Annotated in this window: 52 protein-coding genes (2 of these 52 only partly in view); 30 read left to right on the top strand and 22 right to left on the bottom strand. The window is 64.9% G+C overall.

Going from position 1 to position 57,012, the window contains the following annotated elements:
- Positions 1-771, top strand: the 3' portion of a protein-coding gene (locus BJY26_RS02475) for an ABC transporter substrate-binding protein (RefSeq protein ID WP_179425369.1). Its footprint begins 279 nt before the window's first position; only the last 771 of its 1,050 coding nucleotides appear in the window; the start codon falls outside the window, past its left edge; the stop codon is at positions 769-771.
- A gap of 48 nt (positions 772-819) precedes the next feature.
- Here BJY26_RS02475 and BJY26_RS02470 read toward each other — a convergent pair whose 3' ends face one another.
- Positions 820-1,839 carry an LCP family protein gene (locus tag BJY26_RS02470; RefSeq protein ID WP_179425367.1) on the bottom strand — a complete coding sequence of 340 codons (1,020 nt, stop codon included), beginning with the start codon at positions 1,837-1,839 and terminating at the stop codon, positions 820-822.
- Between the two features lie 209 nt (positions 1,840-2,048).
- Between BJY26_RS02470 and clpB the strand changes: the two genes are divergently transcribed.
- A complete protein-coding gene (gene clpB / locus BJY26_RS02465) occupies positions 2,049-4,640 on the top strand; it encodes an ATP-dependent chaperone ClpB (RefSeq protein ID WP_179425365.1) in 2,592 nt (863 codons plus the stop codon).
- A gap of 130 nt (positions 4,641-4,770) precedes the next feature.
- Here the strand turns inward: clpB and BJY26_RS02460 are convergent, their stop codons facing one another.
- From BJY26_RS02460 to BJY26_RS02450, 3 genes are all read right to left on the bottom strand, one after another.
- A complete protein-coding gene (locus BJY26_RS02460; protein ID WP_218852219.1) occupies positions 4,771-5,841 on the bottom strand; it encodes an NADH:flavin oxidoreductase/NADH oxidase in 1,071 nt (356 codons plus the stop codon).
- 167 nt (positions 5,842-6,008) lie between these two features.
- A complete protein-coding gene (locus BJY26_RS02455; RefSeq protein WP_179425361.1) occupies positions 6,009-6,566 on the bottom strand; it encodes a septum formation family protein in 558 nt (185 codons plus the stop codon).
- A gap of 330 nt (positions 6,567-6,896) precedes the next feature.
- Positions 6,897-7,685: an exodeoxyribonuclease III gene (locus tag BJY26_RS02450; RefSeq protein ID WP_179425359.1), complete on the bottom strand. Its 789-nt coding sequence runs from the start codon at positions 7,683-7,685 to the stop codon at positions 6,897-6,899.
- A 72-nt stretch (positions 7,686-7,757) separates the two neighbouring features.
- On the opposite strand from BJY26_RS02450, the gene BJY26_RS02445 reads away from it, so the two are divergent.
- Positions 7,758-8,528, top strand: coding sequence for an SDR family NAD(P)-dependent oxidoreductase (locus BJY26_RS02445; protein ID WP_179425357.1), 771 nt, complete (start codon positions 7,758-7,760; stop codon positions 8,526-8,528).
- A 251-nt stretch (positions 8,529-8,779) separates the two neighbouring features.
- On the opposite strand, the gene BJY26_RS02440 is transcribed toward BJY26_RS02445, so the two are convergent.
- Positions 8,780-9,694 (bottom strand): LysR family transcriptional regulator, encoded by a 915-nt coding sequence (locus tag BJY26_RS02440; protein WP_179425355.1) that lies wholly within the window; start codon positions 9,692-9,694, stop codon positions 8,780-8,782.
- A gap of 72 nt (positions 9,695-9,766) precedes the next feature.
- Here BJY26_RS02440 and BJY26_RS02435 point away from each other — a divergent pair, with 72 nt between their 5' ends.
- Genes BJY26_RS02435 through pyrE form a run of 4 tightly spaced genes read left to right on the top strand, consistent with a single transcriptional unit; the run spans position 9,767 to position 14,845 of the window.
- The gene (locus BJY26_RS02435; protein WP_179425353.1) at positions 9,767-11,836 is read left to right on the top strand and encodes an NADH:flavin oxidoreductase; all 2,070 of its coding nucleotides are present in this window, start codon (positions 9,767-9,769) and stop codon (positions 11,834-11,836) included.
- Positions 11,833-13,131, top strand: a complete 1,299-nt coding sequence (locus BJY26_RS02430; RefSeq protein ID WP_179425351.1) for an aromatic ring-hydroxylating oxygenase subunit alpha — start codon at positions 11,833-11,835, stop codon at positions 13,129-13,131. Before BJY26_RS02435 ends, BJY26_RS02430 begins: the two co-directional genes overlap by 4 nt.
- Positions 13,128-14,237, top strand: coding sequence for a flavin reductase family protein (locus BJY26_RS02425; RefSeq protein ID WP_179425349.1), 1,110 nt, complete (start codon positions 13,128-13,130; stop codon positions 14,235-14,237). Before BJY26_RS02430 ends, BJY26_RS02425 begins: the two co-directional genes overlap by 4 nt.
- Positions 14,238-14,272: 35 nt before the next feature.
- Entirely contained in the window at positions 14,273-14,845 is a 573-nt protein-coding gene (pyrE, locus tag BJY26_RS02420) for an orotate phosphoribosyltransferase (protein ID WP_179425347.1), read from the top strand.
- Positions 14,846-14,861: 16 nt separating this feature from the next.
- Here pyrE and BJY26_RS02415 read toward each other — a convergent pair whose 3' ends face one another.
- Positions 14,862-15,590: a DedA family protein gene (locus BJY26_RS02415; RefSeq protein WP_179429729.1), complete on the bottom strand. Its 729-nt coding sequence runs from the start codon at positions 15,588-15,590 to the stop codon at positions 14,862-14,864.
- 177 nt (positions 15,591-15,767) lie between these two features.
- Here BJY26_RS02415 and BJY26_RS02410 point away from each other — a divergent pair, with 177 nt between their 5' ends.
- Genes BJY26_RS02410 through BJY26_RS02400 form a run of 4 tightly spaced genes read left to right on the top strand, consistent with a single transcriptional unit; the run spans position 15,768 to position 19,719 of the window.
- Entirely contained in the window at positions 15,768-16,658 is an 891-nt protein-coding gene (locus BJY26_RS02410; RefSeq protein WP_179425345.1) for an ABC transporter ATP-binding protein, read from the top strand.
- The gene (locus tag BJY26_RS18925; protein WP_237248819.1) at positions 16,655-18,106 is read left to right on the top strand and encodes an ABC transporter permease; all 1,452 of its coding nucleotides are present in this window, start codon (positions 16,655-16,657) and stop codon (positions 18,104-18,106) included. The genes BJY26_RS02410 and BJY26_RS18925 overlap by 4 nt, the downstream gene beginning before the upstream one ends.
- Positions 18,106-18,801 (top strand): TrmH family RNA methyltransferase, encoded by a 696-nt coding sequence (locus BJY26_RS02405; protein ID WP_237248820.1) that lies wholly within the window; start codon positions 18,106-18,108, stop codon positions 18,799-18,801. The genes BJY26_RS18925 and BJY26_RS02405 overlap by 1 nt, the downstream gene beginning before the upstream one ends.
- Before the next feature lie 9 nt (positions 18,802-18,810).
- Positions 18,811-19,719 (top strand): N-acetylglucosamine kinase, encoded by a 909-nt coding sequence (locus BJY26_RS02400; RefSeq protein WP_179425341.1) that lies wholly within the window; start codon positions 18,811-18,813, stop codon positions 19,717-19,719.
- Positions 19,720-19,737: 18 nt separating this feature from the next.
- On the opposite strand, the gene BJY26_RS02395 is transcribed toward BJY26_RS02400, so the two are convergent.
- A complete protein-coding gene (locus BJY26_RS02395) occupies positions 19,738-21,078 on the bottom strand; it encodes an MFS transporter (protein WP_179425339.1) in 1,341 nt (446 codons plus the stop codon).
- A gap of 157 nt (positions 21,079-21,235) precedes the next feature.
- Between BJY26_RS02395 and fbaA the strand changes: the two genes are divergently transcribed.
- The 5 genes from fbaA to BJY26_RS02370 all read left to right on the top strand — a co-directional run bounded on the left by fbaA (position 21,236) and on the right by BJY26_RS02370 (position 27,957).
- A complete protein-coding gene (gene fbaA, locus BJY26_RS02390) occupies positions 21,236-22,258 on the top strand; it encodes a class II fructose-bisphosphate aldolase (protein WP_179425337.1) in 1,023 nt (340 codons plus the stop codon).
- A gap of 221 nt (positions 22,259-22,479) precedes the next feature.
- Entirely contained in the window at positions 22,480-24,099 is a 1,620-nt protein-coding gene (locus tag BJY26_RS02385) for an ABC transporter substrate-binding protein (protein ID WP_179425335.1), read from the top strand.
- An 83-nt stretch (positions 24,100-24,182) separates the two neighbouring features.
- Positions 24,183-25,271 (top strand): ABC transporter permease, encoded by a 1,089-nt coding sequence (locus tag BJY26_RS02380; RefSeq protein WP_179425333.1) that lies wholly within the window; start codon positions 24,183-24,185, stop codon positions 25,269-25,271.
- 2 nt (positions 25,272-25,273) lie between these two features.
- Positions 25,274-26,272 carry an ABC transporter permease gene (locus BJY26_RS02375; RefSeq protein WP_179425331.1) on the top strand — a complete coding sequence of 333 codons (999 nt, stop codon included), beginning with the start codon at positions 25,274-25,276 and terminating at the stop codon, positions 26,270-26,272.
- Positions 26,269-27,957 (top strand): dipeptide ABC transporter ATP-binding protein, encoded by a 1,689-nt coding sequence (locus tag BJY26_RS02370; RefSeq protein WP_179425329.1) that lies wholly within the window; start codon positions 26,269-26,271, stop codon positions 27,955-27,957. Before BJY26_RS02375 ends, BJY26_RS02370 begins: the two co-directional genes overlap by 4 nt.
- A gap of 135 nt (positions 27,958-28,092) precedes the next feature.
- Here the strand turns inward: BJY26_RS02370 and BJY26_RS02365 are convergent, their stop codons facing one another.
- From BJY26_RS02365 to galT, 7 genes are all read right to left on the bottom strand, one after another.
- On the bottom strand, positions 28,093-29,073 hold the full coding sequence (locus BJY26_RS02365; protein WP_179425327.1) for a type IV toxin-antitoxin system AbiEi family antitoxin domain-containing protein: 981 nt from the start codon (positions 29,071-29,073) through the stop codon (positions 28,093-28,095).
- Between the two features lie 199 nt (positions 29,074-29,272).
- A complete protein-coding gene (locus BJY26_RS02360; protein ID WP_179425325.1) occupies positions 29,273-30,055 on the bottom strand; it encodes a DeoR/GlpR family DNA-binding transcription regulator in 783 nt (260 codons plus the stop codon).
- Between the two features lie 14 nt (positions 30,056-30,069).
- Positions 30,070-30,972, bottom strand: coding sequence for a carbohydrate ABC transporter permease (locus tag BJY26_RS02355; RefSeq protein ID WP_179425323.1), 903 nt, complete (start codon positions 30,970-30,972; stop codon positions 30,070-30,072).
- A complete protein-coding gene (locus tag BJY26_RS02350; RefSeq protein ID WP_179425322.1) occupies positions 30,969-31,940 on the bottom strand; it encodes a carbohydrate ABC transporter permease in 972 nt (323 codons plus the stop codon). The genes BJY26_RS02355 and BJY26_RS02350 overlap by 4 nt, the downstream gene beginning before the upstream one ends.
- Before the next feature lie 4 nt (positions 31,941-31,944).
- On the bottom strand, positions 31,945-33,231 hold the full coding sequence (locus tag BJY26_RS02345) for an ABC transporter substrate-binding protein (RefSeq protein ID WP_237248821.1): 1,287 nt from the start codon (positions 33,229-33,231) through the stop codon (positions 31,945-31,947).
- An 88-nt stretch (positions 33,232-33,319) separates the two neighbouring features.
- A complete protein-coding gene (gene galK, locus BJY26_RS02340; protein WP_179425320.1) occupies positions 33,320-34,507 on the bottom strand; it encodes a galactokinase in 1,188 nt (395 codons plus the stop codon).
- Positions 34,504-35,613, bottom strand: coding sequence for a galactose-1-phosphate uridylyltransferase (gene galT / locus BJY26_RS02335; RefSeq protein ID WP_237248822.1), 1,110 nt, complete (start codon positions 35,611-35,613; stop codon positions 34,504-34,506). Before galT ends, galK begins: the two co-directional genes overlap by 4 nt.
- 102 nt (positions 35,614-35,715) lie before the next feature.
- Between galT and BJY26_RS02330 the strand changes: the two genes are divergently transcribed.
- The 4 genes from BJY26_RS02330 to BJY26_RS02315 all read left to right on the top strand — a co-directional run bounded on the left by BJY26_RS02330 (position 35,716) and on the right by BJY26_RS02315 (position 39,238).
- Entirely contained in the window at positions 35,716-36,102 is a 387-nt protein-coding gene (locus tag BJY26_RS02330) for a hypothetical protein (protein ID WP_179425319.1), read from the top strand.
- 1 nt (position 36,103) lies between these two features.
- Complete coding sequence (locus BJY26_RS02325) at positions 36,104-36,430, top strand: hypothetical protein (RefSeq protein WP_179425318.1); 327 nt, start codon at positions 36,104-36,106, stop codon at positions 36,428-36,430.
- 34 nt (positions 36,431-36,464) lie between these two features.
- The gene (locus tag BJY26_RS19480; protein ID WP_218852217.1) at positions 36,465-37,772 is read left to right on the top strand and encodes an NAD(P)/FAD-dependent oxidoreductase; all 1,308 of its coding nucleotides are present in this window, start codon (positions 36,465-36,467) and stop codon (positions 37,770-37,772) included.
- Positions 37,773-37,906: 134 nt separating this feature from the next.
- Complete coding sequence (locus tag BJY26_RS02315) at positions 37,907-39,238, top strand: MFS transporter (RefSeq protein ID WP_179425317.1); 1,332 nt, start codon at positions 37,907-37,909, stop codon at positions 39,236-39,238.
- Between the two features lie 30 nt (positions 39,239-39,268).
- Here BJY26_RS02315 and BJY26_RS02310 read toward each other — a convergent pair whose 3' ends face one another.
- Positions 39,269-40,201, bottom strand: a complete 933-nt coding sequence (locus BJY26_RS02310) for a quinone oxidoreductase family protein (protein ID WP_179425316.1) — start codon at positions 40,199-40,201, stop codon at positions 39,269-39,271.
- 81 nt (positions 40,202-40,282) lie between these two features.
- On the opposite strand from BJY26_RS02310, the gene BJY26_RS02305 reads away from it, so the two are divergent.
- The 3 genes from BJY26_RS02305 (at position 40,283) to BJY26_RS02295 (ending at position 42,856) form a co-directional block, all read left to right on the top strand.
- Complete coding sequence (locus tag BJY26_RS02305) at positions 40,283-40,729, top strand: DUF3151 domain-containing protein (RefSeq protein WP_179425313.1); 447 nt, start codon at positions 40,283-40,285, stop codon at positions 40,727-40,729.
- A 189-nt stretch (positions 40,730-40,918) separates the two neighbouring features.
- Entirely contained in the window at positions 40,919-42,205 is a 1,287-nt protein-coding gene (locus BJY26_RS02300; protein ID WP_179425311.1) for an adenylosuccinate synthase, read from the top strand.
- 18 nt (positions 42,206-42,223) lie between these two features.
- Positions 42,224-42,856: a GNAT family N-acetyltransferase gene (locus BJY26_RS02295; protein WP_179425309.1), complete on the top strand. Its 633-nt coding sequence runs from the start codon at positions 42,224-42,226 to the stop codon at positions 42,854-42,856.
- Between the two features lie 106 nt (positions 42,857-42,962).
- Here the strand turns inward: BJY26_RS02295 and BJY26_RS02290 are convergent, their stop codons facing one another.
- Both BJY26_RS02290 and BJY26_RS02285 read right to left on the bottom strand, forming a co-directional pair.
- Positions 42,963-43,997, bottom strand: coding sequence for a CPBP family intramembrane glutamic endopeptidase (locus BJY26_RS02290; RefSeq protein ID WP_179425307.1), 1,035 nt, complete (start codon positions 43,995-43,997; stop codon positions 42,963-42,965).
- A 22-nt stretch (positions 43,998-44,019) separates the two neighbouring features.
- Positions 44,020-44,661, bottom strand: coding sequence for a DUF3887 domain-containing protein (locus tag BJY26_RS02285; RefSeq protein WP_179425305.1), 642 nt, complete (start codon positions 44,659-44,661; stop codon positions 44,020-44,022).
- 75 nt (positions 44,662-44,736) lie between these two features.
- Here BJY26_RS02285 and BJY26_RS02280 point away from each other — a divergent pair, with 75 nt between their 5' ends.
- The 5 genes from BJY26_RS02280 (at position 44,737) to BJY26_RS02260 (ending at position 49,960) form a co-directional block, all read left to right on the top strand.
- Positions 44,737-46,863, top strand: coding sequence for a S9 family peptidase (locus tag BJY26_RS02280; protein WP_179425303.1), 2,127 nt, complete (start codon positions 44,737-44,739; stop codon positions 46,861-46,863).
- A 68-nt stretch (positions 46,864-46,931) separates the two neighbouring features.
- The gene (locus BJY26_RS02275; RefSeq protein ID WP_179425301.1) at positions 46,932-47,462 is read left to right on the top strand and encodes a YbhB/YbcL family Raf kinase inhibitor-like protein; all 531 of its coding nucleotides are present in this window, start codon (positions 46,932-46,934) and stop codon (positions 47,460-47,462) included.
- A gap of 21 nt (positions 47,463-47,483) precedes the next feature.
- Positions 47,484-48,704, top strand: a complete 1,221-nt coding sequence (locus BJY26_RS02270; RefSeq protein ID WP_179425299.1) for a sensor histidine kinase — start codon at positions 47,484-47,486, stop codon at positions 48,702-48,704.
- Positions 48,701-49,342: a response regulator transcription factor gene (locus BJY26_RS02265; protein ID WP_179425297.1), complete on the top strand. Its 642-nt coding sequence runs from the start codon at positions 48,701-48,703 to the stop codon at positions 49,340-49,342. The genes BJY26_RS02270 and BJY26_RS02265 overlap by 4 nt, the downstream gene beginning before the upstream one ends.
- Before the next feature lie 108 nt (positions 49,343-49,450).
- The gene (locus BJY26_RS02260; protein ID WP_179425295.1) at positions 49,451-49,960 is read left to right on the top strand and encodes a hypothetical protein; all 510 of its coding nucleotides are present in this window, start codon (positions 49,451-49,453) and stop codon (positions 49,958-49,960) included.
- Between the two features lie 395 nt (positions 49,961-50,355).
- Here the strand turns inward: BJY26_RS02260 and purL are convergent, their stop codons facing one another.
- Positions 50,356-52,659 carry a phosphoribosylformylglycinamidine synthase subunit PurL gene (purL, locus tag BJY26_RS02255; protein ID WP_179425293.1) on the bottom strand — a complete coding sequence of 768 codons (2,304 nt, stop codon included), beginning with the start codon at positions 52,657-52,659 and terminating at the stop codon, positions 50,356-50,358.
- A gap of 71 nt (positions 52,660-52,730) precedes the next feature.
- Between purL and BJY26_RS02250 the strand changes: the two genes are divergently transcribed.
- Positions 52,731-53,918 carry an amidohydrolase gene (locus BJY26_RS02250; RefSeq protein ID WP_179425291.1) on the top strand — a complete coding sequence of 396 codons (1,188 nt, stop codon included), beginning with the start codon at positions 52,731-52,733 and terminating at the stop codon, positions 53,916-53,918.
- A 2-nt stretch (positions 53,919-53,920) separates the two neighbouring features.
- On the opposite strand, the gene BJY26_RS02245 is transcribed toward BJY26_RS02250, so the two are convergent.
- The 4 genes from BJY26_RS02245 to BJY26_RS02230 form a co-directional block, all read right to left on the bottom strand.
- Entirely contained in the window at positions 53,921-54,607 is a 687-nt protein-coding gene (locus BJY26_RS02245; RefSeq protein WP_179425289.1) for a hypothetical protein, read from the bottom strand.
- Positions 54,604-55,530, bottom strand: coding sequence for an ABC transporter ATP-binding protein (locus BJY26_RS02240; protein ID WP_179425287.1), 927 nt, complete (start codon positions 55,528-55,530; stop codon positions 54,604-54,606). The genes BJY26_RS02245 and BJY26_RS02240 overlap by 4 nt, the downstream gene beginning before the upstream one ends.
- The gene (locus BJY26_RS02235) at positions 55,527-55,889 is read right to left on the bottom strand and encodes a GntR family transcriptional regulator (RefSeq protein WP_179425285.1); all 363 of its coding nucleotides are present in this window, start codon (positions 55,887-55,889) and stop codon (positions 55,527-55,529) included. Before BJY26_RS02235 ends, BJY26_RS02240 begins: the two co-directional genes overlap by 4 nt.
- 138 nt (positions 55,890-56,027) lie before the next feature.
- Positions 56,028-56,801, bottom strand: coding sequence for a maleylpyruvate isomerase N-terminal domain-containing protein (locus BJY26_RS02230; protein WP_179425283.1), 774 nt, complete (start codon positions 56,799-56,801; stop codon positions 56,028-56,030).
- Positions 56,802-56,865: 64 nt separating this feature from the next.
- Here BJY26_RS02230 and trhO point away from each other — a divergent pair, with 64 nt between their 5' ends.
- A protein-coding gene (gene trhO, locus BJY26_RS02225) for an oxygen-dependent tRNA uridine(34) hydroxylase TrhO (protein WP_179425281.1) crosses the window boundary here: on the top strand, positions 56,866-57,012 show its 5' portion. 765 nt of this gene lie beyond the right edge of the window; 147 of the gene's 912 nt are visible here — the first part of the coding sequence; it begins with the start codon at positions 56,866-56,868; its stop codon lies beyond the right edge, outside the window.

Here is a 57,012-nt window from a genome sequence, read left to right as displayed (position 1 = left end):
GCGCTCGGCATCTACCCGGTGATGGCCAACCAATGGGTGCCGGCATGGAAGCACGGCCTCGGCGTCTGGGCCGAGAAGAAGGTGCCGAAGGACAAACTTCCGGCCCCGATGAATATGGCCGAGCCATCCTTCGAAGGCATCTTGAAGACCGCTCCGGATCTGATCACGGCCGCCAATGTCGAGCTGTCGGATTCGCAATATTCGCGGCTGTCCAAGATCGCGACGGTCGTCGGCAACCCCAAGGGGATGAAAGCGTACGCGATCCCGTGGGAAGTACAGGCCACTCAAGTCGGTACCGCCGTCGGCAAGAAGGCCGAAACCAAAAAGCTGATCGGCACCGTCAAAGACGATCTGGCCGACCTCGTGGACAAATATCCGGCGCTGAAAGGGAAAGAAGGCATCGTCATGGTGTTGGATAACGGCCAATACGGCGTTTACGCCAGCACCGATACTCGCGGCAAACTGCTCAGTGCGATGGGCATCGGCACCCCGAAGCGGATCGATGCCTTGATGCACGGAAAATTCTACGCAAGCATCAGCAAGGAACAGGTCGCCAAGCTGGACACCGACGTGCTGATCGTGTTGAACAAGAAATCCGAAGTCGCCTCGGACCCGGGGTTCTCCGACCTCCCGGTCGTGCGGCGCGGCTCGGTCGTCTATGTGGGTAACGAGAACGACGCCCTTGCCTTTTCGGCATCGACGCTGCTGAGCATTCCGTACGTGTCCGGCCGGCTGGTTCCGCGCATCGCCGCTGCTGCCGCCAAGGTCTGACGTCGCGGCGGGCTGCCCGGCTGCGCAGCTCCGCCGCGCAGCCGGGCTTTACGAGTTCTTTGCCAGATAGTCGCCCATCGAGTCGTTGCTGAGTGCCTTGCCCAGTTTGTTCATGCCCGGCTCGTCCAGCTTGACTATCGAGGCGGCGCCGGCCCGGCCGGTGCCGAGATTCGGTGCAGTGATGAACGTGATGTCGCTTGAGCGGATACCGCGCATGCTCCATCCGAGCTTTGCCATCTGCACGGTCGTGAAGTCGCGATCGACGGTGAGGTAGGGTGCCACGGTCGACACGAGATCTTCGGTCTTCGACAGGCTCGAAAGGGTGTCCCTGCTCAATGTCTTGTCCAAGAGAGCTTTCAGGAACGACTGCTGATCGCGCATGCGCTGGAAATCGCCGTCGCGGAACGCGTGACGCTCGCGGACGAAGACCAGCGCTTCCTTGCCGTCCAGCTTTTGCGGCCCCTTCGTGAAACTGACTCCGCGCGACGTGAACGTCTTCGGCACGTCGACAGTGACACCGCCGAGGGCATCGGTCATCTTGGCAAATCCCTTGAAATCGATCATGGCAACGTGATCGAGCCGCACGTGCGTGAGTTCCTCGACAGTCTTGGCAGCCAGCGGCAGGCCGCCGAATGCGAGGGCGGCGTTGATCTTTTGATGCCCGTGGCCGTCGACCGGGACCCAGAGGTCGCGGGGGAAGGAGATGGCGTAGGCGTTCTCGTGATCGGCGTCGATGTGCACGAGCATCATCACGTCCGAACGCTGCCCGGTGACCGACGATCCCTTGGGGCGCTTGTCCGACCCGAGGAAGAGGATGTTCTCGGTACCCTTTTTCGTCTCCGGCGGCCGGCTGGAGTCGTCCGGCAGCACGTCGGGTACGTACGTCGTGCCGTCCGCGATCGATCGATGCAACTTCCAGGCCGGAAGCCCGACTGCAATCAAGGCCGCCACGACGACAATGGCGACACAGACGATCAGAGTCCAGGTGGTGCGGCGGCGCCGACGTTTGTGGCGTTCGCGGCGGTCTGCTGCCCGCTGGTCGCCGCTTGGGGAATTATCGATACTCACTGCTCAAAAATACTGTGAAAACCGGAGAAGACGAAATAGGAGACCCAAAGCTGCGTCGATCGTCTCCCGGATACGGCCCCGTGCGCAGCTGGACCGGAGCGGGAGTCGACAATTCTCTCACCGACACTATGATTTGAGCGGAATAGACTCAATTTAATTGCAGTTATACGTAGCAGGTAGTAAAGTCGGTCTCTAGGAGGAGAGAACTTTTGGACACTAAATTTACAACGAAGGCCGGGGAAGTGCTGTCTGCCGCCATGCAGAAGGCTTCGTCGGCCGGCCACGCGCAGGTGGGACCCGAGGTCCTCGCGCTGGCTTTGCTTCAGCAGACCGACGGCGTGGCCGACGCTCTGCTCACGGCGTCCGGCGTCGATGTCGAAGCGGCAACCGGACGGGTCAAAGGGCTGGTATCGGCGCTTCCGGCGGCAAGTGGATCTTCCGTGGCGGCCCCGCAAATGTCGCGCCAAGGGCTTGCGGTCATTGAAGCCGCCGGCGAGGAAGCAAGCGCGCTGGGGGACCAGTACGTCTCGACCGAACACTTGCTGCTCGGGCTGGTGGGGAACACCGGCGACGTCGGCGACGCTCTTCGCGGCCTGGGGGCGAACCGCGACGTCCTGCTCGAAGCGCTTCCCTCGGTGCGCGGCAATGCCAAGGTGACGACTCCCGATCCCGAGGGCACCTACAACGCGCTCGAGAAGTACGGTGTCGATCTGACCGCGCAGGCATCGAGCGGGGATCTCGACCCGGTGATCGGCCGCGACTCGGAGATTCGACGCGTCGTGCAGGTGTTGTCCCGCCGCACCAAGAACAATCCGGTGCTGATCGGCGACCCCGGGGTGGGCAAGACGGCAGTCGTTGAAGGGCTCGCGTTGCGCATTGTTGCCGGCGACGTGCCCGAATCGCTGCGCGGCAAACGCCTGATCAGTCTCGACCTGGCAAGTATGGTTGCCGGTGCCAAATACCGCGGCGAGTTCGAAGAGCGGCTCAAGGCTGTCCTCGAAGAGATCAAATCGTCGGACGGCGAAGTCGTCACCTTCATTGACGAATTGCATACCGTGGTCGGCGCCGGCGCGTCGGAAGGCTCGATGGACGCCGGCAATATGCTCAAGCCGATGCTGGCGCGCGGTGAGTTGCGGCTGGTTGGCGCGACGACCCTCGACGAGTATCGCGAACGCATTGAGAAGGATCCGGCGCTCGAGCGGCGATTCCAGCAGGTCTTCGTGGGCGAACCGAGCGTCGAAGACACGATCGGTATTTTGCGCGGGCTCAAGGAACGGTACGAGGCCCATCACAAGGTAGCGATCTCGGACGCCGCGCTCGTTGCCGCAGCGACACTGTCCGACAGGTATATTTCCGCCCGCAAGCTGCCGGACAAGGCAATCGACTTGGTTGACGAATCGGCATCTCGCCTGCGCATGGAGATCGACTCCGCACCGGTCGAGATCGATCAACTCCGCCGTAGCGTTGACCGGCTCAAAATGGAACAGCTTGCCTTGAGTCAGGAAACCGATGCCGGGAGCCGGGACCGGTTGGCCAATCTCGAGGCCGACCTGGCCGATCGCCAAGAACAGCTCGCCGCGCTCAACGCGCGGTGGGAGAGCGAACGGGCGGGCCTCAACAGGGTCGGCGACTTGAAGAAACAGCTGGACGACGTCCGCAGCCAAGCGGACAAAGCCGAGCGCGAGGGCGACCTCGAAACGGCGTCCCGCCTGTTGTACGGCGAGATCCCGACAATCGAACGCGAGCTCAAGGCCGCCGAAAAGAACGAGACCGAGGCGGAGCCCGTGCAGACGATGGTCGCCGATCAGGTCGGTCCCGACGACATCGCCGAAGTGGTGGCTTCGTGGACAGGGATCCCGGCCGGGCGTCTGCTCGAAGGGGAGACCGAGAAACTGCTGAACGCCGAGACGGTGTTGGGCAAGCGCCTGATCGGCCAGACCAAGGCCGTCGCGTCGGTGGCCGACGCGATTCGGCGCTCGCGGGCAGGGATCAACGACCCCGACCGGCCGACCGGGAGCTTCATGTTCCTCGGACCGACGGGTGTCGGCAAGACCGAACTCGCCAAATCGCTTGCGGACTTCCTGTTCGACGACGAGCGCGCCATGGTGCGGATCGACATGAGCGAATACAGCGAAAAGCACTCGGTGTCGCGGCTCGTCGGCGCCCCTCCCGGGTATGTCGGCTACGAAGAGGGCGGACAGCTGACCGAGTCGGTGAGGCGGCGTCCCTACTCGGTCGTACTGCTCGACGAGGTCGAAAAGGCCCACCCGGAAATATTCGACATCTTGCTGCAGGTGCTCGACGACGGCCGGCTGACAGACGGGCAGGGCCGCACCGTCGACTTCCGCAACGTGATCTTGATCCTGACGTCCAATTTGGGCTCGCAGTTCCTGATCGACTCCGCGTTGGACGACAAGGCCAAGAACGACTCGGTCATGAAGTTGGTGAATGCGTCGTTCAAGCCGGAGTTCTTGAACCGGCTCGACGACATCGTGATCTTCGATGCTCTCAGCGTCGAGGAGCTCGGCGCCATCGTCGACCTGCAAGTGGCGCGGCTGGCGGACCGGCTCGCCGAACGCCGGCTCAGCCTCGAGGTCACTCCGGCCGCCGACGAATGGCTGGCGCTTGAAGGCTACGATCCTGCCTACGGGGCCAGGCCGTTGCGCCGACTCGTGCAACGCGAGATCGGCGACAAGCTGGCCCGTTCGTTGCTTTCCGGCGAGATCAAGGACGGCGACACGGTGCTCGTCGACCGGCCGGAAGACGAGGACGCTCCGGGGCTTACGGTCAAGCGCAAGTAGCCGCCTGCTCCTCCGCATCGAGTGGCGGCGAATGGCTCGGCCCCAGTGCCGAGTGGCGGCGAATGGCTCCGAAATCGACGATTTCGGAGCCATTCGCCGCCACTCGGCGGGGACGGATAGCGATTCCGGGTCAGTCGCGCCAGGCGCCGCGTTCGTATTGGCGCGGCCAACCGGCGTCCGCGCTCGCAATCCCCAAATCGTGGGCGGCCCGCAGCGGCCACGCCGGCTCCCGCAGCGCGGCCCTGGCCAGCAGGACGACGTCCGCCTCGCCGTTGTCGAGCACTTTTTCGGCCTGGCGGGGCTCGGTGATCAGCCCGACCGCGCCGGTGGGTATCGCGTCGTGCACTGCGGCCGACAGCGGAACCTGATACCCCGGGCCGACCGGGATCGACGCTTTGACATTGCCCCCGCTCGAGACGTCGACAAGATCGACGCCCACGGTCTTCAGCCGGCGGCCCAGCTCGGTGCTTTCTTCGATCGTCCAGCCGCCCTCGTGCCAATCGGTGCCCGAAATGCGCACCAACAACGGCTTGTGATCGGGCCAAGCGGCGCGGACGGCGCTCGCGGTCTCCACCACGAGCCGGATCCGGCCCTCGAAATCGCCGCCGTACTCGTCGTTCCGCTCGTTCGACAACGGGGACAAGAACTGGTGCAGTAGGTAGCCGTGCGCCGCATGCAATTCCACCACGTCGAAACCAGCCGCATCGGCACGCTGCGCAGCGTCCACAAAAGCCTGGATCGTGTCGGCGATCTCGGCGGGGCTCATGGCGGCGGGCTCTTTGAATCCATCGAATGGAACCGACGACGGCGCGAGCGTCTGCCAGCCGCCGTCCGAAATCGGCACGCTCCCGGTCCGGGCGTCCCATGGCCGATATGTCGAAGCCTTGCGGCCGGCATGGGCGAGCTGGATGCCGATCGGAGTGCCGTGCTCGTGGGCGAAATCGGTGATGCGCTTCCACGCGTCGGCCTGCTCGTCGTTCCAGATTCCGGCGTCCTGCGGTGAAATGCGCCCCTCGGGGACGACTGCGGCCGCTTCGGTGAGGACAAGCCCGAATCCTCCGGTTACGCGAGCTCCGAGATGGACGAGATGCCAATCATTGGGCAGGCCGTCGATGGACGAATACTGGCACATCGGGGCCAGCCATATCCGGTTGGGAAAGGTGATGCCGCGCAAACGGTAGGGTTCGAACAACGTGCTCAATGGGTCTCCTGACAAATGCTGGGAAACCGGCCGGGACGCCCAGGTGGGCGTCTCCGCCCGGCCGTGCACCGCCTCCGTTCGGCGGTGCACTAGGGCAACGTGTGCAAACCGCCCATTGATTCCGCGGCCTTCGGGCAAGCGGCAATCTGCCGTCGTCGCGGCCGGAGCTACTGCGTCAAGAGTTTGGTGCCGGTGAAGTGTTTGCCGTCCTTGCGCATCACGAGGCAGTAAATGTGATGATCGCCGTCGGTTTCCCATTTGGTGCGGTCGGGGGCAAGCCAGGAGATCCGGTACTTGCTTGTCACAGTGCCCGAGTCGACGGCGCCCTTGACATGCTTGGGGCAGATGCGCTCGGCGGCTGCTTTGAGTGCCGCCTTATCCGGGTACGAACTGTCCGGCAATTCTTCTTCGTAATAAATCTGCGCCAAGTGCGCTGCAGAGCAATCGACCTCGATGACGTTTGTCGAATTTCCGACAATGCAGGAGCCCGTTCCGTAGTCGTCGGACTCGGCGCCGTCGGTCGAGTCGGACGGTGACGGGCTTTCGGACGGCGAGGGGTTTTCGGACGGCGACCGGCTGGGGTGACCGGCGGCCGGCGGGTCGTCATGGCCGTCATCCATGGACACGACGTCGTGTGACATGCCGCTGTTCTTGCTCAACGCGTTCAAGCCGATGAATGCGCCCACGACCAGAATCACCAGCAGAAAGGCGCCTCCGCTGAGCATCCACACCCAACCCTTGCTTTTTTTCGGACGACGGCCGTTGCCGTACGGAGGACCGGGAGGGCCCGGGCCCCATCCGCCGTTCTGCGGATAGTGCTGTCCGGGGTACTGCGGATACTGCCGGGGGTACTGGTTGCTCGGGCCCGGGGTATTCGGCCACGGTGCGCCCGGCCCCGGGGGCGGAGGCCCCTGCGGAGGCGGGCCCTGCGGAGGCCCTTGAGGGGGAGGGCCCTGGGGAGGAGTGCTCATGCTCAACGAGCATACCTGTCATCACGGGTCGGGGAAATTCGTTCGAACCCGTCCGTATCGCTGTCGCGCCCGATTCCGGCGCCGTCAGCCGATGTCGACGATGACGGGCGCGTGGTCCGAGGCGCCCTTGCCCTTGCGCTCGTTCCGGTCGATCGAGGCGTCCGAGACTCGCCCGGCCAGCTTGTCCGACGCCAAGACGAAGTCGATGCGCATCCCCTGTTTCTTGGGAAACCGCAGCTGCTGATAGTCCCAGAACGTGTACGTGCCGGGCCCCGGAGTGAACGGACGAACGACGTCGGTCAGGCCCGCGTCCAGCAGCGCACGGAAGGCCTTCCGCTCGGGCTCGGACACATGCGTCTTGCCCTCGAACTCGGCCATATCCCACACGTCGTCGTCCTCCGGGGCGACATTGAAGTCGCCGCAGAGCGCCAGTTGCAGATTCTCGGCGGCTTCGAGTTGACCGCGCACGTCGGCCCGAAGGGCGTCGAGCCAACGAAGCTTGTAGTCGTAGTGCGGATGATCCAGCTCCCGGCCGTTCGGCACGTACAGCGAGTACACGCGGACGCCGTCGCAGGTCGCCGAGATTGCGCGTGCCTCCACCGAGTCGTCGTCGCCGAATCCGGGGACGTCGGCAAAGCCCAGCACGACGTCGTCGAGGCCCACGCGAGACGCAATGGCCACGCCGTTCCATTGATTCAGCCCATGGAACGCGACTTCATAGCCGCGAGAGGAGAACACCTCCTCGGGAAACTGGGAATCCTTGCACTTGAGCTCTTGGATGGCCAGTACGTCGGCGTCCGACCGGTCGAGCCAGGCACCGATCCGTTCGGCACGGGCTCGGACCGAGTTCACATTCCATGTGGCAATTCGCACCCTGCCAGGGTACCCGTATCCGGGTGGCCCATGGCCACCGACGCGGCCGTTCGGCGGACTAGCATGAGCACCATGACTCGTGCATTGATCACCGGCGGCACCTCGGGCATCGGCCTGGCGTTCGCCAAGGCGCTGGCCTCCGACGGATACGACCTCGTGCTTGTCGCACGAACCCCTACGACATTGGCCGAGATCAAATCCGAGTTGGAACGCGAATACGGAATCACGGCCGAGACCCTTGCTGCCGACTTGTCGAAACGGCCCGACCTGGACGCCGTCGCCGAACGCGCATCGCGCGGGGACCTCGATGCGATAGTCAACAATGCCGGGTACGGCCTTCGCGGCACGTTCTTGGACAACGACCTCGCGGCCTGGGAAGCGCAGGACGACGTGCTCACCCGTGCGGTGATGGTGCTCTCGCACGCGGCCGGCCGGGCCATGCGCGATCGCGGGAGCGGCATGATCATCAACGTGTCGTCGGTCGCCGGTTACACGACGATGGGTGTGTACGCGGCCGCCAAGTCCTGGACGACGGTATTCAGCGAGGCGCTGGCAACCGAACTCGCCGGAACCGGTGTGCACGTGACGGCCGTGCTGCCCGGATTCGTCCATTCCGAATTCCACCGGCGCGCCGGACTGAACATGTCCTGGCTGCCCGCGGCCGGCTGGTTGACCGCCGAACACGTTGCCGGGCGGGGCCTGTCCGACGCTCGGGCCGGCAAAACGTTGAGCATTCCGGGAGCCGTCTATCAAGTCGCGGCGAGGGTGGCCAGGATTGCTCCCCGGCCGCTGATTCGCGGTATCTCCGGCGGGTTCGCGAGCCGCCGCATTAAGTCCAATTGATGTACGAACTATTGTCAGGGAACTCACAGCGGAAACTGGGTTTAACTTTGAACTTATCGAGGTTAGATTGGTGGTGTTCACCTGGTGGGGATCGGGTGAACAATCGGACGTGTGGGGATGCGTCCGGGTACTCGAGGGGAGTGCAGCAAAAGCCCCGGGCAGAGCGATTACGCCGCCCGGGGCTTTTGTCTGCCCGGTGACCGCGCGGCTCCGTCCGTGGGTGCTCGCCTCGTTCCGTGTGCACTCGCCGCCTACCCGGCGTGCACCCGATCCGCCGTCTCGACAAGCGCATCCAGTGCGGCCGCGATACCCGGCTGAGAACGGCTTCCGGCCCGCACGCCGGTAAGAATGCGGCGCGACGGCGCCGGGTCGCCGAGCAGGCGGATTCGCTCGACCCGGTATCCGTGCGGCAATCGTGCCAGCCGAGGAACCAACGCGACTCCGAGACCGGCCGATACGAGGGCTGCGCCGGTATCCCACTCCGACGACTCGTGCGCCACGGCAGGGGTGAATCCGGCTGCCGAACACGCGGCAAGCACGAGGCCGCGATACGGCCGCCCCGGTCTGTCGACGATCCACGGCTCGCTTGCCGCTTCGCTCAGCCGTACCCGCTGGCGACCGGCCAGCGGATGGTCGGCCGGCACGAGTAGGTCGAGCGGGTCGTCAAAGAGAAGCCGCTGGTCAAATCGCCGGTCGCCGGACTGCGGTAGCGAACTCGTCGCCACGACAACTGCGACATCCGCATCGTCGGTGAGCAGCAAGTCGAAACATTCCTCCGGGTCGGCTTCGATGATGTGCACATCCAAGCGGGCGAATCGCTGTCGTACCGCGACGACGACGGACGGCAGCAAGGCGGCAGCCGCCGTGGAGAAGCCGCACAGCGTGAGAGTGCCGACGCCGGCGTCCGGAAGACTCTCGGACAATTCGGCGCGAATCTCTTCCCAGCGGGCAAATAATTCGTCGGCGTGGGCAAGAAGTACCCGGGCAGCCGGCGTCAGCCGGATATTCCGTCCGTGCGGCACCGTCAGCGGTGCGCCGACGTCCTCGGCTAGTCCGCGCAGCTGGTGCGTGACCGCCGATGGCGTGTAATTCAACGCCCGGGCGGCTGCTGTGACAGTGCCCATTTCGGCGACCACGCGCAACACCTGAAGACGGTGGTCGATCATGTAATAATTTTAATCGGTTTGCTGAGATTTTCTTCGCTATTATTCAGTGATCTTTCGCGCGATAGTGAAGGTATGGCCGCCGAGGACCCGCTGCTGCAGCCGTTCCATATCCGCGACGTGAAGCTGCGCAATCGCATCGTCAGCACATCGCACGAGCCCGCGTACGCCGAAAACGGAATGCCCACCGACAGGTATCGCCGTTATCACGTGGAAAAGGCACGCGGCGGCGTCGGGTTGACGATGATCGGCGGCTCGGCAATCGTCTCGCGCGATAGCCCGCCGGCATTTGGGAATCTCGAACTGTATCGGGATGAGATAGTTCCCTGGCTGCGGCTCTTGGCCGACGACGTGCACGCCGAGGGCGCGGCAGTGATGTGCCAGGTGACTCATCTGGGCCGTCGCACAAGCAATTTCATCGGAGACTGGCTGCCGCTGGTGTATTCGTCCGGCGAACGCGAATCCGCGCACCGGTCGGTGCCCAAGATCGCCGAACCGTGGGACCTCGATCGGATAGTCGGCGACTTCACCGCGGCCGCCGAACGGTGCAAGGATGCCGGACTCGACGGCATCGAACTCGAGGCCTACGGCCACTTGCTCGACGGATTCCTGTCGCCGGCCACCAACCACCGCGATGACGAATACGGCGGTTCCCCGGACCGCCGGGCCTCGTTCCCGTCCCGAGTGATCCGGGCGATCCGCCGCGCGGTCGGGCCGGAATTCGTGGTCGGCATCCGCATGTCCTTCGACGAAGACCGCCCGGGAGGGCTCACCGAAACCGATGCCGTCGCCGCGGCCCGCCGGTACATCGATTACGGCATCGACTTCATCAGCACCGTCAAGGGCACCATCGGCAGCGACGCCACGCTTGCCCGGGCCATCCCGTCCATGGGCACGCCGTCCGCCCCTTTCCTCGACTTCACGGCCGGTATCAAGCGCCGGCTCGACGTGCCCGTCATGCATGCCGCACGGATCGCGGACGTTGCCACTGCCCGGTACGCCGTCCGCGAGGGCCTTCTCGACCTCGTCGGTATGACGCGCGCGCAGATCGCCGATCCGCACCTGGTGGAAAAGATCGCGACGGGCCGGGAGGACCGGATCCGGCCGTGCGTCGGCGCCAGCTACTGCCTCGACTCGATCTACCAGGCCGGCGCTGCCAAATGCATCCATAATCCCGCGACCGGGCGCGAGGCGGATCTTCCGCACGAGCTGACGCCGGACGCCGGCCGGCCCGTGCGTGCCGTCATCATCGGGGCGGGCCCCGCCGGATTGGAGGCGGCGCGAGTACTGGCCGGCCGCGGGCACGGCGTCACGCTGTTCGAAGCCGCCGACAAGCCCGGCGGCCAGGTGCGCCTCGCCGCGCACAACGAACGGCGGCGCGACTTGCTCGGCATCATCGATTGGCGAGTGTCCGAAGCGCAGCTGGCCGGTGCCGATCTCCGCTTCGGGGTGCTGCCCGAACGAGGCGACGTGTTGGCCGAGTACCCGGACGTCGTCATCGTGGCGACCGGCGGCATTCCCGACTTGTCGTTCCTTCCGGGGGCCGAACTCGCCTACGATACGTGGGACGTGCTCTCCGGAGCTGTCCGCCCGCGCGGCGACGTGCTGATCTTTGACGACGACGGCGGCTATCCGGGGCTGGACGCCGCCGAGGTCCTGGCCCGGGCGGGTGCCCGCGTGCATTTCGTGACTCCCGAACGGATGGTCGGCCCGGACGTCGGCGGCATGAACTCCCCGGCGTACCTTGCCGCATTCGCCGAACACGATGTCACGGTGACGCTTGCGCGCCGGCTGCGCTCGCTGCGGCGCGGCGCCGATGGGCGTCTTCTGGCCGAACTCGCCAGCGACTATTCGAGCGGAACCCTCACCATCGACACCGACGCCGTCATCGTCGAGCACGGCACGGTGCCGGCGGCCGACCCGTACTTCGACCTGTTGGCCGGATCGACGAACTTGGGCGAGGTCGATCAGGCGGCCCTGCTGGACGGCCGCCCGCAGACCGTGCACACCAACCCGGACGGCCGATATCAGCTGTTCCGCATCGGCGACGCCGTGACGGGACGCAACATTCACGCAGCAGTGCTCGACGCGCTTCGACTTTCGATCACAGTCACATCCGAACCCGAGAAAGCGAGACAACCATGACCACGTTCGCGCCGCCGGCAGGGCCGGTCACCGGCGCCCTGCCCTTGCCGGTCCGCCGACGGCCCGGGTTCAGCTTGGAGGGCCCGTTTTACACAAGCGCGGAGATCTTTGCCGAAGACATCGACCGGGTCTTCTCCTCGCAGTGGATCTTCGCCGGCACCGAGGCCGAAATACCGAGGACCGGCGACTACCTGACAGTGACCTTCGGCCATCAATCCGTGATAGTCATCCGCGACGGGGACGACGTTCGCGCCATGCACAACGTCTGCCGGCACCGCGGTACCCGGCTGCTCGACGAGACATGCGGAACCGTCGGCAATATTGTGTGCGGATATCACAAGTGGACGTATCGCACCAACGGGGAACTGATGTTCGCGCCGGCCCAGCCGCCGAACTTCGACAAGACGTGTTTCGCCCTGCGGTCCGTACACGTGCGCTCCCTCGATGGGCTGATCTTCATCTGCCTGGCTGCCGATCCGCCTGCCGATATCGACACCGTCGCCGGACTTGTCAGCCCGTATCTGGCACCGCACGGGCTGAAGAACGCCAAGGTCGCGGCCCGGTCCGAGATCGTCGAACACGGCAACTGGAAACTCGTGATGGAGAACAACCGGGAGTGCTATCACTGCGATAACCACCCGGAACTGATCTGCACGTTCTTTCCGACCTACGGGTACGAGCCCGACGAGATCCCGCCGAACCTGCTCCCGGCCTACGACAGATTTCTGGCGGCCGAGAACGATCTGCACGCCAAGTGCGATGCGGCAGGCCTGCCGTACGAAGCAATTGAAGAGCTCGACGGGCGCGACGTCGGATTCCGAATACAGCGTGAATCGTTGGACGGCGCCGGCGAATCGTTCAGCGCCGACGGGTCGGCAGTGTGCCGGCGGTCGCTGGGCGGCTTCACCGATAAAAGGCTGGGCCGGCTGTCGATGCACGTGCAGCCGAATTTCTGGTCGCACGTGCTCAGTGATCACGCGGTCGTCTTCAGCGTGCTGCCGCTGACCGTGTCCACGACCGTGGTCCGCACCACCTGGCTCGTCGACGCAGAGGCCGAAGAAGGCATCGATTACGACCTCGACGAACTCACCACCGTATGGAACCACACCAATGAGCAGGACGGCGAGATAGTCGCCAGGGCACAGCTGGGGGTCTCCAGCCCGGCCTATGAACCCGGGCCGTACGCGCCCAGCGAATACCAGGTCGAGAAGTTCTGTAGCTGGTACATCGATGCCATGAATGCGGGCGAGCCCCGGCCGGAGCCCGCCGGGCGATCGACGGGAGAGTCCGGATGACCACGCTGACCGGCCCCATCGGCCTGGCCGGCCCGCTTGGTGCCGAAACGGCGAGCCCGCCGGAGCCGGGCGCCGTCCGGCGGCTGACGTGCACCGGCATCGAGCAGGTCGCCCGGGCGGTGAAGACCTTCCGCTTCGCGCCGTGCGACGGATATGACTTCGACTACGAGGCCGGCCAATACGTTACGGTGCTGGCCCGCATCGACGGCCGCGATATCGGCAGGTGCTTCACGCTCAGTTCGACTCCGAGCCGGCCCGGTCTCGCGCTGACCGTGAAACGCAAGCCGGCCGGCGCGGTCTCGACGTGGCTGCACGACCGGATGCGCGTTGGCGACGAGATCGACGTGGTCGGCCCGGTCGGGTATTTCACTCTCGCATCGGACTCCGCGGCTTCCTACGCGTTCATTGCGGCAGGCAGCGGCATTACGCCGGTCATGTCCATGGCACGCCGGCTGATCGATGCCGGCAAGGGAGCGGACATCGCCTTCGTCTACAGCGCTGCGACTCCGGATGACGTCATCTTCGACGCCGAGCTCGATGCCATGGCGGCCTCCGGCGCGCACGTGCGCACCATCCTCACGCGCCGCGCCGCACCCGGCGGGCCGGCTCCGGCGCGGTTGAACGCCGGGCGGCTTTTGGCGCTGGTACCCGATCTTGCCGTGCGTGAGATCTTCGTGTGCGGGCCGGAGGGATTTCGAAGCATGGCAGTCGACGCGGCGTCCGCCGCCGGCGCCGACTCCGGCCGGGTGCACACGGAGAGTTTCGTGATCGGCGGCGACGCGGACGCGGCGCCGGGCGGAATCAGCGACCCGGGCGGCGTGTCGGCGGCCTCGTCGGCAACCGCGACTTTCACAGTGACCTTCCAGCGCCGCGGGCGGGTGATCGACTGCCCCGCGGACTCGACGGTGCTGGAAGCAGCCGGAAAAGCCGGGCTCTCGCTGCCGTCGTCCTGCACGGAGGGGATCTGCGGCACGTGCAAGTCCACGTTGACCGGCGGCGCCGTCGACATGCACCACCAGGGCGGTATCACGCCGGCGGAGATCGATGCCGGACGGTTCCTGCCGTGCTGCTCGAAGCCGACCGACGATCTGGTGGTCGACGCCTGAACGGCCCGGCCGGTGCGGCGCATAAGATGAAGGACATGCCTGATATCGCCACGCCCGCAGACGCCCGCGCCGCACTCATCCGACAGATCACCGATAAGGCCCTCATCCGCGAGCATTTGACGCTCAGCTCGGGGCTCGAGGTTGATTATTACCTCGATCTGCGCCGTATCGCACTGTCCGCCGCGGGCGCCCCGCTGGTCGGTGCCGTCATGCTGGACCTGCTCGACGATGCCGGCCTCGGCGACGTGGACGCCGTCGGCGGACTCACAATGGGTGCCGATCCGGTCGGGACGGCAGTCTTGCACCAGTCGGCTGCCCGCGGCCGAGGCATCGACTCGTTCGTGGTGCGCAAACAAGCAAAGGCGCACGGGCTGTCCCGCCGCGTGGAGGGCCCGGACGTCGCAGGACGCCGAGTAGTCGCCGTCGAAGACACGTCGACGACCGGAGGATCGGTGCTGACCGCCGTCGAAGCACTTCGCGAAGCCGGCGCCGACGTAGCGGCTGTCGCGGTGGTCGTCGACAGGGATACCGGCGCCAAGGAGAAGGTCGAAGCTGCGGGACTGCGCTATTTGGCGGCGTTGTCGTTGGCCGACCTCGGCTTGGCCTGAGCCGGCCGACTCGACCCTAGGAGTCCTCGGGAACGTCCGGTGCGGCGGTCCCGGGCGAGTTCGACGAGGCGGTCTCGGGTGAGTTCTTGCCGCGGTGTCGCACGTACTCGATGATGATGGGGATCACCGACACGAACACCATGGCGACGAGGATGAGCTCGATGTTGTTGTGCACGAACGGGATCTGCCCCAAGAAGAACCCGATCACCGTCACGCCGGATCCCCAGCTGATGGCGCCGATCACGTCAAAGCCCACGAAGACCCGGTAGCGCAGGGCCGAGGTGCCGGCCACGACCGCGGCGAACGTGCGGATGATCGGTACGAACCGGGCGATCACAATGGTGCGCCCGCCGTACTTGGCGAAGAAATCGTCGGTCTTTTCCAGATATTTCGGCTTCAAGATGCGCGCGTCCGGATTATTGAACAGACGTCGTCCGGCCTTGGATCCGATGAAGAACGCGAGCTGATCTCCGGCGAATGCGCAGGCCGAGACGGTCAGGCAAAGCAGCCAGAGCGGTTCGTGGATCTGGCCGGTCGCCACCAGCAGGCCGCCGACGAACAGCAGCGAATCACCCGGCAGGAACGGGAACAGCAGGCCGGTTTCGATGAAGATGACAATGCAGATGACCAGCACCAGGATTTCGGGCGGGAACCAGCCCAGCAAGGTATCGGCGCTGAGGAAGCCCAGCCAGTGCGGAGCCCAGTCGGGAAGGGCGCCCAAGTATGCCAAATGGCCGGAGATCATCACCCGACTAGACTACGGGAGCGGCTGTCCGCGGGCTATGAGAGACGGCTCAGCGAAAACCAAGACTCTTCGGATATTAGTGGTACCGGTATCGGATTAGGTAGCGTTGACCGGGACTAGCCGCCTGTCGTCCGCAGGCGCGCCGCACAACTTCCAATGCACAGCTAAGGAATAACCATGCTTGAGGTGAAGGGCATCACCAGGTCATTTGGTGACCTGCAGGTGCTATCCGACGTCGGTTTCGACGTTCCCGCCGGGACGCTGACCGGGATCGTTGGCGGGCGCGACGCCGGTAAGACGACTTTGTTGCGGATTCTTGCCGGGCTGTTGGACGCGGACGACGGGTCCGTGCTGCTCGACGGCGAAGCGCTGGACGGCGTCGACCTGCAACGGGTCGGGTACCTGCCGCAGCAGCGCGGTCTCTACCCGTCGATGCGGGTGGCCCAGCAGTTGGTGTACATCGGCCGACTGCACGGCTTCAGTCTGGGCGCAGCCGAGCGCAATACCCACACGCTGCTGGAAAAACTCGGCATCGCGGACTTCGCCGACTTAAGGCTCGATTCGCTCGGCCTCGGCGACCGGCAGCGCGTGCAGATTGCCGCCACATTGGTGCACGATCCCGACGTGATCATGCTGGACGCCCCGTTCGAGGGGCTGGACACCGGCGCCGTGGACGACATCATCGAGGTACTTGGCGGACACGCCGAATCCGGGGTGCCGATCGTGCTGACGACTACTGAACTCGGCGTTGTGGAAGGCGTGACGGACAACCTCGTCATTCTGCAGGACGGCGAAGTGCAAGCCGAAGCCGCCACCAATGAACTCCTTGTGCCGACCGGCCGCTTCGAGATCGAGGCCTCGGCCGGGCTCGACTGGCTGGGGAACGTCTCCGGCGTCACCGTCGACGAGCTCGACGGCAACTACGCACGGTTCAGCGTCGCCGACGAGGCCGACCGCGCCGACGTCAGTCAGCGGGTGCTGCAAAAGGCGCTCGGGCTCGGAACCGTCACCCATTTCAGCGCCGAAGCGCCCACCATCGATGAGCTTGCGAGGACCACAGCAGTATGAGCAACCGAAAGTCACGCGCGGCCCAGGAAAAGGCGGCCAAGGAAAAGGAAGCCCAGGAAAAGGAAGCCCGGGAAAAGGCGGCCGAGGAGGAAGCTCCGGAGGCCGAAGACCGAGAGGGCGAGGCCAACGAGGCTGAAGCCAAAGAGGCCGAAGGCGACCTGAGCCGCGAAGAACAGCAAAAGCTTGTCAGCACTCGGCGGGCCAAGAAGTCGGCACCGCTCGACCCGGCGGCGCTCGGCGATATCGAAGCCGCCGATGACGACGAGGACGGCGAGGACGGCGGGGATGTCGACGAGCTGCCCGAAGAGCTGCGGGACGACGAGTCCGATGAGCTGCCGCCGTCCGGCCTTGTCACCGACCGGATGCCGCCGACGTCCGGCGGCACCCTGTGGCTGGTGGCCCACCGCGAAATGACTGCGACGTTGCGCAGCAAGGCATTCCTCATCTCGACACTCGTGATGGTGCTTGCCGTGCTTGGCGCAGTGATCGGCGGGCACCTCTACTCGTCGAAGGGGTCGGACATGCCGACCGTTGCGATGGTCGGCGTCACGGCCAAGCAAGTGCCGCAAGCCGAGCAACAGCTCAGCATGCACATCAAGCCGGCCAAGACCAAGGACGCCGCGAAGTCCATGGTTCTCGACGGTTCCGTCGACGCTGCAATCGATTCCGATAAGCAAACGGGCAAGCCGATCATCATCGCCAAGAGCGATAAGCCCACTGCCGTCAGCGACGCGATCGACAAGGTGCTCTCACAGAGCGGCTCTCCCGAGGTGAAGTATCTGCAGCCGAAGGACCACAGCAACACGCTGATCAATTCGCTCGGCATCGGACTGGCCGGCGCGCTGCTGGTCATCGTGCTGGTCCTCGGGGTCGCCATTGCGCAAACTGTTGTCGACGAACGACGGAACCGCGCCAACGAAGTGCTGCTGTCGGTCGTGAAGGCGAAGTCGCTGATGTCCGGCAAGGTCGTCGGCAGAGGCGTGCTCGGCCTGGCTCAAGCCGTCCTGCTCAGCGCGATAGTCTTGCTTGCCCTGTCAATCATCGGGCCGACGTCGCTGGCGGTGTCGACCTCGATCACGCTGGGGTGGGCCATGCTGCTCTTTGCGGGCGGGCTTGCCCTGTTTGCAGGACTGTTCGCTGCGGCTGCAGCGGCGCGCACGCATCTGCGACGCGTCATCTGGCTCACCGTCATGGTGTTGGCCCTCGTGCTGCCGCTGATCGCTGCGGTGATCTATCAGCACAACGACATGGTCATGAAATGGCTGTCGTACCTGCCGTTGTCCTCGCCGGTCGTCATGCCGGTGCGCATCTTCACGGGCGGCCTCGAATGGTGGGCTCCGTTGGCTGCCGTGGGCGGCATGATCGTCGGGGTCTGGATCGTCTTGGCCGTTTGCGGATCCATTTACAAACGCGCAACCCACAGGTCGCTCAGCGGCGCGAGCCGATAGTGGCCAAAGCGCCGTCCGGCCCGGAGCCGGAGGTACCGGCGGACGACGCCGGGCAGCCGGAATCGCCGACGCACGGCGTCGGGCCGTGGACGGGGCGGCGGCCCGACGGCGATCAGTGGGACGACGAGCTGCTTGCCGCCGGCGACCGGCGCAACGTCGTCGACAAATACCGGTACTGGCGTCACGACGCGATTGTCGCCGACCTGGACACGACGCGGCACGAACTGCATATCGCCGTTGAGAACTGGCAGCACGATCTGAACATCGGGTCGGTCGTACGGACGGCGAACGCGTTCAACGTGGCAGCCGTACACATCGTCGGACGACGCCGCTGGAACCGCCGCGGCGCCATGGTCACCGACAAGTACCAGCACATCCTCCATCACCCGACCTTTGCCGAGCTGACCGGCTGGGCTGCAGACAACGGCGTGCCGCTGATAGGGATCGACAACTTTCCCGATTCGGTGCCCTTGGAAACCTACGACCTTCCGCGCCGGTGCATGCTGGTATTCGGGCAGGAAGGCCCCGGATTGTCCGAGGATGCGCACCGAGCGTGCGATGCGGTCTTGTCGATTGAACAGTTCGGCTCGACCCGGTCGATCAACGCGTCGGCTGCCGCCGCGATCGCCATGCATGCCTGGGTGCGTCGTCACATCTTCGACCAGCCGGTCCGGCCGCTAAGTGCCGACAGCTAAGTTATGTGCATGACTGAATCCACGCATGCCCACACCGGTACGACCATCGGCCTCGACATCGGTGGGACGAAGACGCACGCCGTCCTGATCGAAAGCGACGTCATCGTCCGTGAAGCTGTCGCGGGAAGCGCCAACACGCAATCCGTCACGCGGTCGGAGGCCGAAGCGAACCTGCGCGAAGCGTATGCCGAACTCGGCAGCCCGGACGTCAATCTGGTGTGTGCCGGGTCCGCCGGCGTCGACACGGACGCCGATCAACAGCGCCTGATCGATCTGATCCGGCCCAGCATGCGAGCCGACGACGCGGTGGTCGTGCACGATACGCATCTGATCCTTGCCGCGGCAGGTCTCGACGCCGGCATCGGCGTCGTCTGGGGGACCGGCACCGCGGCATGGGGGATGGACGCCGGCGGACGCGAAGCGCGCTCGGGCGGCTGGGGTTACCTTCTCGGCGACGAAGGCAGCGGGTATTGGGTGGTCATTCAGGCCGTCCGACATGCGCTGCGCCGAATGGACGCCGGCGACGAGCCCGATGAGATGACTGCCGAGCTGCTGCGTGCGTGCGGGCTCACCGACCCGGGCGAATTGATCCACCTTGCCTATTCGGACGCCGATCGGCGTTTTTGGGCCGGCAAGGCTCCGCTCGTGTTCCGGGCGGCGTCCGGCGGCAATGCTGCGGCGCGGTCGATAGTCGAAGCAGGCATTGACGGGGTCGCCGGCATGATCGCAAGCGTGTCCGGCAATTTGGCGATGCCCGGCCCCGTCGTCCTGGTCGGCGGCGTGGCCACGCACCAGCCGGAGGCAGTCGACGGGCTGCGGGAGCGGTTGGGAGCGGCGGCCGATGTCCGCGTGCTGGATGTCGACCCGGTCATCGGCACCATCCGGTTGGCCGCCGCCCACCGCAACTCGGCCCTTTAACCAAAACGCGGCGGCCGGCTACGCGGTGCGGGTGACCTTGAGCGGCCACACGATGACCAGCCCGATGAGCAGTACCACGCCGACGCCGACGGCCCCGGCGCGTTGAAAGCCGAAGATGCCGATCGCCGTCGAGAACGCCAGCGGGCCCATGAAGCTCACTGCCCGTCCGGTGGTTGCGTACAGGCCGAAGTTCTCGCCTTCGTGGCCGGGCGCCGTGAGCCGGGCCAGCAGTGAACGCGACGATGCCTGGACCGGGCCGACGAAGAACGACAAGAACAACGCCATCACCCAGAACACCGCCGACGAACCGCTCGCCACTATCGGAATGATCCCGAGGACCAGGCAGCACAGGGAGACAACTATGACAAGTTTGGGCCCGAGCCGGTCATCCAGCGGTCCGGCGATCCACGCGCCGACTCCGGCCACGACATTGGCGGCGATCCCCAGCACGATGATCGTGGATGAGCCGAACCCGTAGCTGCCGGCGGCCAACACGCCGGCGAACGAGAAGATCGCGGCCAAGCCGTCGCGAAATATCGCACTGGCCACGAAGAAGTGCAGCGTGCGCCGGTCATGACGCCACAGCCGTGCAATCCGCAAGACGACGCGCTTGTAGTCGGCGAAGAACGCAATGATCGAGCCAAGCGGTCCACGCGGTTTGGCCTCGACGTCGCCGGGCCGGGCCGGAAGCGTCGGGACGAACAGCATGACCGGGATGGCAAAGACGAAGAACCAGCACGCCGCGGCAAGCGCGACGGCGCGATAACGCAGCCCGCCGGCGTCCCCGACGCCGAACAACCCGGTTCCCGGCAAGATGAACGCCACGAGCATGAGCGCCAGCAGCACCAGGCCGCCGACGTACCCCATGCCCCAGCCGAAACCCGAGATCTTTCCGACGTTCGTGCGGGAGGACACGCGCACCAGCAAGCTGTTGTAGCTGACGCCGGCGAATTCGAAGAACACGCTGCCGACGGACAACAACACGAGGCCGAGCAACAGATATGACGGCGAATCACGGACGAAGAACATACCGGCCATGCAGGCGATCACGATGGCGGTGTGCAGCCCGAGCCAGAACTTGTGCCGTCCTCGCTCGTCGGCGCGCGTACCGGCCGCCGGAGCCACGATGGCGATGATCGCGCCGGCGATCGACAGTGCATAGCCGAGGTACTGCGAACCCGTCGTCGCATTCTCGGCAACGCCCTTCGTCAGGTACGGCGCGAACACGAACGTGACGATGACGGCGTTGAACGCCGCCGACCCCCAATCCCACAGCGCCCAGGACATGACGGCCCGGCGCCGGACCGGCGACGCGTCGTCCCCGGCCCGGGCATCGGTGGGAGGCGTTATTGAACTCATTGCCGGTCAGCGTATCGCCTCACGAGCACGGCGGGGTGGCAACCGCACCGGGCGGCATGGAAAGATCATAGGAAGACGCGTGTTTTTACCAGGCTCGCGCCGTCGCAGATGAAAGCCGCGCTTTGCGAGTGCTCATAGCCAACGATTGGGAGTTGACATGCCTTTAGCTAGCCCCGAGGTCTACACCGAGCTCATCGACCGTGCCAAAACGCACGGATTCGCGTATCCGGCAATCAACGTGACGTCGTCACAAACCGTCAACGCGGCAATTCGCGGATTTGCCGAGGCCGAATCCGATGGCATCATTCAGGTCTCCACCGGCGGTAGCGAGTACTTCTCGGGCCCGACCGTCAAGGACCGCGTGCGCGGCGCCGTCGCATTTGCCAAATTCGCCGAAGAAGTGGCAAAGAGCTACGACGTCAACATCGTGCTGCACACCGACCACGCGCCCAAGGACGCCGTCGAGCACTGGGTGCGTCCGCTGTTGCAGATCTCCACCGAGCGCGTGGCCCGCGGCGAGCATCCGCTGTTCGGATCGCACATGTGGGACGGCTCCGCAGTGCCGATCGACGAGAACCTGGTCCTTGCCGAGGAACTGCTCGAGCTCTCCGGCAGAGCGCAAACCATTCTCGAGATCGAGGTCGGCGTCGTCGGCGGCGAGGAGGACGGCGTCGCGAACGAGATCAACGACAAGCTGTACACCACCGTCGAGGACGGACTGGCCACGGCGCGAGCGCTCGGCACCGGCGAAAAGGGTCGTTATTTGACGGCGTTGACGTTCGGCAACGTGCACGGTGTGTACAAGCCCGGCAACGTCAAACTGCGTCCGGAGATCTTGAAGGAGATTCAGGACGCCGTCGGCCGGGAGGTCGGCAAGGAGCGGCCGTTCGATCTCGTCTTCCATGGCGGCTCCGGGTCGAGCGAGCAGGAGATTCGAGACGCCGTCAGCTACGGCGTCGTGAAGATGAACGTCGACACGGACACGCAGTACGCGTTCACCAGGCCGGTCGCCGACTACATGCTGAAGAACTACGACGGCGTGTTGAAGGTCGACGGCGAGGTCGGCAACAAGAAGGTTTACGACCCTCGTGCTTGGGGCAAGATCGCGGAGCAGGGGCTGTCCGAGCGCGTCGCCGTGGCGGCTTCGAACCTCGGATCGGCGGGCATGCGGTTGAAGTAGCGCCCCGTCCACCATGCCGGGCCGGTACCGCACGCTGCGGTACCGGCCCGGCATGTTTGCGATGTCGATTCGCTAACGATTTGATTTGCGATACGCGATACCGACCGTTCGGTCACAAACGGCGCTCACGGCCTGTATTGTAGAGAGCACTCAAAGAGCGTTGTGTCGTGATTCACATCGCTCGCTCCTTAGTGGAAAAGCTTGATGAAAGGCCCACTCGCATGTTCAAACCGAAATGGCAGGCTGCTGTCGCTGTCGCGGGAGTGACCGCACTGGCGCTATCCGGCTGCTCTTCGTCGACCACCGAGTCGTCGTCCAAAGGCGGATCTCTGACGGTCGGAACCACTGACAAGATCGTGTCGCTCGACCCTGCCGGCTCGTACGACAACGGCTCGTTGTTCGTGATGAGCCAGGTGTACCCGTTCCTGATGAACAGCAAGCCCGGCTCCGCGACTCCCGAGCCGGATATCGCCACCAGCGCCAAGTTCACCAACCCGACAACTTTCACGGTGAAGTTGAAGAAGGGGCTGAAATTCGCCAATGGCGACAAACTGACGTCGTCCGACGTGAAGTTCAGCTTTGACCGTCAGGTGAGTATTGCCGATCCGAACGGCCCGTCGTCGTTGCTCGGCAACCTCAAGAGCACCGAGGCTCCCAATCCGACGACGGTGAAGTTCCATCTGAAAACGAAGAACGACCAGACCTGGCCGGGCGTGCTGACGTCGGCCGCGGGCCCGATCGTCGACGAGCAGGTGCTGTCGAAGACGAAGGTCACGTCGGACGACAAGATCGTCGCGAAGAAGGCGTTCGCCGGGCCGTACCAGATCGCCAGCTACAAGAAGAACAATCTTGTCTCGTACAAGAAGTTCGACGGCTACAAGGGCATCCTCGGTACGCCGAAGACGGCCACCGTCAACATGAAGTACTACAGCGATCCGACGAACATGAAGCTGGATGTGGACAAGGGCAGCATTGACGTCGCCTACCGCACGCTCGGGCCGACGGACATCGAATCGCTGTCGAAGAAGAAGAACCTGAAGATCCACAAGGGCCCCGGCGGCGAGCTGCGGTACATCGTGTTCGACTACAACACGATGCCGTTCGGCGCGAAGTCGGACAACCCGGACCCGAAGAAGGCTCTCGCCGTGCGAAAGGCCATGGCCGACAGCGTCGACCGCGCCAAGATCGCCAAGCAGGTGTACAAAGGCACCTACTCTCCTGTTTACTCGGCTGTGCCCAGCGGGTTCCTGGGGTCGGCCGAGCCGATGAAATCGATGTACGGCGACGGCAATGGCGGTCCGGATGCGGCAAAGGCCAAGAAGACTCTCAAGGACGCCGGAATCAAGACACCGGTGAAGCTACACATCCAGTACAACAGCGACCACTACGGCGCCTCGTCCAGCGACGAGTACGCAATGGTCAAGTCCCAGCTCGAATCGACCGGCCTGTTCAAGGTGAACTTGCAGTCGACCGAATGGGACACGTACCAGAAGGACCGCGTCAAGGACGTGTACCCGATGTATCAGCTCGGCTGGTACCCGGACTTCTCGGATGCGGACAACTACCTGACGCCGTTCTTCTTGAACGACAAGCCCGGTCAGGCCTTCCTGCAGAACCACTACCGGTCGACGAAGATGAATAAGCTCATTCATGCCGAGTCGTCGGAGCCGAACAAGGCCAAGCGCAAGAAGGACATCGTCGCGGCGCAGAAGCTCGTTGCCGAGCAGTTGCCGATCCTTCCGCTGCTGCAAGGCGCGCAGGTCGCCGTCGCCAACAAGGACGTCACCGGGGTCACCCTCGATGCGTCATTCAAGTTCCGCCTCGGAACAATGAAGAAGTAACATCCGCGACCTGTGAGGGCGGCCCGGTCTTAAGAGCCCGGCCGCCCTCACTCGCGTAGCACTCAACGGCGAGAAAGTAACCAATGTCAACACCGCTCAACCAAGTCGACGATCCGATCAAGGATCCGCCGACCAAGGGTAAGAAATCCGGGATCGGCCTGGGCCAGTACATCCTGATCCGTGCCTTGCTGATCATTCCGACGCTGCTGATCCTTGTCACGCTGGTCTTCTTCCTCATGCGCGTGATCGGCGATCCGATCACCGCCTCGATGGGCGGGCGCCTGACGCCGGCCCAGCTGCACGAACGGATCCACGCGGCCGGCTACGATCGGCCGATCCTGGTGCAGTACTTCGAATACATGGGCCAATTGCTCCAAGGCAACTTCGGCACGACCATCTCCGATAACCAAAAAGTCACAACGGTTTTGACGACTTACGGATCGGCGACCCTCGAGCTCGTCATCTACTCCGTCATCGTGGCACTGATCGTCGGCATTCCGCTGGGCATGCTGGCGGCCTATTGCCGCGATCGGTGGCCGGACGCCGTCCTGCGCATTGCGGCGATCCTCTTCTACGCCACGCCGGTCTTTTTCGCCGGGCTGCTGCTCAAGCTGATCTTTTCGATCTGGCTCGGGTGGCTGCCGGTCTCCGGCAGAGCAAATACGCAGGATCAGCTGATCTTGCAAGGGGTGCAACATCCGACGCGCATCTACCTCATCGACGCGTTGCGCATCGGCGATTGGTCTGCCGTCGGCGATGTGCTGCAGCACGCCATCCTGCCGGCCATCGCGCTCGGTTTCCTCACGGCGGGCGTTTTCCTGCGGTTGGTGCGGACCAATCTGATCGGCACGCTCGGTCAGGACTTCGTCGAATCGGGCCGCTCACGCGGCGTCGGTGAATTCCGGCTTGTCACCAGGCATGCATTCCGCCCGGCGCTCGGGCCGATCATCACGGTGATGGGCATGCAGATCGCCATGATGCTCGGCGGCGCCATCCTCACCGAGACCACGTTCGGCTGGGAGGGGCTCGGCTACATGATCTCGCAGTATTTGAAGGCGAGGGACTTCGTCGCGGTGCAAGGCATTGTGGTGATACTGGCGGTGATCGTCGCCGTCACGAACTTCATCGTCGACGTGATCGCCGCGCTGATCGACCCGAGAGTGAGGTACTGATCATGGCTATCGACGTGTCGTCGAATCCGCGCCGGACATCATGGGTGAAGAGTCTGCCGATCATTTCGCATCTCGGCAAGAGCGTCGGGCTGCAGCGCGGCATGCTCATTGCCGGGCTCGCCATGTCGGGACTGGTGCTCATTTGCGCGATCTTCGCGCCGCTCATCGCCCCGTACGGCTACTCGCAGACTCAGAACTCGGCGGGGCACTCGTTCGGCGCGCAGCAGGCGCCGTCCGCAGCACATCCGTGGGGCACCACCGTCGGCGGATACGACGTGCTCTCCCGCACCATCTGGGGAGCGCAGACCGCTGTCGAAGTGATCATCGTGGCGGTGATCTTGTCCCTGTTCATCGGCGTGGCACTCGGTCTGCTGTCGGGGTACATTGGCGGCTGGCTCGATCGCATCCTTGTCGTGATTGCGGACGCCGTGTACGCGTTCCCGTCGCTGCTGCTGGCCATTGTGATGGCCATCGTCATCTCGCAAGGGCGTTCCAGTCAGTGGGGCGGCATCTTTGCGGCGGCGATCTCCATCACCGTGGTCTTCGTTCCGCAATACTTCCGCGTGATCCGCGCCGAAACCGTGCGGCTCAAGAGCGAGGCCTTCGTGGACGCCGCCAAGGTGATCGGCTCGTCGAACGTTCGCGTCATGTTCCGGCACATCTACCGGAACGCGACGCGCACCCTGCCGCTCATCTTCACCTTGAACTCGTCGGAAGCCATTCTGACGCTTGCCGGCCTCGGATTCCTCGGGTTCGGCATCGAGCCGACGTCGGCATCCGAATGGGGCTACGACCTGAACCGGGCGCTGTCGGACATCTCCAGCGGGATCTGGTGGACGGGCATTTACCCGGGCCTGGCAATTGTGCTGACGGTGCTGGGCGTCACGCTCGTCGGCGAAAGCATGAACGATTTGAACGATCCGCGCTTGCGCGGCCGGCGCCGGGCCAAGAGCGGCAGCGGCAAGGTCGAGAAGACGTCGGTCGGGGAGAAGGAAGCATGAGCGCTCACAGCGTCGGGGCCGGACGGGTGCTCGACATCCAGAATCTCGAAGTCACATTCGCGACGGACGCCGGGCCGGTCAAAGCCGTCGACGACGTGTCGCTGGACGTGAAGTCCGGCGAGGTGCTGGCCATCGTGGGAGAGTCCGGATCGGGCAAGACCGTCACGGCGCGCACGATCCTCGGTCTCCTGGCGGAGACCGCCACCAGCAGCGGCGCCGTCATCCTCGGCAAGGACAATGTGGTCACGGTGCCGAAGCGCCGGTTACGGGAAATGCGCGGCAAGGACGTGTCGATGGTGTTTCAGGAACCATCGACGGCGCTCAACCCGGTGTTCCCGGTCGGTTGGCAGATCGCCGAAGGCCTCAAAGCGCATAATCCGAAGCTCAGCAAGAAGGAACTGCGACGGCGTGCCGTCGATGCGCTGGAAAAGGTCGGCGTTCCGGACGCCGTGCACCGCGTCGACTACTATCCGCATCAGTTCTCGGGTGGGCAAAAACAGCGCATCGTGATTGCCATGGCGCTGGCGCTCGGCGCGGGGTTGATTGTTGCGGACGAGCCGACGACGGCGCTCGACGTCACGGTGCAGGCGGAAATCCTGGAATTGCTTCGCGATTTGCGTGACAACTTCGGCACGGCGATCGTACTGATCACGCACAATATGGGAGTCGTTGCCGATCTTGCCGATCGGGTTGCCGTGATGTATCAGGGCAAACTCGTTGAAGAGGCGCCGGCGCGCGAGTTGTTTGCCGACCCGCACGAGGATTACACGAAGTCGCTGCTGGCCGCCGTCCCGCATTTGGGGCGCAATTCGGCGTCCGCGGCACTGTCGGCGGACGCACTCGCGGCGCAACTCGAGGCGCCGGTCGTGGTCGAGGCAAAGGATATCTCGATCGTGTACCCGGGCCGGCTGGGGCAAAAGGCGTTCCAGGCCGTCACGGATGTCTCGCTGACCATTCATGAAGGTGAAGTACTCGGTTTGGTGGGCGAATCCGGATCGGGCAAGACCACTATCGGCCGGGCCATCGCCGGGTTGAACCGGATCGCCTCGGGCTCGCTGACGGTGTTCGGGCACGAAATGCTCGGGTATTCCGAGCGCGCGTTCAAGCCGTTGCGTGAGCAGATCGGATTCGTCTTTCAAGACCCGGCGTCCTCGTTCAACCCGCATCTGACGATCGCCGAATGCGTGGCCGAACCCCTTGCCGTCCACCGGTCGTCACAGGGCGAGGTAGCCAACCGCAAACGCGTCGAGAGCCTGCTCGAAGCTGTGCAATTGCCGCGCAATTACGCCGACAGGTATCCGCACGAGCTCTCCGGCGGGCAACGTCAGCGCGCCAGCTTGGCCCGGGCGCTCGCGCTCGACCCGAAGTTGCTGGTGGCCGACGAGCCGACCAGCGCGCTCGACGTGTCGGTGCAAGCGAAAGTGCTTGAACTGTTCAAGGACCTGCAGTCCGAATTCGGGTTCGCCTGCTTGTTCATCAGTCACGATCTGGCGGTCGTCGACATGCTTGCCCACCGTATCGGGGTTCTCTTCCACGGGGAACTGCTGGAACACGGGATCGGCAACGACGTGCTCAGCAATCCGCAGAACGATTACACTCGACGACTCATCGCCTCACTTCCGGTGCCCGATCCGGACCAGCAAGCACTGCGCCGGACCGAGCACCTCAAACTGTTGAAAGGGTAGCGCCACCGGCCCGCCCTGCCTGCCTCAGTAAAACGCGCCGCCCCGTGCAAAACGCGCCGTGGCGTATAGCCCGCCCCGTCATGACTTCGCGTTCTATACGTCACGGCGCGTTTTGCGGGCGCTGGCGCGGCTGAGCTATACGGCTAAGCGCGTTTTGCGGAGGCGGGCTGCCTGTTGGAAGGCGCCGATGATGAGCCGGCGGAACCGCTCGGGGTGTTTCAAGTCCTCGGTCGTCCAGCGAACCACTATGTATCCGGCGGCGCGCAGCCGGTCTTCACGCCGCTTTTCTTCGAACAAGACCTCTTCGGGCGGCCGCTGGGCCGGGTTGCTTCTGCCGTATTTGAATCTTCCGTCGTATTTGCCCACGATGCCGAACTTCTCCCACAGAAAGTCAACGCGTCCGATGAAGCCGGCTTCGTCGTAGATTTCCTGCTGGAGCGTCGGTGCCGGTACTCCGAGTCGGTGGAGCCGCAGCCGGCTTGCCGATTCGCCGGGCGATTCCGAGGCGCCGTCCAGCAGCGAAGTCGCGAACCGTGCCATGGCGATGTTCTTCATCCCGCGCATTGTCGCCAGGATCTCGTCAATAGCCCCGGCGGTGGTCATTCCGGTGCGCAGCACCGCATCACCGGCGGCTACGGTATTGACGATGGGACCGTACCGGGCCGAATCGCACACGCTTCGGGCAGCTGTCGCGGCCACGTACGGCCCGACCGGTCCGCAGGTGGCGATGGCCGTCTGGTCGCTGGGTATGCGCCCGAGATTCTTCACGCGGCCGCTCTTGGGCCCGTGCGAATGATCACGGCCGATGCAGATATCGTCGATGCTCGCCCACACGGGCAAGCCGTCAAGCACCAAGGCGGATAGCCCCGTGAGTACGCAGGGCGACTCCTCGTGACGGGTCTGGAGGTAGCCGAGAACACGGCAGCGGTACATATCTTGGAAGTACGGCACCGACGCGGCCAGTGCGTAGATTCCGACGTCGACGTGAACGAGAACGCCGGAAGCCAAGAGCCTGCGGATATCCGGTGGCTGCATCCCTTCGGCAAGTAGATCGCTGCGCAGAACGACTCCTGCAGTGCGCTGCGAGCACGACCGGACTATTTCAATGCTATCCATGTCGCAACCATGCGGCGTTCCGGGCGCCGGTGGTAACCCGGAGGCGGCGAATGTGGATAACTCGTTGACCGGCGGCCGTTGTGCCGTCAAGTACTGCCCACCGCAAAACGCCCCGCCGCGTATAGACCGCGAAGTCATGACGGCGCGGGCTATACGCCGCGGGGCGTTTTGCGTAGGGAGGGGCGCAGGGCGGGGTGAGTCAGCCGGCGATCCGGACGTCCGGGATCCGTGAGCGGAGGAGGTCCAGTGCGTCGGTGGGTAGCTGCGAATCGGTGATGAGGATGTCGACGTCGTCAAGCGCTGCAATCGAGCTCATGCCGACGGTTCCCCATTTCGTGTGATCGGCAAGGACCACAACGGTGTGGGCTGCGGCAGCAAACGCGCGGTTCGTCTCGGACTCCATGAGATTGGGTGTCGTGAATCCGGCCGCTTCGTCGATTCCGTGCACGCCCAGGAACAACACGTCCAGGTGCAGCTGCTTGAGCGACGAGACAGCCATTGGTCCGACAAGCGCGTCGGACGGCGTGCGCTCGCCGCCGGTCAAAATCACCGACGAATCCACTGATTGCTTCTTGCCGGCCCGGTCGTAGAACTCGTCGGCCACCCGGATCGAGTTGGTCACAACCGTGAGCGAGGCCATGTCGCGCAGCTGCCTGGCCAACGTCCACGTCGTCGTCCCGGCGCTCACGCCTATTGCCAGGCCGGGGGACACCAGCTCGATCGCGGCACGGGCAATTGCTTGCTTCTCGGTTTCCTGCCGTGTCGACTTCATCTCGAAGCCCGGCTCGTCGCTGCTGAGCCTGCCGGGCACTTTGGCGCCGCCGTGTACGCGTTCGAGCAAACCGCCTTCGACCAGTGCGTCGATATCCCGGCGGACGGTCATATCGGACACGCGGAGCAGCGCAGCGAGATCACGCACTCGGGAGATGCCGTCGTGGCGGATGCGATCGACGATCTGTGCCTGTCGTTCGGCAGCAAGCATGCGCAGCAGCCCCCTCAGCCCTTCGTCGATCCGAGCGTCAAGCCGGCGACGAATTGTCGTTGCAACACAAGATAGATCACGAGCGTCGGGATGACTGTGATCATGGCGCCGGCAGCGATCAAATTGTAATTGCTGACGAACTCGCCCTTCAGATTGTTGATGGCCGTCGTGATCGGCAGACGGCTGCCGGTCTGCATGAGCAGGAGCGCCCAAAAGAAGTCGTTGTACACCCAGATCACTTCAAGCGTTGCCAGGGCGGCCAGCGCCGGCCGGCACAGCGGCATGATGATTGCCCAGTATTGCCGCCACACGCTCGCGCCGTCCATCAGCGCGGCCTCGCCCAGGTCGGAGGGCAACGCCTTCATGTAGTTGCTGAGCACGAATGTGCAAAAACCGACCTGGAACGCCACGTTGATGATGATGACGCCGTAATACGTGTCGAGCAGCGAACCGGAATCCGCAAAGCTCAACGGGAGCACCAGGTGCTTGTACATCTGATAGATCGGCGTGGCCAGAATCTGCGGAGGGAGCAGGTTGCCGGCCGTGAACAACACGAGCACCGTGATATTGAAGCGCCAACTGAACCGAGAGACGGCAAATGCCACGAACGAGGCCAAGAGGATGGCGAAGAAGACCGCCGGGATCGTGATCATTGCCGAGTTCAGCAAGTACTTCTCGAACCCGCTCTTCCAGGCGACTTCGAAATTGCTGAAGGTGATACCGCCGCCAAAGCTCCAGTATCCGTGCGCATCGGTGACCGATTTGGGCCGAAGCGACGTATACAGCGTCCACACGAACGGCACCAGCCACAACACCGCCATCACGGTGAGGAAGAGGTAGGTTCCGCCGTTCCGGCTCGGGGTAGCCGGCTTGGTACCGGAAACAGTCTTCCGGGACTCGGCAATCGCTGTGCTCATGACTCGGCGTCCTTCCGGAAGGTCTTGACCAGGTAGAAGACGATCGGCACCAGCGACACAATCAGCAGGACGACGGCGATCGCCGAACCGACGCCCAAGTCCTGCCCTTCACCGAGCAGGTTTTGCACGACCAACGCACTGAGCAGTTCAAGGCCGTTGGTGCCGCCGTTGATGATGTACACCAGGTCGAAGGCGCGAAGCGCTTCGATGATGGTGATGACTATGACTATCGTGTTGATCGGCTTCATGGCCGGGAAGACGACCTGTCGGAATGTTTGCCAAAAGCTCGCACCGTCCAGCGCCGCCGCTTCCTTGAGAGTCGGGTCGATTCCCTTGAGCCCGGCCAAGTACAAAATCATCACGTACCCGGCGTGACGCCAGGTTTGGGCAATCAACGCCGCCCACAGGTTGATGGACTTGTCGCCGAAGAAGTTGATGGCGTGATGCGTGCCGTTGATGCCCAGTGCACTGTTGATCAGACCGTTGTCGCCGCTGTAGATCAACTGCCAAATGATGCCGATGAGAGCGAGCGAGAGCATGACCGGCAGAAAGAAGATGCTTTGGTAGATGCGCGAAAAACGGATCTTTTTGTCGAGCAGGACGGCGAACAGGATGCCGAGCGGCGTGGCGATCGCCCCGAGGAAGACCAGCCAGATCACGTTGTGCACCACTGCCGGCCAGAACGGCGGGTAATCGGTGAAGACGTAATCGTAGTTCGCCCAGCCGGCGCTTTCGATTGTGGACAGGTCGCCGAGCCCGTTCCAGCGAGTGAACGACAGGCCGACCGACAAAATCGTCGGGAACCAGATCAGCACCGCCTCAAGAGCGAGCGGCCCGACGACCATCAGGGTCAAGACGACCTTGTCGGTCGTGGAGAACCGCTTGACCTTATGCGCCGGCTTCGAAGCGGTCCCGCGTCGGGTGGGGCGCCGGTCTTTCACCGGCGCCCCCGACCGGGAGGCACTCATCGAGTTACTTTCCGTACTTCTGCTTGGCCTGGGCTTCGACCGACTTCATGTCGAACGTTCCCGAGCCGACGAACTTCTGCAGCGCCGGTTCCATCACGTCGGCCGCGAACGCCGGCAGACTGTCGCGATCGAGGAACTGCGAGAGCTGCTTGGCGTCGGCGATGAATTTCGCGGACTTCTTCTGCAGCGGCGTGTACTTCGCCGTGTCCGCGTCCTTGGCCGTCGCCACGTCGGCGTGATTGGACCCGAGGTACGTCTGCTGGGCCGCCCCGCTGCCCAGGTATTGCAAGAACTTCTTGGCGACGTCGTCGCCCTTGCCGGCTTTCGACAGCATGAAGCCGTCGATCGGCGCTTCGACCGCGTCCTGTCCGTACTTCTCGTTGATCGTCGGGAATGCGAAGAAGTCGAGATCCTTGGCGGCATCGCCGGTGATCTGCGCGCCGATCTGGTCCAGGCCGATGACGTACATCCCCGACGTCTTCTTGCCGATGGTCGATGCGGCGTCCTGCCACAGCCGGCCAAGACTGCCGTGCTGGTGATAGGGCAGGATCTCCTTCCAATGGTCGAACACGTCGGCGACCTTCTTCTGGTTCCAGGATTCCTCGTGGGCCATTAGCTTTTCGTGGAAGTCGTAGCCGTTGATGCGCAGGTTGAGGTAGTCGAACGTGCCGCACGCGGGCCACAGATCCTTGTCGCCGAATGCGATCGGCGTGATGCCGTCCTTCTTCATGGTCTTGCACAGTTTGACGAATTCGTCCCAGGTGGCAGGGATCTCGTAGCCGCGCTGCTTGAACAAAGCCTTGTTGTAAAACACCGCCCACGGGTAGGTCACCCACGGCACCAAATACTTTTTCCCGTCCTCCGCGGTCGACGCCTTGGCGATGGACGAGCTGAAATTGTCGCCGATCTTGTCCCACACGTCGTCGACGGGGCGGGTCAGCCCGGACTTGGCGTAGGTCTTCATCCGGATCCCCGAGAACCAGGTGAACACGGGGTTGGGATGCCCTTGGAGGTAGTTGTTGATGTTGTTCTGAAAGTCGTTGTGGCCGACGGTGTTGATCTTGACCTTGTCGCTGCCCTTCTTCTCGAAGGCGTCGACGACGGCACGGAAGGCCTTTTTCGGCACGGGATCGGAATAGTTCGACCCGACGCTGGTGCTCGTCGACGACGAGGACGACGTGTCGGCGCCGGTACACGAGGCCAGGAGAGGGGCGGCCGCGATGCCCGCTGAGCCGAGCCCCAAGGACTTGAGCAGTGTGCGGCGCGAGGGGGTGGTGTCGGTCGAAGTCATTGTCACTCCTTTGTGCATGCGGGCGTATCCCACAGTAATTATCATAATTGTTCAGAAATGAACGAGAACAGTCAAGAGTTAACAGAAATTATCGGAGAAATAATCGGGACGCACCGGGGCCGGCGGTCACCGCGAAGAACTCGGGGCGAGCAAATTCGTGGCCGTCGAACGCCTCGGCGACCGCAGTGACAATGCCGGCTCTCGCTGCTTGGTCGACAAGGGCGATCACGCTGCCGCCGAACCCGCCGCCGGTCATCCGCGCGCCGTGCGCTCCGGCCGAGAGCGCTGCATCGACGGCGGTGTCGAGTCGGGGCACCGTGACCTCGTAGTCGTACTGCAAGGATCGGTGGGATGCCGTCAGCGCCGGGCCGATGGTCCGGGGGTCGGCGCCGGACTCGAGCAAGGCGACGACGTCCTGCACGCGGGCGTTCTCGGTGACGACATGGCGCATTCGCCGGATCAGCAGCTCGGCGTCATCGGCGTCGGAGACAATTGCGCGAAGGCGCGCCGCAGCGACGACGGGATCGGTCACGGTGCGCAGAAAATCGACGCCCAGAGCCGCGGCGGCCGACTCGCATTGCGCTCGGCGGGCGGCGTATTCGCCGTCGCTGTGCCGGTGCGGGCTGCGCGTGTCGATGACGAGCAGTTCCAGTGAGTGTGCGGCAAGATCAAATGGCACCTGCCGGCTCGACAGATCGGCAGTGTCCATGAAAAGTGCGTGACCCGCCGTGCAATTCAAGGACGCCGACTGGTCCAGGATTCCGGTCGGCGCCCCGAGGTAGTCGTTCTCGGCGCGCTGCGTGACCCGGGCCAGTTCGTCGCGGGACAAGCCGAGCGAATACAAATCGTTGGCGGCAAGCGCCACTGCGCACTCCAATGCATGGGACGACGACAGCCCGGCGCCGACCGGCACGTCGCCGTCCAGCAACAGGCTGAGTCCGGCGACGGGATGGCCGCCTTTGCGCAGAGCCCACAACACGCCTGCCGCGTGATCGTGCCACGACGCGTTCGACGGCTCCAGCGCATCGAGACGCATCTGCGCGGCGGGGCCGTCGAACTGCGCGGACGCGACGGCCAGAACGTCGTCCGAACGGCGCGAAGCCGCCGCCGTGACCCCGTGCGGGATGGCGATCGGCAGCACGAAACCGGCGTTGTAGTCGGTGTGTTCGCCAATGACGTTGACGCGGCCCGGTGCCCGCCAGACGCCGTCCGGCTCCGCGCCGAACTCCCGGGCGAATCGCTTCACCGGAGTCTCGTGAGCGTTGGGCGCGGTCATATCGACACCGCCCGCAGCCTCTCGGCGGCCTGCTCCGGCGCGATGTCGTTGATGAAGACTCCCATACCCGACTCGGACCCGGCCAGATACTTCAACTTGCCCGGGGCGCGGCGGATTGAAAACAGCTGCACGTGCAGCCACCACTCGTCCCGGGCCGACGTCGGCGCCTGATTCCATGCCGCGATATAGGGCATCGGCGTGTCGAACAACCCGGCGAATCGCCGCATCACGTCAAGATAAACCTCGACGAACGCGTCCCGCTCGGCACTGGTCAATGCGGTGATGTCCGGCACCTTGCGGTGCGGGAAAAGCTGCACCTCGTACGGCCAGCGGGCCGCGGCCGGCACGAACGCCGTCCAGAGATCATTGCCGGCCACGACACGCGGGCCCGCGCGTTCGCCGGCCAGCATGTCGGCAAACAGGTCGCGGCCGTCGCGGGCAAGATCCCGGACGCGGCCCAACATGGTGGCGGTGCGCGGAGTGATGAACGGATAGGCGTAGATCTGCCCGTGCGGGTGGGAAAGTGTCACGCCGATCTCCTCGCCGTGATTTTCAAAGCAGAACACCTGCTCGACATGCGGCAGGCGGCTCAGCTCCGCGGTGCGATCGGCCCATGCATCGACCACGAGCCTCGCCTGCGCGTGGGAGAGGCCCGCAAACGCGCCATCATGCTGCGGGGTGAAGCAGACGACCTCGCACCGTCCGTACCCGGGACGCACGGCGACTCCCTCCGGAACCGAGCCGCCGTCCGTCGGCTCCGCTGCGTTGGTCAGGGACGGGAACCGGTTTTCAAAGACGACCACCTGGTAATCCGAGTCCGGAATTTCGCTGGGATTGTCGTCCGTCGACGGGCACAAGGGGCACTTGTCGGCGGGCGGCAGGAAGGTGCGCGATTGCCGATGCGATGCGATGGCGACCCATTCGCCGAGCAACCGGTCGAAGCGAAGTTCGGACGATGTGCTGGTCACGGGCAGCGGGCGCATGTCGACGGCCGTCCGAGCGCTCGGCATGCCGCCCGGCAGCGCGCCCGAATCGAAATAGATGATCTCACGGTCATCGGCCAAGGTGCGCACGCTCTTGCGCACACCGGTGGCTTGCTCACCCACGTGGCCTCCTTGAATTACCCGCATCAACAATAATTAGCATAAACGAACAAAATCAAACAGTCATGTTCGCGTGTCCAATTATCGCTTGTACAGTGGAGACAAATGCCGATCCTTCCTTCACGCGAGCCGGAGTTCGAGTCGTCCTCCGGGCCCGGTGCGCACCCTCGTCGCCCGCGCAACTACTGGGGCGCCGGCGCGCTCGCCGTCGCCGTCCTGGTGCTGGCCATGCAAGCGGCGAGCAGGGTGCTCGCCGCCTCGGGGTCGGCGGTGACCGGTCATATCGGGGCGAGGGCGTTTGCCGGCATCATGACGGCGCTCGGAAGCCTCGGCACGATATTTGCCCTGGCGGCGCTCTTGCTGGCGGCCTTCGGCGTGACGCGGGATAGCAAATCGAAACTCCCTGCAGCGGCGGCCATGGCGATCGCGCTGGCTGTTGTCGGGTCCACGCTGTTCAATGCGATATTCATTCCGATCGCGGTCGGAGGCTGAGATGACACGGAACCCGTACAAGTCCGACACCGCCGAGCCGATATCGCCGCACGGCCGCTACGCCGTCTGGGTCGGTGTTGCAGGAGTGCTGGTGAGTCTGCTGACGGGCCTTGCGCAGGCAAAGATCGTCGTCGCCGGCGGCTCGCCCGACAGCGCGCCGTGGATGACCCTGATTCCCGGGATGCTTGGCGCGGCTGCTCTCGCCTGGGGGTGGATAGTGGTGGCGCGCAAGTCGACGGGACGTGAAATGGGCGCTGCGGCCATCGGACTGGGGGCATTCGTGTTGACCGGCACGCTTGCCCAGGTCGCCGCCATGACAATTGCCTGACCATTGACGCGTACCGGCCAACGATATCGATGAGGTGAATGAGGCGATAGGAATTTCTGAAGGAGAGGCGAACGGGGCGCACCGCCGCATCGTCATCGTCGGCGCCGGCCTGGCCGGAGTCGAAACGGCAGCGGGGTTACTTGATTCCGGGCATACCGGGCCGATCACGCTGATCGGCGACGAAGCCGGCATGCCATACCAGCGCCCGCCATTGAGCAAAGACTTTTTGGCAGGATCCGGCCCGCGAGGGATCCGACCGGACGATTTCTTCGACCGGATCGACTTCCGCGCCGGACACCGCGTCCGGTCCATCGACCGCCCGGCCCGGACCGTGACGCTGGACGACGGGTCCACTGTTTCGTATTCACGTCTGGTCCTCGCTACCGGCTCTCGCAATCGGGTGCTCGATATCCCCGGCATCGATGCGGACGGCGTACACAGTCTGCGCACGGACCGCGAAGCGGAGACGTTGGCCAGACGCCTGGACGTCGGAGGCAGCGCCATTGTGGTCGGTGCCGGGTTCATCGGGCTGGAATTCGCCGCTTCGGCTCGGGCACGGGGCCTGGACGTCACGGTTCTCGAGTTCACCGACCGCGCCATGGCCCGCGTCGTCTCACCGATCGTCTCGGACTATTTCGCTGCAGCCCACCGACGCGCGGGCACCAGCCTGCGATTTGGCGAAGGCATCACCGCAATTGCACGGCGACCGGGCGACTCGGGCTTAATGGTGACGACGACTGTCGGCGCCGAGTTGTCTGCGGACTTCGTGGTCATTGGGGCCGGGGCCGTGCCCAATGACGACCTGGCCCGCCGGTGCGGCCTCACGGTCGACGGCGGCATCGTCGTCGACGACTATCTGACGACGTCCGATCCGGAGATCATGGCCGTCGGCGACTGCGCTAACTTCCCGAGCCGTTTTGCCGCCCGGGCCGTCGGGGACACCGAGGCCGTGCGCATTCGCTTGGAATCGGAACAGAACGCGACGGACCAGGGGCGATACGCCGGACGCCGGCTGAGCTCGGGCGACGACGGACCGTACCGGGACGTCCCGTGGTTCTGGACCCATCAAGCGGCGGAAAAGCTCTATATCGCCGGTATCCCGCAGGGCGGCGACGAGTGCGTCGTCCGCGGCGACCCGGCTTCCGGCTCGTTCTCCGTCGTCGATTTTCGGGGCGGCAGGCTTGCTGCGGTCGAAAGTGTGAACATGCCGGCCGACCATGTCGCCGCGCGTAAGATTCTGTCGGCCGGCTGGACGGTGTCCCCGGCGGAGGCCGCCGATCTCGGGTTCGATCTCAAGGCCCACGGCAAGGCCGCCGGAAAGGCAGCCAAGGCGAGTAAGTAGGCGTTCCGCCGCCGGAACCCAGTCCGGGCGGAGGCCATTACCCTCGACGCTGCTGCCAGGATGTGATATCAAAACATATACGATTTTGTTCTATGCGGCGCTGGTCGGTGCCGCTATCGACGAGGGAGTCGTTCATGTCCACAGCAGCCGAATCAACTGTCATCGGCCGCGAAAGCCGCCGCGTCATCCTTGCCACAATGGTCGGCACCACCATCGAGTGGTACGACTACTTCATTTACGCGGTATGCGCCGGCTTGGTGTTCTCCAGCCAATTCTTTGCGGCGATCGGCAAAGACGCGCTCATCGTGTCGTTTGCGACAATCGGCATCAGTTTCTTGTTCCGGCCGATCGGCGCCATTCTGGCAGGCCATCTGGGCGACAAGATCGGCCGGCGGGCCATGCTCATCCTGACGCTCTTGCTGATGGGCGGCTCGACGGTGTTGATCGGGTTTGTGCCGTCGGCCGGAACCATCGGGATTTCCGCTCCCATCATCCTGTCGGTGCTGCGTATCGTGCAGGGCCTCTCGGCGGGCGGCGAATGGGGCGGCGCCGCACTGCTCGCCGTCGAACACGCGCCGCGCTCCAAACGGGGCCTGTTCGGCGCATTCCCGCAGATCGGCGTCCCGATCGGCCTACTTCTGGCCAATGGCGTGCTGGCCGCGGTGACGGCGCTGACGACTCCCGAGCAATTTCTCGCCTGGGGCTGGCGGGTGCCGTTCCTGCTGTCCATAGTGCTCATAGTCGTCGGCATAGTCATCCGCAGCCGGGTCTCGGAAAGTCCCGTTTTCGACGAGGTGCGCAAGCAAAAGGAACGAGCCTCGGTGCCGCTTGTGCCGTTGTTCAAAAATCACTGGCTGCTCGTCGTCCTTGGCGCGCTTCTGTTTGCCGCCAACAACGCGGTCGGCTATATGACGACGGGCGGATACGTGCAGTCGTACGCCGTCAAGGTCGTTGGCGTCGCGCAAACGCCGATCCTCATCGGCGTCATGGTCTCGGCGGTCGCGTGGCTCGTCACGACGTTGCTGGGCGGCTGGTTATCGGACAAATACGGGCGGATCCGGATCTACAAGATCGGGTTCATCGTGCAGCTGGTGTGGATGTTCCCGTTCTTTGCCTTGATCAACACCGGCGACATCGGCCTGATCATCCTTGCGTTGATCCTCTTCACGGTCGGGCTCGGATTCACCTACGGCCCCCAATCGGCCTTGTACGCCGAGATGTACCCGGCAAACGTGCGCTACTCCGGTGCGGCCATCTCGTATGCGATAGGCGCAGTGCTGGGCGGGGCGTTCGCGCCGACTATCGCGCAACTGCTGCAATCGCGCACCGGCAGCGTCTATCCGGTAGGTATCTACCTTGCCGTCATCACCGCCGTCGGCCTGGTTGCGGCGTTCTTCGTCAAGGATCGCAAAGGCGTCTCGCTCGGCATCGTCCAAGACGGCCAAAGCCGGGCGAACCTGCGGTAGTCCGCCGACCGGCGAACGCGGCCGCCGAGGCTAGAACGTGAGCACGAGGCGCCCGCGGACGCCGCCGGCTTCGAGCTGCCGGTGCACGTCGGCGGCCTGCGCCGCCGGAAAGGTGCCGGCAACGCGAAGAGTCAACACGCCGTCCTCGGTGAGTTGGCGGAGCCGGTCGAGCTTTGCGCCCGAGTGGTATTCCTCGAAAACGCTGGCGCTGTGGAACGTGATGCCGCGCGTCGGCTCGCCCTTCCAATATCGGACGGAGACGAACGTCCCGCCGTCGCGCACTGCCGGCACGGCCTTCTCGTTCATGACCGCAGCGTCGACGACGGCGTCGGCCCCCGAGCCGTCGGTTGCCTCGCGGATGCGGTCCGACACGTCGTCGCCGCGGTCGACTATCACGTCGGCCCCCAGAGATTCGATGAGCGAACGGTCGGCCGGTGCGGCGTCCGCAATCACGCGCAGCCCGGCATGCCGGGCAAGCTGGATCAGGTACCCGCCGAGCGTGCCTGCCGCGCCGGTGACCGCGAGCGTCTGCCCGGGCTCGAGGTCGACGAACTCGAGGATCTGCACGGCGGTGAGACCGTTCATGGGCAGGGTCGATGCGGCGGCGAAATCCGTATTGGCCGGTATGCGCGCCATCGAATCGGATGCTCCGACGAGTTTTTCCGCGTACGCCCCGCCGTGCTCGCGCAAGGGCAAGGCCATCGCCATGACCTCGTCGCCGACCTGCCACGGGCTGTCCGCGCCGACCTCGTCGATCACGCCGGCCGCATCCATGCCCGGAACGTACGGCGGCGTCGCATCTGCGGGATCGCGTCCGCCGGCTCGCACGCCGGTGTCGGTAGGGCTGACGGCGGCACATCTGACAGCGATGCGCGCTTCCCCGGGGCCGGGATGCGGCTCCTCGACCTCGTGCACGCCAAGAACGTCCGGACCGCCGAATTCCGTTACTCCGATGACCTTCATATCGCGGCTAACGCGGCAGCTGCGCTGCCAATTCCCTTGCGGCCCGTCGTCCGGGGCGGACCGCCGCCTAGACTCGACCGTATGAGTGGACACAACCTTTTGAGCACCCCGCCGGCCGGCGCTCCCGGTCCGCAGCCGACGTACTTGCCCGACGACCATCCGGACGCCGACGTCGTCCGTGAACTCGAAGCGGGCGAAGAGGCACTCGATCTGGCCGCCAAGTACCCGGCGTCCTGCCTTGCGTGGGCGGTGCTGGCAGATGAAGCCTATGACGAGGGGCGGCAAGTCGATAGTTATGCCTACGCCCGGGTCGGCTATCACCGCGGGCTCGACGCGTTGCGGGCGGCCGGATGGCGCGGCGCCGGCCCGATCCCGTGGAGCCACAAGCTCAACCGCGGATTTCTCCGTGCTCTTTTCGCGCTCGGTCGGGCCGCCTCGGCCATCGGCGAGGGGGAAGAGGCTGCGCGGGTCGACAAGTTCCTGCGCGAATCGGATCCGGACGCCGTCCGGGCGTTGGACCAGGGGTAGCCGGCCGGCAGGTCGCCCGAGCGCAGGCTCCCCTTCGTTGCCGACATATGCGCGTGACGGCCATCTCAAGTAGAGTTAGCGCGCAAGGGCCCCTGCTTTTGCGCGTGCGCAATCGCGGGGGCGTCGTCATTTCGGCGGACGGCGCGGCGTCCGTGCACCGGCCGATTCGAACCTGGATGAGGTGAACCAATGCCAGCCATCGTGCTTGTGGGCGCGCAATGGGGTGACGAGGGAAAGGGCAAGGCAACCGACCTGCTGGGCGGCCGCGTCGACTACGTGGTCAAGCCCAACGGCGGCAACAACGCCGGACACACTGTGGTTGTGGGCGGCGAGAAGTACGAGCTGAAGCTCTTGCCGGCCGGTATTCTCAGCCCCAATTCCGTCCCCGTGATCGGTAACGGCGTCGTCGTCAATCTCGAGGCCCTGTTCGAAGAGATCGACGGGCTCGATCGGCGCGGCGCCGACACGTCCCGGCTGCTGGTTTCGGCGAACGCACACCTTGTCGCGCCCTACCATCAGGTGCTCGACAAGGTCACCGAACGGTTTCTCGGCAAGAGAGCTATCGGCACCACCGGCCGGGGGATCGGGCCCACGTACGCGGACAAGGTGGCCCGCCTGGGCATTCGCGCGCAAGACGTCTTCGACGAGTCGATCCTGCGGCAAAAGGTCGAGGGCGCCCTCAATCAAAAGAACGAACTGCTCGTCAAGGTCTACAACCGACGCGCCATCGGGATCGATGAGGTCGTCGATTACTTCCTCTCGCACGCCGAGCGGCTGCGCCCGATGATCGCCGATACGGCGCTGGTGCTGAACAAGGCGCTCGACGAGGGAAAAGTCGTGCTGATGGAAGGCGGCCAGGCCACCATGCTGGACGTCGACCACGGCACCTACCCGTTCGTCACGTCCAGCAACCCGTCGGCGGGCGGGTCCTGCGTCGGCTCCGGCGTGGGCCCTACGCGCATTGACCGCGTCGTCGGAATCGTCAAGGCGTACACCACCCGCGTGGGTGCCGGCCCGTTCCCGACCGAGCTGTTCGACGAGTGGGGCGAGTACCTGCAAAAGCAAGGCGGCGAGTTCGGCGTCAACACCGGACGGGTCCGCCGTTGCGGCTGGTACGACGCGGTACTGGCCCGATATGCCGCGCGCGTGAACGGCTTCACCGACTTCTTCTTGACCAAACTCGACGTACTGACGGGGATCGAGCGGATCCCCGTATGCGTCGGGTACGACGTGGACGGCGTCCGGCACCACGAGCTGCCGACCTCGCAGACCGATTTTCACCACGCGGTACCGGTCTACGAGCATTTCACCGGGTGGACCGAAGACATCAGCGGAGCAAAGAAGTTCGACGATCTTCCGGCTGCCGCGCAGGATTACGTGCTGGCACTCGAAGAGCTCTCCGGCACGCGCATGTCGGCCATCGGGGTCGGCCCGGATCGTGACCAGACGATCGTCCGCCACGATCTGATCGGATGAACGAAGTGGAGACCGTCGATGGTTGAGCGGAGCTTGCGGAACCCGGCCCCGTCGTCGCTGCCGGGCCCCGTCGTCCGGCTGGACCCGATGGTGTCGGGCGATGCTCCGGAACTCTTCGAGTGTTTGGACGACGCCGGCGTGTGGGCTGCCGGATACGGCGGCGGCCCTGCCGGCCGGCCACGCGACGCGGCGGAGATGTCGGCCCTGCTCGTCGAGCCGGGCGTCGCGGCAAACGCCGTCGGGACAAGGCTCGTCTTCGTAGCTCGGCTCGCCGCGGATTCCCGGCTGGGCACCGCCGGAACAGTCGTCGGCACCTCATCGCTCGGCGATATCGACCCGGTCAACGAGCGTATCCATTTGGGCTGGACGGCGTACGGCCCGCCCTGGTGGAGCACCGCCGTCAATCCCGCGGCCAAGTTGCTGCTGCTTGGCTACGCCTTTGACCACGGTTTCGGTCGCGTGAAGATTCAAACCGACAACATCAACCCGCGCTCGCAAGCGGCCATCGCGAAACTCGGCGCGACCAAAGAGGGTGTCTTGCGTCGGCATACACGCCGCGCCGACGGCAGCTTCCGCGACACGGTGGTGTTCTCGATCCTGGCGTCCGAATGGGACGGCGTGAAGGCCGGTCTCGAAGCGCGGATCGGTTAGCGCGCCGGTGGCGGGGGTTGCGGGGTAGTTTGCTCGCGGCGGGGTCCTCTCAACAACACCGCGGCTGACAAACGGCCCCGCGGCCGGACCACATGTCCTGCGCGGGTCAGAACTCGATGACGTTTGCCGGTGTGGACCTTCGCCGTAGCCGCGGCTGTTTCGTGAACTGACCGGTGACCAAGAGGATGCCGATGACGACCGCCATCACTATCCACGTGATCCACCCGAGCGGTCCGGCCGCTATCGGGCTCGGATGATCGCCGGCCGCCACGACAAGGCCGGCGAACCCACCGGCGGCGTTCGCCGCGCCATGAGCAAAGACGCACGGCCAGACGGATGCCGTCCGCAACCGCAACCATCCGATCAGAATGCCGAGAATCATGGACGCGGCGATCATCAACAACACGCCGTACCAATTGGTCAGGCCGAAGTTGTACCCCAGCAGGATGAGCGGTGTGTGCCAGAATCCCCAGATCGCTCCGGTGACGAGGAGAGCAGGCCAGGTGCCGAGCGGCCGCAAGGTGGGGAGCAGCCAGCCGCGCCAACCTAATTCTTCGCCAATGGTGAGCAGCGCGTTGGGAATGATTGCCGCAAAGGGAATCGCAATGATCTGGACGGTGACGATCACGCCGACCGGTAGGGCCGGTCCTCCGGTCGAATGCTCGGCCCCCGGCGTAGCGTTCAAAGCTGCCGCTATCGACTGCCTGAAGCCCGAGAAATGGATAAGATCCAGCTTGATCTGTCCGAAGGCGGCGGCCAGGAACACACCCGCCACTATGATCGCGCTCATGCCGAAGATCGCGATGACCGCCAGCCAAATGGTCCGTTTCGCCGGCCGCAACGGCCACAGGCCCAAATACTCGCCGATTCGCGTCGGCCGCGGCCGTTGGACGAAGAACACCACAATCAACGCGGCAATCGCCGGCGTATACATCATGATCGCGGCAAAGAGCCGCAAAAGCGGATCCGCCATCCCGTGCCCGCGCAGCCACAACGGCAACGCGGCCAGCCAGGCCAGTCCGCACGCGATCACGAAGAACGCGACGACGGATCCCCACGGCACCCGGGCCGGGAAGACTTCCGGCTCGGCGGATTCCGTCGGTTCGGAGGGCGGCGGGACGGCCGTGTACTGAGAATTCATGATCGGCTACTCCTCACGTATCTCAGAAACTCTTTGCTTGTTCGGGGGTCAGCACGAAAAAGCCGGCGATCTTGCCGGCATCGTCATAGGTGACGCGGCCGACCATTTCGGCGGCTTCGAAACTCAGCGGTACGTCGACGACCGTGTAGTCGGCCGCTCGACGCGCGGCCGGCGTGCCCGCTGCGCCGAAGTCGCCGACCGTGGCGACGACTTGCGCCCACACGCTTCCGAGCTGTTCTTCGGGGAGTTTGCCTTGCATGGTCTCGTCGAACGATGCGTAGACGTCGTGCCATCGTCCGGCCTGCATCCACTCGAAGGCTTCGGCGGCACGGTGGACCGCGTCGGGGAGCGGCGTCTTGTTCATGGGTCCTCCTGTCCTGGGATCGACCGGATGGCCGAACCGTTGAAATGCGGCCTGGCGGCTGATGCCGAGAATGTCTCCGATCTCCTGCCAGGTGCGGCCGCGGGCACGCGCCGTTTCGACGGCCGCCGGAACAACGGCATCCGCGGCCCGGCGCGTCGCAAGCGCTGCGCGAACTGCGGCCAGCCCATCGGCGTCCGCAGCCAGAACACTATGAAGCGACTCCACCGAGGCCGTCAGCTGCGCGGCCGATTCGGCCAGGGGAGCGCTCGGATCGGAAGAGTTTGCGTTCCGTGCCGTCATGTGTCAAGGCTAGGTTTACATCTCCGTTTGTGTCAAGCAATACTTGACAGACCGGCGACAAGTACAGTGTTGACCATGACGCCCCTGAATCCGCCTCGAGCGGAAAAGCTCCCAAGCCGCCGTCAGCATCACGGCGACACGTTCATCGACGACTACGAATGGCTGCGCGATAAGGAATCGCCGAAAGTTCGGGCTCATCTCGAAGCCGAGAACGCCTACGCCCGGCAACAGACGGAGCATTTGGCCGGAACGCGTGGGGCCATCTTCGACGAGATCAAAAGCCGCACCAAGGAGACCGATCTGTCGGTTCCGCAACGCTACGGCGCGCATTGGTATTACACGAAGACCGCCCTGGGCAAACAGTACGGCGTCCATGCCCGGTGTCCGGTCGCGAGTCACGACGATTGGACGCCGCCGACGCTCGAGGCCGGCGCCGACGTGCCGGGGGAACAGAGCCTGCTTGACGCAAACGAATTGGCCGACGGTCACGAGTTCTTCTCACTTGGCGCCTTCAGCTTGTCGGGTGACGGGGCGCTGCTGGCGTACTCGGTGGATACGGAAGGCGACGAGCGATACACCCTTCGCCTCAAAGACCTGACCACCGGCCGCACCCTCCCGGATGAGATCGCCGGCACGTTCCCCGGCGCCGAGCTGACGTACGACGGACGTTACGTGTTCTACCCGACGGTGGACGACGCCTGGCGGCCCGATCGGATTTGGCGGCACCGGGTCGGCACTGACGTGGCCGACGACGTTTGCGTCTTCCACCAGCCGGACGAACGGTTCTGGTCCGGTTTTGGGTCGACGAGAAGCGAGACCTACCTGATGATCGAGACGTCGTCCAAAGTCACCTCCGAGGTTCGCGTATTGGATGCCTCCGATCCCGAAGGCGAATTCCGCGTCGTATGGCCGGCCGTCCCGGGCGTCGAATACTCGGTCGAGCATGCCGTCATCGGCGGAGACGACCGGTTCCTCATCGTGCACAACCAGGCGGGCCCGAACTTCGAACTCGTCGACGTTCCGGCCGGCGATCCGCTGAACCGCGACGATTCGCGTGTGCTGATGCCGCACGACGACAGCGTCCGGCTCGAGGACGTCGATGCGTTCGAGAGCTTCCTGGCGGTGAGCTACCGACGTGCCGCACTGACCCGCATCGGCCTGATGCCGCTGCACGACGGCCCGGAACCGGTCGGCCGCCTGCACGAAATCGAGTTCGACGAAGAGTTGTACGCGTGCGGCATTTCGGCAAATCCCGAATGGTCGCAGCCGACCCTGCGCCTTGCCTACACGTCGTTCGTGACGCCCCGCGTCGTGTACGACTACGTGCCTGCAACGGGTGAACTGCGCGAACTCAAACGCCAGCCCGTCCTCGGTGGATACGATTGGCGGAAATACGCGCAAAAGCGTGAATGGGTGTCGGTCGCACCGGGCGTGGAGGTGCCGCTCTCACTCGTGTACCGCAAGGATCTCGTCGCCCCGGGAGAGCCGGCGCCGCTGCTGCTGTACGGGTACGGGTCGTATGAGGCGAGCATGGAGCCGGGCTTCTCGGTGCCGCGGCTATCGCTGCTCGACCGGGGAGTGGTCTATGCCGTTGCCCATGTGCGCGGCGGCGGAGAGATGGGCCGCCAATGGTACGACCAGGGAAAGACGCTGACCAAGCGCAACACTTTCACCGATTTCATCGCTGCGGCCGATCACCTCATCGCACGCCGGTGGACGACGCCCGACAACCTTGTCGCGCTCGGGAGGAGCGCCGGCGGGCTCCTGATGGGAGCGATCGCCAATATGGCGCCGGGCCGGTTCGCCGGCATCGTGGCCGACGTGCCGTTCGTGGATGCCCTGACCTCGATCCTCGACCCGTCGCTGCCGCTGACGGTCATCGAATGGGACGAATGGGGCGATCCGCTGCACGACCGCCAAGTTTACGAGTACATGAAGTCGTACTCGCCGTATGAGAACGTGACGGATCAAAAATATCCGCGAATCCTCGCCACCACCAGTTTGAACGACACCCGCGTGCTCTACGTCGAGCCGGCCAAATGGGCGGCCAGGCTGCGAGACGTGGGCGCCGACGTCCTGCTCAAGACCGAAATGAGCGCGGGGCACGGCGGCGTGAGTGGGAGGTACGAGAGCTGGAAGGAAGTCGCTTTCGAGTACGCGTGGATCGTGGACGTCGCCGGCGCCGATACCGCGCCCCGCTGAGGGAGCGGTGCAGCACGGCTGAAGGACGCGTATTGTCGGAATTGACCCAATCAAAAGGAGATATCGCCATGACGCACAACCCGTACCAGCACTTACCGAAGCTGCCGGAAATCGCGCTGACGTCGACGGATCTCGACGACGGTCAGCCGTTGGGGAACGACCAGGTCAGCGGCATCATGGGCGCCGGCGGCCGCGACGTGTCGCCGCAATTGAGCTGGAGCGGCTTCCCGCCCGAGACCAAGAGCTTCACCGTCACCGTCTACGACCCCGACGCGCCGACCGCCGCCGGATTCTGGCACTGGGCGGTGGCCGATATTCCGGCCTCGTGCACGTCGCTGGACGCCGGAGCCGGTGACGACGCGGGATCGGGGCTTCCGGACGGCGCCGTGCAGCTGGCCAACGACGCGTCGGCCAAACGGTTCATCGGTGCCGCCCCGCCGCCCGGACACGGGCCGCACCACTACTACATCGCCGTGCACGCCGTCGACGTGGAGAGCCTCGACCTTCCCGACAACGCCACGCCGTCGTTCCTGGGGTTCAACCTGTTCTCGCACGCGATCGGTCGCGGCGTCCTTGTCGGCACGCATGAAATCGACTGATCCGACCCGCCCCGTCAGGTCGTGACCACCCCGCGCGGGCCGGCGGACGATACTGCCGACGAGCGGGCGACGGCAGGTCTCAACCGGTCGGCGGCCCGCATTGGGCTGCGCGTCGTCGGCATTGCCGTTTTCGTCTTCTACCTGGCCCGCTCCGGCGCCTTGTGGCCGTTCGGCGTCGTGCCTGCCGCAATCGTGGCGTGTTTGCTCTGCTGGCTGATCTGGGTGGTGGCCGGCGAGAGGCTGCCGGGGACGGCGTTCCTGGCCATGCTCGGCGTCCCCGCACTGTTCGGGAGCATTGTGGGCGCCGTGCCGGGGCGGTTCGAATTGGTGATCATCTTTGCCATCGGCGGGATCGTCGCCATCATTGCCAGAGCGACGATCGGCATCCGTATCGGCATTGCCGTTGCCGTGGTATGCCTGATCGCATTCGAGATCGCCGCCCTTGTCCAGACCGACGACCTCGCGGACTGGGCGTGGACGACATTCGGCGTCGTCGTGGCCGGCTTCATCGGGTACGGCCGACGGCAGGCCCGACTTGTCGCGGAGCAGACCCGACAGTTGATCGAGACTCAGCGTCAGTTACTCGACCAGGCCGAAGAGACACGCGCCGTCGAGGCCAGTAACGCCGCCCTTGCCGAACGAAGCCGGATCGCCCGCGATCTGCACGACGTCCTGGCGCACGCGCTTGGCGGTCTTGTGGTGCAGCTGGACGCCGCCGAAGGACAGCTGAGCGTGAATCAGGACGTCGACGGCGCATCGAAGCGGCTCCGCAGGGCTCGTGCTCTGGCCGTCGAGGGCCTGGACGATGCGCGCCGGGCCGTCACGGCGCTGCGCACCGACGCTCCGGGGCTGTCAGCGGCGCTGCGAGCAATGGTCAATGCCTACGACGCAGGGAACGCACGCCTCACCGGCGACGCCGGGGCGGCAAACGTGCCGGAGCAGGTAACGGACGCGCTGCTGGCCGTGGTGCGTGAGGCGCTGAACAATTCACGCAAGCATGCGTTCGGTGCCGACGTGACGGTGTGGCTGCGCATCGACCACGAAGTCGTCCGGGTCGACGTGGCGAACGACGCGGGTACGGCCGGCGACCTTGCCGCTACCGGCTCGGGCGCCGGAATCGCCGGAATGCGCGAGCGCATGGACGCCGTGGGCGGCAAGCTGCAGGCCGGCCCGGCTGCGGGCGGAACGTGGCGCGTCAGCGCGTCAGTGCCGCTCGGCTCTTGCGGGGGAGCGCACAAATGATCCGCGTGGTAGTGGCCGATGACCAGGACATCGTGCGCGACGGACTGGTGACGGTGCTGGGCCTCGTGGACGACATCGAAGTCGTGGCCGACGCTGCGGATGGCCAGGCGGCGGTGGAGCTGGTTCGGCAACTTGTGCCGGACGCCGTCCTGATGGATCTGCGCATGCCGAGACTTGATGGAACCGGAGCCACGAAAGCGATCCTCGCCGATCACCCCGGGGTGGCCATCCTCGTGCTGACGACGTTCGCGGACGACGAGTCGATCGCCGGAGCGCTTGCGGCCGGCGCACGCGGATACCTGACGAAGGACGCCGGTCGGGAAGACATCGCCGCTGCCTTGCGAGCCGTCGTCCGGGGGCAGACGACGCTGGATTCGCACGTGTCGGGAAGAGTGTTGGCCGGCTTGCGCGTACCCGCCGACGCCACGACCGTCGAGCGGCGGGATCTGACGACGCTGACGCGCCGCGAACGCGAAGTGCTCGACCTCATCGGCGAGGGCCTGAACAACGGCGAAATCGCCGATCGGCTTTTCGTCTCGACGGCAACCGTGAAAACTCATATCAACAACTTGTTCGCGAAGCTGGATATTCGCGACAGGGCCGAGGCCGTGCGGATCGCCGCCGGACGGGGCCGATAGTTTCCACCCGTTTCTCCACCCCGATCTCCATCCGCGGGTGGTGGGCCGGGCCTGCGTGTCACGGGATTCTTGAGGGGTAGCCAACGCCACTGAAGAAAAGGGACTCTCATGAACCCGCAAATCTATCTCGACGTGTTGATCGGCGTCGCAGTCATCGGCCTCGTCGCCTACCGGCAGCTCTCCTGGGGCCGCGTCAATCCGCGCAAGCTGTTGATCCTTCCGGCCGTCTTAGCTGCCATCGGTCTTTACGACCTGAAGGACCTCGTCGCCGGCGCGCAATCCTTCACGGCGCTGGACGCGTGGTTCATCGCCGGGCAAACCGTGATAGCAGTGGCCCTCGGCCTGATCATGGGCAAAGTCGTGAAATTCAAGACCGACGGCGACGTCGTCTACTCGAGAGCCGGCGCTATCGGAGCCGCACTGTGGATCGGATTCATCGCCGTGCGCCTGGGGGTCGACGCGCTTGCGCACGCCTCGGGCGCCACCGTGGCGGGTTCCGTCTCGGTCATAATGTTGACGGTCGCGGTGAACCGGTTCACGCAGAACGCGTTGGTGCTCTCGCGTTACAACGCCCACAGCAGCGAACGCCCCGCACGCTCACTGACCGAAGTCCGGTAACCCGCCGACGTGAACCGCGCAGTTTTTGACCGTGCTGGCTGATGCCGAGGAAAAACCCGCCCGGAAGGTTGACAACCGTGCGGTTTGGCACCAGCCGGTGATCACTGCCGCGCCGAGTGGTGGCCAGTGGTGGCCCCGCCTTGCCGAGTGGTGGCGAGTGGCTGCGAAATCGACGATTTCGCAGCCACTCGCCACCACTCGGCGGACGGGGAGAGCCGTGGTCGCGGCCGCCGGATGTCGTCGTCCCCGGCCCGACGGAGTCCCGACCAGAGACGACCATGACGCCCCGCGCCGTTTTCGACCTTCCGGACTTCCGTCCGGAACGCACGCGACTGCGCGGTTCATACGCCGAGGGGCGTTCTGCCGGTTTCTTCCCCGCAATAAAGAGGTAGGAGCTAACCGAAATACCGCGGCAGCGTGCCCTCGCTGGCCTCGCGCAATCGGTCCAACGGCAGCTCGAACTGGCCCTGCACGTCAAGCGTCGGCTTGCCGGCACCCGGATCGACGACGCCGATGCGCCGGTGCGTGAATCGGCGGGCCGTGCACATGTCCGTGAACCGGACCTCTTCGCTGCGCGGCACCGACACGATGGCGCGCGCGGCCGATTCGGAGAACAAGGCGGCAAAAATATCGACGCCGTCGCGAGCGCACAGCTCCTCGAGCCAGACCCGCGCGCCAACGCCGAACCGGAGGCATCCTTCGACAAGCGCTTGGGCCAGGCCGCCCTCGGACAGGTCATGCGCCGCATCGATCATTCCGTCGCGGGACGCGTTGATCAGGATCTCGCCGAGTTCGCGCTCCGCGGCCAGATCGACGGCCGGGGGAGTGCCGCCCAAATGCCCGTGGTCGACGTCCGCCCAGGCCGAACCGTCCAGCTCGTCGCGAGTCGATCCCAGCAGGTAGATGCTCTGGCCGGCGTCGCGCCAGCCGGACGGCGTCCGGCGCCCTACATCGTCGAACACGCCGAGCACGCCGACCACCGGAGTCGGGTGGATACCCGTGCCTCCGGTCTGGTTGTACAGTGACACGTTGCCGCCCGTGACGGGCACCCCCAGCTCGCGGCAGCCGTCGGCCACGCCGCGCACGGCCTCGGTGAACTGCCACATCGTGTCGGGGTCCTCGGGCGAGCCGAAGTTCAAGCAGTCGGTGACGGCCAGCGGCCGCGCACCGGTCGTGGCCACGTTCCGGTACGCCTCGGCGAGCGCCAACCGCGCGCCATCGTACGGATCGAGATAGCCGTAGCGGCCGTTAGCATCGGTCGAAATGGCGATGCCCAGGCCGGACTCTTCATCGACACGGATCACCCCGGCGTCGTCCGGCGTCGCCAAGGCCGTGTTGCCGAGCACGTATCTGTCGTACTGGTCGGTCACCCAGGCCCGCGAGGACAGGTTCGGCGAGCCCGCCAGCCGGACGACGAGCTCGCCCAATTCCGCGCCGGACGACGGCCGGGCCAGTTTCGCGGTACCGTCGGCTTGCACGCCGTCCTGCCATTCGGGCCGAGCGTACGGCCGCTCGTACACGGGGCCGTCGTGGGCGACCGATCGCGGCGGCACATCGACAATCACGTCGCCGTGCCATTCGATGACCAGCCGTCCGGTATCGGTCACCTCGCCGAGCACCGATGACTCAACCTCCCATTTGCCGGCGATGGCAAGGAAATCGTCGAGTTTCTCCGGCCGGACGACGGCCATCATGCGTTCTTGCGATTCCGACATCAGGATCTCTTCGGGGGTCAAGCTCGGATCGCGCAGCAGCACGTCGTCCAGCGCCACATGCATACCGCCGTCGCCGTTCGAGGCCAACTCGCTGGTGGCGCACGAGATGCCTGCCGCGCCGAGATCCTGGATACCTTCGACGACGTCCGCGCCGAAGAGCTCGAGGCAGCATTCGATGAGCACCTTTTCGGCAAACGGGTCGCCAACCTGAACGGCCGGGCGCTTGCTCGGCTTTGTCGAGTCGAACGACTCGGACGCCAGGATCGACGCACCGCCGATGCCGTCGCCGCCGGTGCGGGCGCCGAAGAGCACGACTTTATTGCCCTTGCCGGTCGCGTTGGCCAAGCGGATATCGTCGTGGCGGAGCACGCCGACGGCCAGCGCGTTCACCAGCGGGTTGCCCTGGTAGACCGGGTCGAACACGACCTCGCCGCCAATGTTCGGCAAGCCGAGACAATTGCCGTAGCCGCCGACGCCGGCCACTACTCCGTGCACGACGCGCGCCGTATCGGGGCGGTCGATTTTCCCAAACCGCAACTGGTCCATGACGGCGACGGGCCTCGCGCCCATTGAAATGATGTCGCGCACGATGCCGCCGACGCCGGTGGCCGCCCCCTGATACGGCTCGACGAAGCTGGGATGGTTGTGGCTTTCCACCTTGAACGTGACGGCCCAGCCGCCGCCGATGTCGACGACGCCGGCATTCTCGCCCATGCCGACCAACAGATGCTTCTTCATCTCCTCGGTGACCTGCGAGCCGAACTGCTTCAAGTGCACCTTCGACGACTTGTACGAGCAATGCTCGCTCCACATCACCGAATACATGGCCAGCTCGGCCGAAGTCGGGCGACGGCCCAAAATGGCCTTGATCTGCTCGTATTCGTCGGCGGCCAGGCCGAGATCGGCGTACGGCTGCTCGACGTCGGGAGTTGCGGCAGCGTGCTCGACGGTTTCTTGGACGCGTTTTTCGAAAGTCTTCGGCATCGGCGTTATTCGGCCCTATCGTGGGTGCGCTGTGGTGGACAAAAGTCGCGGACACACTAAGCTTACTGGCTATGCTGCTGACCAATGTCCGCCCGTGGGCGGGGTCCCCGGTCGACTTGGAGATCGACGGCGGAGCCATCACTGCCCTCAGGCCGGCTACTTCGGAGCCGGACGCCGCGGGGCCGGACGCCGGACGTATCGACGGGCAGGGGCTGCTGGCGTTGCCCGGGCTCGTGAACGCACACGCCCACATCGACAAGACCTGGTGGGGCAAACCCTGGGTGCCGAACCCTCCGGCGCGCGACCTGAATGAGCGGATCGCGTTGGAGCGAACGCACCGTGACAGGCTCGGCCTGCCCGACGTCCGCTCGATCGCGGAGCAGCTCCGCGAATACGTCAGGCACGGCACGACGGCCATCCGTAGCCATGTCGACGTCGATCCGGGGGTGGGGTTGCGCGGGCTCGAGGCAGTGCGCGAAGCCGAGACGGACGTCGGCGCCGACGTGGCACTCGAGCTCATTGCGTTTCCGCAGGACGGCGTGCTGCGTCGTCCGGGCGTCGACAAATTACTGGACGACGCTGCGGCGTGGGGTCTCGCGCAATATATCGGCGGCCTCGACCCGGCGACAATCGACCGTGATCCGGTCGGCCAACTCGACGTGCTGTTCGACATCGCCGAACGGCACGGCGTCGGCATCGACATCCATTTGCACGACCGCGGCGAGCTCGGCGCGTTCGAGTTCGAGCTGATCATCGAGCGGACCCGGCAACGCGGCCTGGCCGGCAAGGTCACCATCGCGCACGGATTCGGGCTCGCCACCGTGGACGCCGGCCGGCAACGGGACCTGATCGCCGAGTTGGCAGACTCCGGCGTGGCACTGACGACGGTCGCCCCCATGACCGGCAACCAACTGCCCGTGGCCGACCTGGCCGAAGCGGGCGTCCCGCTGGGACTGGGCACGGACGGCGTCCGCGATCTCTGGACGCCGCACGGCGACGGCGACATGCTCCGGCTGGCCGGCACGCTGGCGGCCCGCTGCGGTTGGCGGCGTGACGACCAGCTCGAGGCGGCGCTTCGGGTGGCGGCCAATGGCTATTTCGTCGGCCGGCCCGGAGCGGGATTGACGGTGGGCGCTCGCGCGGACGTCGTCCTTGTCGATGCCGAAACCGTGGCCGAAGCCGTCGTGGCGGCACCCCGGCGCGAACTGGTCCTTGCCGGCGGCCGGGAAGTCGTGCGCGCCGGCCGCTTCACCGCCTGACCTTACGGTGTGGTGCGCCGCAGGGTCAGGAACGACCCGATGCCCAGCAACGCCACAATAATTGCAACGTATCCGCCGATCGACAGCGAGGTCTGGGCGGCAAACCAACTGCCGACGGCAATCCACCCGTTTGACAAGTTCACCACGACGATTATTGCCACGAGGAGCGCCGCCACGGCGATACCGGCGACCAACAGACCGGTCGCCCGCCACCGTTTGTAGAGCGTGGCGCTCCAGAAGCCGATGAAGAACAAGAACATGGTGGCAATCCAGAAGAACAGAACCGTGCGGTACCACGGACCGTCGCTGACCCACGGGAAGTGGAACAGATGACCCTGGACACCCCACCCGTTCGTGGCGTCTTCGAGCAGGCCGAGGAGGTAATACAGTACGCCCCAGAGAAGCGTCAGCACGAGTACCAGCCCCACGGTGCCGATGTAGTAGGCACGCCGACTGACGCTCAGCCCTTGCGAGAACGGGAACGTCAGCGTCAGTGACTGGATGCCGACCGCAAAGAAATACCAGAGCGGTGCTTGTCCGGCACCCGAGAACTTCTCCGAGCCCCCCGGAATGAACGTGAATATCGCGAGCGAGACCAGAATGCCGGCCGCCAGGATGACGAGCGGTATTCCGATAAGCGTCCACTTGTTAGCCAGTTGAAGCCTGGCGACCTTGAATGCGCGGTTCATCGGAGAGCCTCCAAATCATTGATCGTGGGTGCGACGTCGTTGCCGCCGTTTCCGGCGCCTCGCATCGTCTTGCGGACGATGAGTTGTTGCAGCGACACCGGTGCGAGTTCGAGGTCGGCGTCGGCGGCCTCTCGGCGTTGCGCATCACTGAACGTGCCGGACACCGTCACGGAGGCCAGTGCGCCGAATCCCTCGCGGTGGACGACATTCATGCCGGCCACGAATGGCTCGACCTTGGACGCCGGGCCGACGACGGTTGCCGCGGTGTCGCGGATATGGTCGGCGTCGTCGTCCATGATGATTTCACCGTGATCGATGACTATGACGTGTTCGAGCAAGTTGGACACCTCGTCGATCAAGTGGCTCGAGAGCACGATGGTGCGCGGGAATTCGGCGTAATCGGCAAGCAGCCGGTCGTAGAAGAGTTGGCGCGCCACGGCGTCCAGCCCCAAATACGGCTCGTCGAAGAACGTCAACTCGGCACGACTGGCCAATCCGATGATGACGCCGACCGCTGACAGCTGGCCGCGACTGAGCTTCTTGATACGGCGGTTGGTTGGAAGTTCGAAATCGCCGACAAGCCTGTCACACAGCTGTTGATCCCAATTTGCGTAAAACATGGCGGCGGCTTTGAAAGCGTGTTTCGGCTTGAAGTCGTCCGGATATTTCTGCGATTCGCGGATGAAGCATATTCGCTCCAGCACGCGATCGTTCTCATACGGGTGCTCGCCGAATACACGCACGGTGCCGCTGGTTTCGAAGTCCTGGGCGGTCAAGAGCGACATGATTGTCGTTTTGCCGGCACCGTTGCGGCCGAGCAGGCCGTAGATCTTGTCGGGTTCGAAGCGCAAGTCGACATTGTTGAGTGCGACTGTGTCGCGGTATTTTTTGGTGAGGCCGCGGGCCTCGACGATGGCGGTCATGCCGTGACATCCTCTCGCTGGAGCATTTCCGCGAGTTGAGCCGGCGTGATGCCGAGCTTGCGGGCCTCGCGTTGTAGGGGGAGTACGTATTGCTGGAAGAATCTCTCGCGGCGGGCGGCTAGGAGCTTAGCCCGGGCGTTTGCGGTGACGAACATGCCGATCCCTCGCTGTTTGACTAGAATTCCTTCTTCGACCAACCGGTTGACGCCCTTGGCGGCGGTTGCCGGGTTGATGCGCAAAAAAGCTGCGAACTCGTTGGTTGACGGAGCTTTGGAGCCTTCATCGAGACGACCTTCTAGGATGTCGTTTTCGATAAGATCGGCGATCTGCATAAAGATCGGCTTACCGTCTTCGATCATCTGGTCTCCTCGCGTTCAATCCGAGATCGACGTCTCGACCCGGATCATTGGTTCGTTAGTTCATTAGTCGACTAACTAACCATGGAACCTCGAGGGCATGGTTGTCAAGTGCTTTGTGTTGCCCGGCGAAGGGCGGGGCTAGCTCCAGGTGACGTGTTCGGTGTCGCGCCAGAGGTCGAGCACGCGGGGGTCACCCGTTTCGACTATCTCGTCGCCGCGGTTCCACAGGCCCAAATACAACTGGGCGGCCGTGCCCGAGAACGTGGTGTCGGCGTCCGAGACGGCCGGCGCCGACGAAGTCAGCGGCGTCGTGACGAGTTTGTCCTCCGATCGCAACACCCATGCGCGGTCGCTGTCCGACGGTACGACGGCGATGGTGCGGCCGGAGCCCGGGTGGATCCGTGTCGCACTCCTGGTAACGAACCCGGTCAGGAGCTCATCGATGCCGTCGACGGCGAATTGCCGGTCGATGGCGCAGTCCTCCGCGGCGGGAACCCGGCCACGGTCGGCCGCCAGCGCGTCAACTGAGTGGATAGTCGTTTCATGACATTGGCGGCGGGCCCAAAAGTGCCGCGGCGGCGGTGCGTCGTTCAAGAACACCGCCGCTTCGAGCTCGGGGTCGGCTTGCACCAGCGTGGCTGCCAACGCACGGTACCCTTCCAGGAAGTACGCGATCCGGTCGGGTGCGGCGCGCACGTCGTCCTCGCCGGGCCCGCCGTCTCGCCGGCCGCGCAAATTCGCTTCCGCCCACCGGTGGATCACCGATTGATGCACCAGGAGCTCGTCTTGCGTCCACCCGGGGCACGTCGGTACCGGAGCGTCGGGGGCGGAGTGCGCGCCGTGATACGCGAGACGTCCGGCAGCCCGTTCGAGTCCGGCGAGGTGCTGATCGAAGGTCAAGCTAGTGGGCATAGGGGCCATTTTCGCACGCCCGGCGCCTTGTCTCTATGTGTCGTCCGGCCGGTAACCTGAAGGGGTGGCAGTTCCGAAGATCATCTTGTTTTACGTGTTCACGCCGTTGCCCGACCCGGACGCCATTCGACTGTGGCAGTGGACGTTGGCCGAGCGCGAAGGGCTCACCGGACGCATCCTGATCAGCGAGCACGGCATCAACGCCACGCTG

This window comes from Spelaeicoccus albus (assembly GCF_013409065.1).
GTDB lineage: Bacteria > Actinomycetota > Actinomycetes > Actinomycetales > Brevibacteriaceae > Spelaeicoccus > Spelaeicoccus albus.
Note: the sequence above shows the minus strand (reverse complement) of the source record. Positions and strands in the feature narration are given on the sequence as shown.

Excerpts from the sequence above, each read along its gene's own strand:
- BJY26_RS02455 (WP_179425361.1), bottom strand. The coding sequence starts at position 6,566 with ATGCTCAGCGGAGGCGCCTTTCTGCTGGTGATTCTGGTCGTGGGCGCA.
- BJY26_RS02445 (WP_179425357.1), top strand. The coding sequence starts at position 7,758 with ATGACTCGTGCATTGATCACCGGCGGCACCTCGGGCATCGGCCTGGCG.
- BJY26_RS02440 (WP_179425355.1), bottom strand. The coding sequence starts at position 9,694 with ATGATCGACCACCGTCTTCAGGTGTTGCGCGTGGTCGCCGAAATGGGC.
- BJY26_RS02435 (WP_179425353.1), top strand. The coding sequence starts at position 9,767 with ATGGCCGCCGAGGACCCGCTGCTGCAGCCGTTCCATATCCGCGACGTG.
- BJY26_RS02430 (WP_179425351.1), top strand. The coding sequence starts at position 11,833 with ATGACCACGTTCGCGCCGCCGGCAGGGCCGGTCACCGGCGCCCTGCCC.
- BJY26_RS02425 (WP_179425349.1), top strand. The coding sequence starts at position 13,128 with ATGACCACGCTGACCGGCCCCATCGGCCTGGCCGGCCCGCTTGGTGCC.
- pyrE (WP_179425347.1), top strand. The coding sequence starts at position 14,273 with ATGCCTGATATCGCCACGCCCGCAGACGCCCGCGCCGCACTCATCCGA.
- BJY26_RS02415 (WP_179429729.1), bottom strand. The coding sequence starts at position 15,590 with ATGATCTCCGGCCATTTGGCATACTTGGGCGCCCTTCCCGACTGGGCT.
- BJY26_RS02410 (WP_179425345.1), top strand. The coding sequence starts at position 15,768 with ATGCTTGAGGTGAAGGGCATCACCAGGTCATTTGGTGACCTGCAGGTG.
- BJY26_RS18925 (WP_237248819.1), top strand. The coding sequence starts at position 16,655 with ATGAGCAACCGAAAGTCACGCGCGGCCCAGGAAAAGGCGGCCAAGGAA.
- BJY26_RS02400 (WP_179425341.1), top strand. The coding sequence starts at position 18,811 with ATGACTGAATCCACGCATGCCCACACCGGTACGACCATCGGCCTCGAC.
- BJY26_RS02395 (WP_179425339.1), bottom strand. The coding sequence starts at position 21,078 with ATGAGTTCAATAACGCCTCCCACCGATGCCCGGGCCGGGGACGACGCG.
- fbaA (WP_179425337.1), top strand. The coding sequence starts at position 21,236 with ATGCCTTTAGCTAGCCCCGAGGTCTACACCGAGCTCATCGACCGTGCC.
- BJY26_RS02385 (WP_179425335.1), top strand. The coding sequence starts at position 22,480 with ATGTTCAAACCGAAATGGCAGGCTGCTGTCGCTGTCGCGGGAGTGACC.
- BJY26_RS02380 (WP_179425333.1), top strand. The coding sequence starts at position 24,183 with ATGTCAACACCGCTCAACCAAGTCGACGATCCGATCAAGGATCCGCCG.
- BJY26_RS02375 (WP_179425331.1), top strand. The coding sequence starts at position 25,274 with ATGGCTATCGACGTGTCGTCGAATCCGCGCCGGACATCATGGGTGAAG.
- BJY26_RS02370 (WP_179425329.1), top strand. The coding sequence starts at position 26,269 with ATGAGCGCTCACAGCGTCGGGGCCGGACGGGTGCTCGACATCCAGAAT.
- BJY26_RS02365 (WP_179425327.1), bottom strand. The coding sequence starts at position 29,073 with ATGGATAGCATTGAAATAGTCCGGTCGTGCTCGCAGCGCACTGCAGGA.
- BJY26_RS02360 (WP_179425325.1), bottom strand. The coding sequence starts at position 30,055 with ATGCTTGCTGCCGAACGACAGGCACAGATCGTCGATCGCATCCGCCAC.
- BJY26_RS02355 (WP_179425323.1), bottom strand. The coding sequence starts at position 30,972 with ATGAGCACAGCGATTGCCGAGTCCCGGAAGACTGTTTCCGGTACCAAG.
- BJY26_RS02350 (WP_179425322.1), bottom strand. The coding sequence starts at position 31,940 with ATGAGTGCCTCCCGGTCGGGGGCGCCGGTGAAAGACCGGCGCCCCACC.
- BJY26_RS02345 (WP_237248821.1), bottom strand. The coding sequence starts at position 33,231 with ATGACTTCGACCGACACCACCCCCTCGCGCCGCACACTGCTCAAGTCC.
- galK (WP_179425320.1), bottom strand. The coding sequence starts at position 34,507 with ATGACCGCGCCCAACGCTCACGAGACTCCGGTGAAGCGATTCGCCCGG.
- BJY26_RS02330 (WP_179425319.1), top strand. The coding sequence starts at position 35,716 with ATGCCGATCCTTCCTTCACGCGAGCCGGAGTTCGAGTCGTCCTCCGGG.
- BJY26_RS02325 (WP_179425318.1), top strand. The coding sequence starts at position 36,104 with ATGACACGGAACCCGTACAAGTCCGACACCGCCGAGCCGATATCGCCG.
- BJY26_RS02315 (WP_179425317.1), top strand. The coding sequence starts at position 37,907 with ATGTCCACAGCAGCCGAATCAACTGTCATCGGCCGCGAAAGCCGCCGC.
- BJY26_RS02310 (WP_179425316.1), bottom strand. The coding sequence starts at position 40,201 with ATGAAGGTCATCGGAGTAACGGAATTCGGCGGTCCGGACGTTCTTGGC.
- BJY26_RS02305 (WP_179425313.1), top strand. The coding sequence starts at position 40,283 with ATGAGTGGACACAACCTTTTGAGCACCCCGCCGGCCGGCGCTCCCGGT.
- BJY26_RS02300 (WP_179425311.1), top strand. The coding sequence starts at position 40,919 with ATGCCAGCCATCGTGCTTGTGGGCGCGCAATGGGGTGACGAGGGAAAG.
- BJY26_RS02295 (WP_179425309.1), top strand. The coding sequence starts at position 42,224 with ATGGTTGAGCGGAGCTTGCGGAACCCGGCCCCGTCGTCGCTGCCGGGC.
- BJY26_RS02290 (WP_179425307.1), bottom strand. The coding sequence starts at position 43,997 with ATGAATTCTCAGTACACGGCCGTCCCGCCGCCCTCCGAACCGACGGAA.
- BJY26_RS02285 (WP_179425305.1), bottom strand. The coding sequence starts at position 44,661 with ATGACGGCACGGAACGCAAACTCTTCCGATCCGAGCGCTCCCCTGGCC.
- BJY26_RS02280 (WP_179425303.1), top strand. The coding sequence starts at position 44,737 with ATGACGCCCCTGAATCCGCCTCGAGCGGAAAAGCTCCCAAGCCGCCGT.
- BJY26_RS02275 (WP_179425301.1), top strand. The coding sequence starts at position 46,932 with ATGACGCACAACCCGTACCAGCACTTACCGAAGCTGCCGGAAATCGCG.
- BJY26_RS02265 (WP_179425297.1), top strand. The coding sequence starts at position 48,701 with ATGATCCGCGTGGTAGTGGCCGATGACCAGGACATCGTGCGCGACGGA.
- BJY26_RS02260 (WP_179425295.1), top strand. The coding sequence starts at position 49,451 with ATGAACCCGCAAATCTATCTCGACGTGTTGATCGGCGTCGCAGTCATC.
- purL (WP_179425293.1), bottom strand. The coding sequence starts at position 52,659 with ATGCCGAAGACTTTCGAAAAACGCGTCCAAGAAACCGTCGAGCACGCT.
- BJY26_RS02250 (WP_179425291.1), top strand. The coding sequence starts at position 52,731 with ATGCTGCTGACCAATGTCCGCCCGTGGGCGGGGTCCCCGGTCGACTTG.
- BJY26_RS02245 (WP_179425289.1), bottom strand. The coding sequence starts at position 54,607 with ATGAACCGCGCATTCAAGGTCGCCAGGCTTCAACTGGCTAACAAGTGG.
- BJY26_RS02240 (WP_179425287.1), bottom strand. The coding sequence starts at position 55,530 with ATGACCGCCATCGTCGAGGCCCGCGGCCTCACCAAAAAATACCGCGAC.
- BJY26_RS02235 (WP_179425285.1), bottom strand. The coding sequence starts at position 55,889 with ATGATCGAAGACGGTAAGCCGATCTTTATGCAGATCGCCGATCTTATC.
- BJY26_RS02230 (WP_179425283.1), bottom strand. The coding sequence starts at position 56,801 with ATGCCCACTAGCTTGACCTTCGATCAGCACCTCGCCGGACTCGAACGG.